This is a genomic window from Legionella rubrilucens (assembly GCF_001468125.1).
GTDB classification, from domain to species: domain Bacteria; phylum Pseudomonadota; class Gammaproteobacteria; order Legionellales; family Legionellaceae; genus Legionella_C; species Legionella_C rubrilucens.
Map to the genome: position 1 here is coordinate 1 of NZ_LNYT01000001.1, position 57,671 is coordinate 57,671.

Consider the following 57,671-nt stretch of genomic DNA (forward strand, 5'->3'; position numbering starts at 1 on the left):
CCTGCCGTGGTTGAACCATCGCTTCCGGTACTCACGCCGCTGCCTGCCGTGGTTGAACCATCGCTTCCGGTACTCACGCCGCTGCCCGCCGTGGTTGAACCATCGCCTCCGGTACCGGTGCTGGCTCCACCATCAGCCGGGGTCGAGCCATCATTCCCACTGCCATTATTAATTCCACCGCCGGGAGCCGAACCATTGTCACCACTCCCATTGTTGCCTCCATTTCCCGGACCAGAACCATTGTCGTCATTTCCACCGCTGCCAGAGTTATCATCGCCATTGCCATGGCCATTGTTAGAGGAGGTCACATTAATCAGGATTGTTCCCTGTGCTTCAGCATGACCATCCGTCAATGTGTAGGTCAATGTCGTTTGTCCGCTAAACGAGGGAGTTGGGATGTACTTTACTCCCGTAATCACACCCGTCGCGTCCCGCAATATTTCTAGAGTGCCATTACCCCCTGTTATATCGGTAATTGATAAGCTATCGCCATCAGCATCCGTGTCATTTGTGAGGAGGTCTTCAGTCGCAAGAACAAGTTCTCCATTGGTTGAAAACCCATCGTCAACAGCAATGGGATCATCATTAACTGAGTTGACATGAAGGGTTACTGTAGCAACGCTCCTGCCTCCCAGGCCATTGGCAATGGTGTATTTGAATGTATCCATGCCATGGTAGTTATTCACAGGCACATAGGTAATAACACCATTGGTAAAACTTAAATTGCCCGGACCCGTGTAATCAATACTCAGAATAGTATTACCCCCTTTGTCATTCGCCAACAATTGCGCTGCCGGAATGACAAACGGTGTATCCTCCTGGGTGTTGATGACGTCATTGATGGCGATGTTGGGAGAAACTGGCACACCTTTTATTTTTATCACCAGTTTTTCAATCCCTTTGATAGTTAAATTCCATCCTGGGACATACCCTCCAAAAGAGAATTGAGTTCCAGCGGGTAAGGCTTTGCTGGTTAAGGCATTGAGCGCAGTTTGGACATCGGCACGTGCCAGAAAACTTTGAGAAACTTCGAGAATGAGCGTGTCAATACCCCGACCGCCATCATAGATATCGTACTTGCCTTGATCATGAGCCACATCATGAATAATAGTATCGTTACCCGATCCAGCATAGACACGGTCGGATCCCGCACCGCCTCTGAGTGTATCTTTGCCAGAACCACCGAACAGACTGTCGTTTCCCGCACCACCATTCAGGGTATTTGTACCAAAAAAACAAAACAGAAAATCATTTCCTGCGCCACCATTTAACACATTGACAGCTTTGCTGCCAATCTTGATAGCCATGATGAGGACCTCTACAACCAGCCTCCATGCTAAACAGGATATTTAAATTATAGACAGCATCAAGCAATCCGCAACCAAAACGTATACCTGGCTTGCAACCAGCGGCAGTATGCTTCATGCAATGACGAGATCAATGGTTATTTGAGGATACAAAGAGTGTTTATCCATGCAGATGAGCATACCGTGGTATGCGCAAGAAATTGCAGCTATTCTTCCGCTGCAACACGAAATTGTTTTTCGATTAAGTTTGTTCTGTTATTAGTAATCTCACCGCTTAAGTTACCAAATTTGCCTTGTACCTGAGTGAGCATCCAAACCAAAAGAGAGTCCAGATCATTTCCAGAATGCCTGTTTATTTCAGAGTCATCAAAGTATATTTTTGCAGTATAAGCCGACATATTATTCCCCAATTGATTGTAAAGAACGCCGCATGAATCATGCGGCCACTGAAGAAGGTATAATGTGATTACAGTCTTTTGTAGGAAGGAGTAAAAGAAATGTTTATACTCTTTAATTATAGTACATTGAGATCTCAGCCTTTACGCTAAATCAATGACCTTAAATCCTTCGCATGGCCAAAGCCAGAAAAATATAAGACCAACCATTAATTAACATTTCAATCGCAATAAATAAACCAATCACCCAGAAACCGCTCATTGGCCATTGCACCAGAATCAGAATTCCAAGGATTAAGGCAGCAATCCCTGCCAATAACAGCCAATACCATCCTGTCGACTCTCTAATGGAAAAGGCCATAATACAACGGGCTATACCAATGATGATAAGCAGCCAGGCAATCATTGCCGTAATCATGACTGAGGCAAGGACGGGATCATAAATCATCAGGCCGCCGGCAAAAATATAAAAGAGTGCAATCAGAAAGTGCCATATGAATGCTTTCCAGCCGCGGCATTTGAAGGAATCGACCACCTGAATGACGCCACCGATAATCAATAAAATACCGATAAGCAGCACACTGGCCAAGGTGAGACCGACAACCATTCCAAGGCCAATGACCCCAAGCAGTACAAATAAAATACCCAACGCAAGTAACCAACCCCAATTACGGTGAAGTTCCTGACGAACGTCTGCAGACAGATTATCTTGATTTGTCATGATATATCCCTATTAATGTGACAATTAACTATAACCTAAAACCGGAGGGATGTTTAGCGTTGCATCATACCAATTTTAATATCACAATGGGGGTTAATCGTTTTGATTTTGCCAGGTAATCCCTCGTTAAAATCTAGATTATCAATTAACCTTCATGTACAATTAATTTTGCTTTCGAGGAGATCGAAAGTAATTGGATAATGATTTAACTAAAATAAGGAAGTTACGATGAATGTCATTGATACACAAGCGACTACTCAAAGTGTTAAACAAGAGCAAGGCTTGCAGGATTTGGTTTACAATTTAGTCTCACGTTTTCTTGCAGAAAATAAAAGCAAAAACATTGATGATCTTTATGACATGATTCTCTCTGAAGTGGAACCCCCTCTTTTACAAGCTGTCATGGAGAAACGCCGTGGCAATCAGCTGCAAGCCGCCAAAATGCTGGGCATCAGTCGTGGCACAATCAGAAAAAAATTACAGCGTTATTTTGGTACAAAATATTTTCGCTTAACAGACGAATAAAAAATAATACAAAAAGAAAAGGCTCGTATAACGAGCCTTTTTTATTGATTCTACTTCGGAGCCAGCTTGGGGCCGGCTCACGCCAGTTGTTTAGGCCATAACCAATAATTTGTTTACACGGCTTACGAAATCGGCCGGATTATCCAGTTGTCCGCCTTCAGCAAGAACGGCTTGTTCGAAAAGCACAATAACCCATTCTGCGAATTGCTCATCATCATTGAGGTTGTGCAGGCGTTTAACCAGCGCGTGCTCAGGGTTAATTTCGAAAATCGGCTTGGTTGTGGGCACCTGCTGACCTGCAGCCTGAAGTATTCGCTGCATTTCCAATCCCATGTCCTGCTCATCCGCCACAACACAGGCTGGTGAATCCGTAAGACGATGAGTCAGGGCAACGTCTTTAACCCGTTCACCCAAAACCTCTTTGATGTGCTTGAGCATCGGCGCTAATGACTCTTCTTTTTCTTTGACTTCCGGGGCTTCTTCTTTATCAAGATCAATTTTACCCTTGCTGATGGATTGCAGTTTTTTGCCCTCAAACTCGCTTAAATAGCCAACCAGCCACTCATCAATGCGATCGCTCAACAGCAGCACTTCAATGCCCTTTTTCTTGAAAATTTCAAGGTGCGGGCTATGTTTGGCCGCATTGTAACTTGAGGCAGTAATGTAATAGATTTTATCCTGCCCTTCCTTCATGCGTGATACATAATCCGTTAAGGTAACATCCTGTTTTTCAGAATCGCTGTGCGTGGATGTAAAGCGCAACAGTTTGGCAATGGTTTCACGATTGGCAAAATCTTCCACCGGCCCTTCTTTCATCACCAGCCCAAATTCATTCCAGAATTTCTGATAGGCTTCCGGATCCTGTGTACTCAATTTCTCAAGCATGGACAATACGCGCTTGGTAGAGGCCGATTTAATGGCTTCCACCTGTTTATTATCCTGCAGAATTTCTCGCGAAACGTTCAATGGCAAATCACTGGCATCAATAATCCCTTTCACAAATCGCAGGTAACGCGGTAAAAACTGAGCCGCGTCATCGAGAATAAAAACCCGTTTGACGTACAGTTTTAAACCATGTTTCATCTCATGCTGCCAGAGATCAAAGGGGGCATGCGATGGAATGTATAATAGGCTGATGTAATCCTGCTTACCCTCAACATGGTTGTGGGACCAGGTTAATGGGTCCTGATAATCATGAGAAATGTGTTTATATAAGGCTTTATAATCCTCATCGCTGATTTCAGATTTTTGCATAGTCCATAATGCGGTCGCCTTGTTCACTGTTTCAAATTCACTGCTTTCCTTACCCTCTTCATCCGCCATCTTCTTCATTAAAATGGGCCAGCAAATGTGATCAGAGTATTTACTGAGGATGCTTCGAATCCGCCAGTCACTCAGGAATTCGTTTTCTTCGTCTTTAAGATGAAGTGTAATTTCAGTGCCGCGTTCATTGCGTTTTTCCTGCGCGATAGTAAACTCCCCATCGCCTTTTGACTCCCAAACAATTCCTTCCTCAGGAGTTAAGCCAGCACGGCGGCTCTTGACAGTCACTTTATCCGCCACAATAAAGGCAGAATAAAACCCAACACCAAACTGACCAATTAAGTGTGAATCCTTGGCGTTATCACCGGTCATGTGGCTTAAAAATTCTTTAGTCCCTGATTTGGCAATGGTCCCGAGATTCTCAACAGCCTCATTCCAGCTCATGCCGATGCCATTGTCTTTAATAGTGATGGTTTTTAATTTTTCGTTGTGTTCAACAGTAATGCGTAAATCCGAATCATTTTCATAGAGAGAGGAATTGGACAAGGCAAGGAAACGAAGTTTATCGAGCGCATCCGAACTGTTGGAAATCAGTTCCCTTAAGAAAATTTCTTTGTTGCTATAGAGCGAATGCACAACCAAATGCAGCATTTGTTTGACTTCGGTTTGAAATCCCATTGTTTGTTGCTTTTGCGCCATCTTTGTCAATCTCCACTGATTCGTAACTGAGTCCACTAAAAAAACGATTGACCTGTCTCACAAGCCAATCGCGAATAAGCTCTATATAGGGATGAAACACCCTTTTTCAAGGGTTAGTTGGCGGTATTTTTAGGTTTGGTTTGAGGCACCATGCCCACTCTGGGCCGATGCATGAAAATGGTGATCATTTCACTGGTGCTTAACACATTTCCTTCCTCATCGACGGCCTGTACCGCGATAGTATGGGAACCTCGCTTCACATCATTCAAGGCAAAGACCGTGGTCGCCTGGGGCTCGCCCAAAGGCTCACCATCATAGAGAATCTGTAATTTATCGCCTGACTTTAACTCCGGAGAAATTTCAACAATCACCGGAACATAACCCTGACTGTTACGGATTGTCGCCTCATCAATCGGTTGAGCAATACGAAGAACCTTGTACCCTCTTTCAGCATCGCTCCCCTGCGTTTTGGCAGGAGGGGGTGCGCTGTTGTTTTGTGCCGGCGGAGTAAAGGTCTGCGATGCAGGCAAATTAATTTGTTCAGAACCCTGATGGGGTTGATCACTGAAATGGACATTACCTTCACTGTCTGTCCATTTGTAAATCTCGGCATGTAAAGCCCCCACAGCTAAGAACATGCAAATTAAATAGCCGAATGTACGCATCGCCTTTCCTTTTTCATTTCCTTATAAACTGTAATAAAGCTCAAATTCAAACGGATGAACCAGGCTCCTTACCTGAGAAATTTCAGCTTCCCGCAATTGAATGTAGCTATTGATAAAATCACGACTGAACACATCCCCCTGCAGCAGAAACTCGTGATCCTGGCGCAGGTAGTCAACGGCTTGCTCTAATGAACCACAGACGGTAGGAATATCCACCAGCTCTTCGGGCGGTAAATCATACAGATCTTTGTCCATGGGTTGACCAGGGTGAATTTTTTTCTGTATACCATCAATGCCGGCCATGACCATTGCCGAGAAAGCCAGGTACGGGTTGGCTGTCGGATCGGGGAAGCGGACTTCGATACGGCGTCCCTTGGGATTATTCACATGGGGGATACGGATGGCCGCCGAGCGGTTACGGGCGGAGTAAGCCAGCAGTACGGGCGCCTCAAAACCGGGAACCAGACGCTTGTAGCTGTTGGTTGATGGGTTAGTGAATGCATTCAAGGCGCGGGCATGTTTAATAATACCCCCAATAAAAAACAACGCCGTTTCAGATAAACCCGCGTATTGCTCACCCGCAAAAAGGTTAACACCGTCTTTGGCGAGGGACATGTGACAGTGCATGCCGCTGCCGTTATCACCCACTAAAGGCTTGGGCATAAAGGTGGCAGTCTTGCCGTAATTGTGTGCCACATTATGAATGACGTATTTTAAAACCTGCAATTGATCGGCTTTTCGAGTAACCGTGTCAAACTTCGTCGCCACTTCACATTGGTTACCGGTCGCGACTTCATGATGATGCGCTTCAACCGCAATGCCCAAGGCTTCAAGCGTTAAGCAGATGGCTGAGCGGATATCCTGGGAGGAATCCACCGGAGGTACCGGGAAATACCCCCCTTTGATGCTTGGACGATGACCGATGTTGCCGCCTTCAAACACCTTGCCGGAATTCCATTGGGCTTCAGAAGAGTCAATTTTATAGAATGAACCGCTCATGGAGGTTTCCCAGCGGACATCATCAAAAAGGAAAAATTCAGGCTCAGGCCCGATGTAAGCGACATCCGCAATACGGGTCGAGATTAAATATTTTTCAGCCCGCATCGCCAACGAGCGCGGATCGCGGTCATATCCCAACATGGTTTGTGGATCAACCACATTGCAACGGACGATAAGGGTGCTGTCTTGATAAAATGGGTCAGGAAGAATGGTGTCCAAATCAGGCATCAGAGCCAAATCAGATTGATGTATTTTTTGCCAACCCTTGATGGAGGAACCATCAAACATTTTGCCATTCTCAATGAAATCCTCATCAATGGCCGATACTGGAAGCGTAATGTGTTGTTCTTTGCCTCGCGTGTCCGTGAAACGAAGGTCAATAAATTTAGCATCATGTTCTTTTATTGCCTTTAAAATCAAATTATCGCCCATTATTTTCTCCAGGATTGACTTCAAGCCAAAAGTGTACCGCAGTGACAGATTAAACCCAATAGATTAAACTGTTTTGACGTATTCTTTTGTGGTGATCATGGGCGCTTATCAATATCAGGCTTTAACCAAATCCGGAGGGACCAATAAAGGCATCATTGAGGCCGATTCGGAGCGTCATGCTCGGCAACTGCTGCGCGATCAGGGCCTTATTCCGGTGCAAATCCAGACGCAGGCCAGGCAGAAACAAACCCGTCATTCAGCCAAAATTTCTGCTCAGGATTTGTCCCTGTTTACCCGCCAGCTAGCCACCCTTCTCGCAGCGGGTATTCCTGTTGAAGAGTCTTTGCGCGGCGTCAGCGAACAAACGGAAAAAGATAAAGTCAGAGCCTTAATCATTGGGGTACGCTCCAAAGTGCTCGAAGGCTACGGCCTGGCTCAATCCATGAATGAATTTCCCCAGGCGTTTCCTGAATTATACCGTGCCACAGTGGCTGCCGGCGAGCAGACTGGCCGTCTTGACATTGTGCTTGAGAAGCTCGCAGATTACACCGAAAACCAGCAGGGTACCCGCCAAAAAGTCCAGCAGGCCCTCATATATCCGACACTCATGATCCTGGTTTCCGCCGCGATCATCAGTTTTCTACTTGCCTTTGTCGTACCCAAAATCATTGAGGTGTTTACTTCAAGCGGTCAATCGCTGCCCGCCATGACGAAAGTCTTAATCAACATGAGCGATTTTATCAAAGCTTATGGTCTCCTTGTCGCCGGCACCATAATACTCGCTTTTATCGGGTTTCGAAGAAGCCTTAAAAACTTGAAAATCCGCATGGTCTGGCATCAGCTTTTACTTAAGCTTCCAGTCAGTTCTTACCTGGTTCGTTCAGTGAATGTGGCACGCTATATCCACACCTTTGGAATTCTTTTCGCAGCCGGGGTCAGTGTACTTGAAACCATGCGCGTCTCTGCGAGCCTCCTGACCAATCTAGTCATGCGTAACGCTTTTGATGCAGCCACCACCCGCGTCCGCGAAGGCACCGCCATCCATCAAGCCTTAAAGGACACTCATTTCTTAAGTCCCATGGCGACTCACTTAATTGCCAGCGGCGAAAAAAGCGGCCAGATCGCCACCATGATGGAGCGCGCAGCCCAGCATCTGGATAATGAAGTGCAACGTCTGATCGACACGGCCCTGACGCTGCTTGAACCTCTGGTTATCCTGCTGATGGGCGCTGTGGTATTATTTATAGTATTGGCAACGTTGTTGCCCATTTTTTCAATGGAACAATTGGTTGCCTGATTTTTTCTTTGGCTTGAGGAGTTGATTAATGCGTAATCAGAAAGGTTTTTCTCTGATAGAAATTATGGTAGTCGTCGTCATCCTGGGTATCCTTGCTTCAATTATCGTGCCTAAAATTATCAGCCGACCGGATGAAGCCCGGGTGGTTAAAGCCAAGCAGGATGTGTTGGCCATACAAAATGCACTGGACCTCTATAAACTGGATAACGGCGTATACCCAACGACCGATCAAGGCCTGCAGGCACTGGTTGAGAAACCCACCAGCAACCCGGCGCCCCGCGATTGGAAACAATATTTGAAATCCGTGCCCAAAGATCCCTGGGGTCGTGAATACCTCTATTTAAATCCCGGTGAACACGGGGATGTGGATGTCTTTACCCTGGGCGCTGAAGGTCAACCGGGCGGAACCGGCATCAATGCGGAAATAGGTAACTGGGATGCGCAGTAAACGCGGGTTTACGCTCATTGAAATCCTGGTTGTCATTGTCATTACCGGCATTATCTTAAGCGTGACACTGCTCGCCTTTGGTGATTTCGGCGCGGGCCGCAAAGCGGTTGTCAGCGCCGAGCATTTCGCGTCCTACGTGAAACTTGTCCAGCATCGCGCCATTCTTGAGGTTAATACCTTAGGCATTAATATAAATCGCAATGGCTATGAGACGTTTCGTTTTGAACAGGGCCTTCGCTGGCAGCCGATGCCCAAAAACAGCCTTTTCCACTGGCAGCCCTTCCCCAAGCATGTCATTGTGAGTCTGAAAGCAGCCATTCGTAACCGGGATAATCGCCCTGACATTGTCATTAACCCCTCAGGCGACATGTCACCTTTCGAGCTCGTGTTTGGTACGGCTGAAACACCGAGACTGGCGGTACTGACCGGTGAACACAATGGCGAACTTCAATTGACAAACAGCGACTCATGATGAACAAAACAATCAACAGAGGATTTACTTTAGTCGAAGTGCTGCTGGCACTCGCGGTTGTCGCCATTGCCCTGACGGCACTGCTTAAAGCGACCTCTCAGGATGTCGCCAATACGCAGCGCATTAAAGAAAAAACCATAAGCCACTGGATTGCCATGCATGGCATTGCCATGGTCCAGTTGGGACTTTTAACGGTACCGCCCAACCAGGAAATAACGCAGGTCACGAGCCTTCTTGGGCAGCGTTGGTATTGGCGGGTTAAACTTTCCCCAACCACTCTCGGTAAAGCCGTCCAGCAAATGACCGTCAGCGTCAGTAAAAACCAGGCGGGGCCGTTTACCGATCCCCTTCTCGCCTTTAAGTACCAGCCATGAAAAAAAACGCAGCTTTCACTCTGCTTGAAATTCTCATCGCGCTGACGGTGTTCGCTATTCTTGCTACCATCACGTCGTCAGCAATGTATTATGCCTTCAATACCCGTTCGCGTGTTACGGTCCAGGCCGAGCGCCTGATGACGCTGCAGCTCGCCTTGACCTTAATTGAACGGGATATTCAACAAGTTGCTAACCGTGCCGTACATGACAGTGAGGTACGGCTGCTTCCGGCGTTCATTGGGCGCAATAACTACATGGAGTTGACACGAGGAGGGTTAACCAACCCGAACAGCAGCGATAAACGCAGCACCCTTAAACGCATTGCCCTGCTTTGCGACAAACAGCAATTGATTCGCCGAAGCTGGCCGGTTCTGGATACCCTGAAACGGAAAGAGTATGATGACAAAGTCTTATTGCAACAGGTGGTGGGATGTCAATTGGCCTATCTGAATGATCAACTCCAGGTTTTACCCGAATGGCGGGCGAATGCCATGCCGGCCGGGCGTAAGACGTCATCACTGCCTAAAGCCGTGCAATTGACCCTGACTTTATCCGACTGGGGAAAGGCCAGTTTTTTGTTCATTTTACCCGAGGGGCTTTATGCTGAGACCTAAGCAAGCCGGCAGCGCGCTGATTTCAGCTCTTTTTATTATGACCCTGGTGGCGATTGCTGCAACCGCCATGAGTACTCGCCTGCAGCTGGATATTTACCGAACACGGTTAACTTTACTTTCCGATCAACTTTATCTAGCCTCCCAATCCGTCACATTCTGGGCCATGAGCGAACTTCGGGATAGTAAAAACACCTTTACGCGAAACACTGCGGCTGGTGCGTTACGCGCTTTCCCGGACAAACAGAAGGCGATTTACCCCCCCTTTACCGTCACCGGTGAGCTTTATGATTTGCAAAGCCGCTTTAATCTGAATAATTTAAGCAGTAAAAATTATTCTCTCCTGTTTTTAAAACTGCTGGAAAAGCCCGATTTAAAATTGAGCGCCGGGCAGCGAAAACAATTGCTGGATGCGACCATGCAATGGATAACGGATTACAAACCTGGGCGCGGTAACGACGAATACCTCGCCTATTACACCCGGCAAAAACCAGCTTACCTCCCAGGTTATCAACCCTTTGAAAGTCCCAGTGAATTTCGTCTGGTGCGCGGCGTAAGCGCCAACCTGTATCAGGGGTTGGCTGATTTCATCTCGGCGTTGCCTGAACCTGTGCCGATTAATCTCAATACCGCCCCGCAATTGCTGCTTAAAGGGTTGGGTAACGGGCTGACTAACGCACAGGTTCAACAATTGCTGGACGCACGCGGCGAAACGGGCATAAAAAACATGAATAAAATAGGGCCTTTGCTGCAAAAATTAGGCATACGCAGTGAACATGTCACGCTGGAAAGTCAATACTTCATGAGTGTTGCCCGGGTAACCCATGAGGATTTAAGTCTCATCAATTATGCTATTTTAAAGCGAAGCAGAAACAATCAGGGGAAAATAACCGTGTCGTTAATTAAAGAGAGTTTGAACACGCTATAGGGTTACTTCACACCCCTGGCAGGAATGCCTCTCCTCTAACGGCTGGCGATCACGTTATAAGTTTTAATGTTTTTCATAACCCCATTATCCCAACCGTCCTGAATGAGTTGAGGCGCATTCTGTTGAATGGTAGTCACCGCAACCCCGGAGAAATGCGCATTGAATGCATCCATGTCAGAAAAAGCAGCAAACAAGGAATAGCTGCCATCTTCGTTTTTTAAAGCAACCCAAAAAAGAGTGTTGGGTTCGACACGATTGACTAACGCAACCACTTTCTGCAACAGCGTGTCCACTTCTTTCTCTTTGCCAGGAATGGCTTTGAACGTGAGGTAACTGGCCAATTGTGCTTGCTCCAGGCGATCCCTTTGATCGTTGTTGCTGACTAAAATGGTTGAATTCTGAATGTGGTTAATCACGCCGTTTTCCCAGCCGCCTTCAATCAGCCGATCGGAGTTCTGCTTGAGTGCGGTAATAACCTGTCCATTCAAATGTGCTGCCCGTCCTGTCGTGTCAGTGAATGCGTTAAACAGGGCGAATTGATTTCCTTCACGCGTCAGGGCAAACCAGACTTCTGTATTCGGTTCGGTACTTTTCACCCGTTGCGCCCCGGCTTTAAGCAGCAGCGTCAGATTTTTTTCCTGGGCCCCACGGCTCTCAAAACGGATGTAGGTCGCCTCACTCAGATTTTTTTGTGGCAGCGCGGTCTCCTCTGCCCAAACGCCATGACTTAACATCACACTGCAAAAAACGGCAATCCATGATTTCATTTTTGACTTGTTCCCTGTTGGTAAAAGCACTCCCTCTATTCTAATGCCAATGTCATCAATAAAAGAAGAATAAGGCCTGATTTTCGCGCTTTTATTTAGCCCATTCTTTGAAAAACCAGTCGTGACCTCTCTGGCAAGGCATGGGGGGATTGTCAGCCTGTTTATCATTCCTTACCCTGGACAAGGCAAACTTTAATCTTCAGGCAAATCGTGATTAAATTGATGCAAACCTTCTAACTGAATAAGTATGAAACAAAAACGAATCCTGGGATTACCGGCCGCTACCTCTCTCGTAATCGGTAACATGGTTGGTTCAGGTATTTTCTTATTACCCGCGGCCATGGCAGCCATTGGCAGCATCGGTCTCTTCGGTTGGATTATCACGGCGTGGGGTTCCATTTTACTGGCCATTATTTTCGGTAAGCTGAGCCAGCGTCTGCCGCTGGTCGGTGGACTTTATGCCTACTGCCGGCATGAACTGGGGGATTTTGCCGGGTATCAGGTCAGTATATCCTATCTGCTCGGCAATATTATTGGCGATGCCGCCACCGTGGTTGCTTTGCTGGCTTATCTGACCGTTTTCTGGCCCGATCTGACCACCAATCATACACTGGCCTTCTTCGTTGGCACCGCCATTATCTGGCTGGTCGCGCTCATTAATATTATCGGCGTTAAGGAAGTTAAAATAGTACAGATGGCAACCACCATCATTAAATTAATTCCTATTCTCCTTGTCTCACTGGTCGGTCTATTCCATATCAAAGCTGAAAATCTCGCCTTTTTTAATGTATCAGGACAATCCAATCTGGCGGCCCTGGCCAATGCCGCGATGTTAACTTTTTTCGCATTCGGCGGTTTGGAATCGGCCACAGTACCGGCAGAAAATGTAAAAAATCCGGAGGTAACCATTTACAGGGCCACCGTACTTGGCACCGCAATCACCGCGTTGATTTATGTATTGAGTACGGTGGCTATTATGGGGATGTTTTCACCGGCATCCCTGGCTAACAATCCCGCTCCGTTTGCTGCGGCAGGACGTCTTATTTTTGGCGATTTGACCAACTGGATTTTTGCCATGGCGGCCATCATCGCCTGCCTTTGCACGATCATTGGCTTTCTCTTTATCACCAGCCAGGCCGCGATGGCGACTGCCCGGGATGGCCTTTTGCCTTCGTTTTTAACCCGATTATCCCGGTTTAACACACCCCACTGGGCTATCTGTCTTTCTGCTTTAATCATGACGTTGTTATTAGGAATGAATTACTCAAGCATGCTGACTGCCCAATTCACCCTGCTGGTGACATTATCGAATTTGTGCATTCTGGTTCCTTATCTATATACAACCGTAGCGGCTATGATTGCGTTTAGACAATTCAAAACGACTACCCACCGCCACCGTGCTATCAGTTTAATTGTCATTAGTGTGCTGGCCTGTATTTATGTGCTGTTTGCTCTCTTAGGCTCAGGACAGGAAGTCATTTTTTACGGTATAGCCTTGTTGTTCTGCCTGACACCCTTCTACGCCTTAATGGCCATACACCGCAACAATCGCATTAACAAGAAACAACATGATTAATTATTGACCAAGCGCTTGCTTTTGGTGTAAACTGGAGGACTAATTGATTACCTCTTAGCAAGACTATGACTTACCCCTTAATTCGCAAAGCCACTCCTCACGATTACGAAGCCATTTGGTCGATTTGGATGCAGGATCATGTTATCCAATGGATGTCGTTTACAAAACAGGGCAAGGAAGAATTTAAGGCCCATTACGAACGGATGTCGCAAGCCAGCGACATTTATGTTCTGGTGGATACCGTCGAAGGCAAAGAAAAAGTAATGGCCGTAAGACGCATTAAATTCGGCCAGGGTCCTCATCGTCATACAGCCGAATACTGCTCCATGGGCGTTGATAAAGACTCACAGGGCAAAGGGTACGCCAAACTTTTTTATGCTGAATTCTTAAACATTGTCAAGGAAAAAGGCTGTATTAAACGCATTCAGCTAACTCAAAGCGGCGGCAATTTCAATGCCTTCCATCTGGCGGATAAAACCTTTTCTCAGGAAGCGATTTTCCCGGACTGGCTCGCGCGGAAGAGTAATGGCGGGCATTTCTACTTAATCGAGCGCTACGTTTATCAACTCATCGATGAAAATCTGGCAAAACAGGCCCCAGGAATACCCAGCTTGCAATTTGACGAGCAGCCCCCGCTTTTGCAGGGCAAGGACCTGTACCCGGTGAGCATTCAACGAAACCAGAATCAATTCACTGCCTGTGTTGACAATGCACCTGTTCTGACAGTCGATTTTGATCCGGATGACTCCGTCATTCGGCACATTGGCTTTTTAAGCATTCAGTTACCCACATCGAACGATGAAGCAGCTGCAGCCGCTGCTTTACGCTCCATCCTCGCCGCACTCCTTCAGGAAGGACGGGTCAAAAAGCTGGAATTATTCACCGAGTCGCCTGCCGTTGCCAAATTATGCCAGGCCGCCGGCTTTTATGTTCGCGGGGAAAAAATAGCGTCTTATTTTGACGAGCAGAGCCAAACCTACAAAAATGAATTGGGTCTTGAGTACAGTTTTATGAGGATTGACGACGCCCGAGATTTAATCGTTGCCAGAATCGCTGATCCGGTCAAACGAAATGACATCGATAAAATGCTCCTCGGCTGCCAATCCCTCATTCAGGAGTTAGCCAAGAAAGAAGGCTATGACGCATTGGGTGTTTGCTACCTGGAAAACATGGTTTATCAGGCGGTCCGCGATGGCCTGGAAGCTCAGAAGTTGATTTCCCTGACTGACAGACGCTGGCTTCCTTTGGTCAGTAAAATGCCAGTTGCATTTAAAGAGGAACTGTTTGCCCTGGTCAAGGCCATGCAACCGTCCTCTCTCACGTTTTTTCAACCCGCTCCGGTGATTTCGACAACCGTAACCGCAACGGCCCCTATTAATTCCATGGAATAATGAATCAAGAGCCTGTGATTATTCAGGCTCTTCCCCTTCATACACGGGCTTTTTACTCTTTAATTCACCGTAAATTTTTTCTGCCGATGCTTTTTGTTCTGCGCTTAATTTGGGTTCAAGACGAGCCAATTCTTTAGCCGCCTGCTCATTTTTGTTATTGGCCGCCAATTTTAACCACGCATAGGCTTTGACATCATCCTGATTGACACCCAGACCGGCTAAGTACATGTACCCCAGTTTCCCTTGAGCAAACGAATTACCCTGGTTGGCGGCTTTGCCAAACCAGTAGGCGGCTTGTTGATAATCTTTATCCACGCCCACCCCGGTGAGCAGTAACTGGCCAAGCTCAGCCTGTGCCTGAGGATGACCCTGTTCCGCTGAGGCTTCATACCAGTAAGCGGCTTTTTTCGGATTGGCTTCCACACCCAACCCATTTAAATATTGAAAAGCCAGATAAGCCTGTGCATTGCGGTGCCCCTGATTGGCAGCTCTGGCAAACCAGTAAGTCGCTGCATTCTGATTGGGCGTCACATCGTATTTACCGGTGTAGAGCAAACCCAGGCTGTATTCCCCTTTGGCATCGCCCTGCTGAGCGGCTTTGTCATACCAATACATGGCCTTTTCCACGTCCTTTTTAGTGCCAAGACCCATGAGATACTGGTAAGCAAGGTTCACCTGAGCCTTGGAGTAGCCCTGCTCAGACGATTTTTTAAACCAGATGAACGCATTGCTTTCATCTGCTTTAACCCCATCACCGGTCGCATACATCAGTCCGACATTGCGTTGGGCAATGGAATTTCCCTGCTCGGCAGCCTTCATATACCATTTAAAGGCTTCCGCGTAATCCCGGTTAAAACCTCGCCCGGTATCATACAGATACCCCAGGCTTAACTGCGCCAGCGCATTGTTTTTTTCAGCCGCTTTTCGATACCATTCACCGGCTTTTTGATCATCCTGATTAACACCATAGCCATATTGATACATGCGTCCAAGGAGATACATGGCCTCATCATTTCCCTCTCCCGCTGATTGGACCAAATGAGGATAAGCGGTACTGTAATCACCATTTTCGTAAGCAGAAAAACCAATAATGTCATCAGCAAAGGCGGTGTTGGCGGCGAGAAGGGCTGCAAGAAGGATTTTCCTCATGCGATCTCCAAGTAAAACAGATTCCTATAATTAAGAGTAGATTATGCTTGAGGTAAATCAAATAAGGCAGTTAAAGAAGGTTACCAAGAAAAAACCTGCAGGACGTGTAGTTAACACTCACGTCATGGCATTTTACCCCCAGAAGGTCACAGGCACTTATTGGCAAGTGCCTGTGCAAGGGTATTAAAGCGCTTCAAAAATAGCGGCAGCACCCATGCCGGTACCAATACACATGGTGACCATGCCGTATTTGCCTTTGGTACGCTTAAGACCATGTAACAAGGTCGCTGTACGGATAGCGCCTGTGGCTCCCAGGGGATGCCCTAAAGCAATCGCACCGCCTAAGGGATTGACCTTTTCCCGCGGCAAATCCAGGGTTTTAATCACTGCCAGGGCCTGGGCGGCAAACGCTTCATTCAACTCAATCCAATCGAGTTGATCCAGCGCAATGCCGGCTTTTTGTAAAGCCAGAGGGACGGCATTAATGGGACCAATCCCCATGATTTCAGGCGCCACACCAGCCACGGCATAACTCATCAGACGGCCGATGGGCTTTAAATTGAATTGCTGCACCGCTTTTTCACTGGCCAGCAAAGCAATCCCCGCCCCATCGCTGGTTTGTGAACTGTTTCCGGCTGTCACCGTGCCTTTGACTGCAAATACGGGCTTAAGGCGGGCAATGGCTTCATACGAGGTGTCGGCGCGCGGCCCCTCATCCTGGCGGATGACCCGCTTCTTTTCCTGCACGTTGGAAGAGACTAAATCCACTTTTCTTTCGGTGATTTCAAACGGAACGATTTCCGCATTAAAATCACCGCGCTCCTGAGCGGCGATTGCCCGTTTATGGCTTTCGGCTGCAAATTCGTCCTGCTGTTCACGGGTTATTTCCCAACGCTTCGCCACGTTTTCAGCGGTAATGCCCATACCGTAAGCAATAGCGACCTGTTCATTAGTAAAAATAGCCGGATTCGCCGTGTATTTATTCCCTCCCAAAGGGACCATAGACATGCTTTCCACCCCACCGGCCAGGGCGAGATCCATGGCGCCCTGCTGAATGGAAGCCGCTGCGGTGGCGATACTCTGCACACCAGAAGAACAAAAGCGGTTAATGGTCATCGCCGGCACCGATTGCGGCATACCGGCCAGAAGGGATGCGATGCGTGCCACATTCATCCCCTGTTCAGCTTCGGGCATCGCGCAACCGATAACCACATCCCCCACTGCCTGCCAATCCAGTCCCTCGTGTTTTGTTTTAACCGCGCGAATCACATGGGCTAATAAATCGTCTGGCAACGTATGTTTGAAAACACCTCGTGGCGCTTTACCGACGGGGGTTCTTACTGCGTCAACAATGTAAACATTCGTCATGATGAATTTCCTTGTTTAATTGCGTAAAGGTTTGCCGGTTTCTAACAGATGGGCAATCCTGGCCTGAGTTAACGGTGTGGCGGCGAGCGCTAAAAAGGCCTCTCGTTCTCTGTTCAGCAGCCAGGTTTCATCAACCAGAGTCCCTTCGTCCACATGACCGCCACAAATCACTTCAGCCAGTTTGTCCGCCAGGAAATAATCATGCTGAGAAATAAAACCGCCCTCCAGCCAGTTCACCAATCCCGCTCGCAAACGGGCATGTCCCTCACGGCCAGCGACCTTGATTAACGACTTGAGTGGCGGCTGATAATTCAGGGCCTGCATTTCATTGATTTTGGCCAGGGCAGCATACAACACTTCATTGTGGTGCATGACCCAGTTGTCCTTAGCCTTCAGATAACCGCGTTGTAACGCTTCCGGTGCTGAACCGGCAACAAAAGCGGTCGCAATCTGCTGGAAATAAGGCTGGATAAATAACAGCAAATCCGCATCACCCGCCTGTTTTGCTGCACGCAGAGCCATTTCTTTACACCCACCGCCGGCTGGAATCAGCCCCACGCCCACCTCCACCAGACCAGGATAGGATTCAAACGCAGCAATGACGGCATCACAATGCATCATTAACTCACAGCCCCCACCCAACGCGCGTCCCCTTAGCGCGGCAATGGTCGGAATACTGGAATACTTTAATTGCAGGGCCGTTTGCTGAAATTGATGCACCATTTTATCCAGCGCATCCATGCGGTTGGTCTGGATCAAATTAGCCACACCACGCAAATCAGCACCGGAACTGAAATTATTGACGTCGTTTTGATAAATGATTAAGCCGCGGCACTGTTTTTCTGCTTTGGCAATGGCTTCCTGCAATCCATCCAGAACATCCTGACCAATCGTGTTCGCTTTACTTTTAAATGAAAGCATGGCGACATCGTCTTTCAAATGGGCCATCGTGACGCCATCATTTTCATAAATAATCTGCAATGGCTCCTGCGATTTTTCAAAAATCACCGTGTCCTTAAAATACTGACGTTGGTAAACCGGTAAGGAACTTGGTTTTTTATATTGCCCTGACTGCGGTGAAAACGCGCCCGCTGCTGTATAAAATTGTGTCTCATCATTTAACCACTGCGGTAAAGCAGCCGTACTAAGCGACTGGTGCGAACGAATGCCCTCTTGAATAAAAGACAACATGTCGGCCACACCAGCGCTTTGCCAGGTCTCAAACGGGCCCGATTGCCAGCCAAACCCCCAACGAATGGCTAAATCCACATCACGGGCGGTGTCGGCGATGGCAGCCAGATGATAAGCGCAATAATGGAATAGATCACGGAAACAGGCACTTAAAAATTGGGCCTGTTTATCTTTCGAACCCATTAATGCGCTCAGGCGCTGCCTTGCATCCGGGTTTTTCATGATGGTCTTGACTTCATCGCTGATTTCACCGCCAGCCACGCGATAATGCTTGCTGTCAATATCATACACTTCAATGGTTTTGCCATTTTTACGGTAAATCCCCTGACCGGTTTTCTGTCCGAGATGCCCCTCTTTTATGAGCTGGGTTAACCAATCCGGTAATTTAAAACAGGCATGCCAGGGATCATTGCCTAACTGCTCCTCCATAGTGCGCACAACATGCGCCATGGTGTCGAGACCGACGACGTCCATTGTTCGGAAGGTTGCGGATTTCGGTCGGCCGACCAGCGCGCCAGTCAGCGCATCCACTTCATCAAGACCCATGCCCATCGCCTCGGCATGATGAAGCGTAGCCAGTAAAGAAAACACACCAATCCGGTTGGCAATAAAATTAGGTGTGTCTTTGGCAATGACAACCCCTTTGCCCAATTGGCTGGTCAGCCAGGTTTCGAGCTCATTTAATAATTGCGGGCTGGTTGCCGAAGCGGGAATGAGTTCAGCCAAATGCATGTAACGAGGCGGATTAAAAAAATGAACGCCGCAAAAATGGTGACGGTAATTTTCCGGCAGCACATCAGCCAGGGCATTGATGCTTAAGCCTGACGTATTACTCACAAGAATGGTGTCTTCTTTTAAGAAAGGAGTAATTCGTTTATAGAGATCCGCTTTCCAGTCCATGCGTTCAGCAATGGCTTCGATGATTAGATCACATTCACCCAGATCAGACAGGTTTTCTTCATAATTTTTTGCTTCCAGCAGGGAAGCCGTTTGAGGGGTAGCCAGCGGTGTTGGTTTAAGTTTGGCAAGATTGCCTATGGATTTATCGACAATGCTGTTTTTACTGCCCTCCTGAGGTGCCAGATCAAACAGCAGGGTTTCTATTCCCGCATTGACACAGTGAGCCGCAATTTGCGCTCCCATAACGCCTGCACCCAAAACAGCAATTTTTTTAATGAAAAAATGTCCCTGCATGATTCCTATCCTCATGTGTCGGTTTATGGATTAGCGACGCACCGGCCTTTTCATGCCGGTGCAGTTGACCTGAAAGTCTAAGACAGATTAAACCGTATCCCTTGGGCCAAAGGTAAGTCATCCCCCCAATTAATGGTATTGGTCTGACGACGCATGTAGGCTTTCCAGGAATCGGAACCGGACTCACGGCCGCCGCCGGTTTCTTTCTCGCCGCCAAATGCCCCGCCAATTTCAGCGCCGGATGTCCCAATATTGACATTGGCAATACCGCAATCACTGCCTCTCGTACTTAAAAAGCGTTCAGCATTTTTGAGGTTCTGAGTAAAGATAGCAGAAGAAAGCCCTTGCGGTACACCGTTTTGCAACGCAATGGCTTCCTCCAGGGTTGAGAACGGCATGACATAAAGAATCGGGGCAAAGGTCTCTTCCTGCACAATATCCCAGTTATTTTTGATGTCGGTTACCAGGGTGGGCTGGACAAAATAACCCGTTTTGTTCAACGCCTCACCGCCAAAAACAATCTGGCCTCCGGCCTGCTTGATGCGGGAAATGGCTGATTTGAATTGATTGACCGCTTGCTCATCAATCAGGGGCCCCATGAGGTTTTTGCTGTCCAAGGGATCACCGATAGTAATTTGCTCATAGGCATGCTGAAGACGCTTGACGACATCTTTATAAAGGTTCTGATGAACAAACAGACGTCGTGTTGTGGTACAACGTTGTCCTGCCGTTCCTACCGCACCAAAAACAATACCGGGAATTGCCAGATTGAGGTCAGCTGATTCATCGAGAATAATGGCATTGTTACCACCGAGTTCCAGAATGGTTTTACCTAATCGGCCAGCCACTTTGGCAGCCACTTGTTTGCCTACTGCCGTGGACCCGGTAAATGAAATGAGCGGGATGCGCGCATCATCAACCAGCCGTTCAGTGACCTCATGCGAATCAGGGATGACCAGTGAAAAAATTTCAGGGCAATGGTTAACCTGCAATACTTTATTGCAGATATTCTGTACAGCAATAGCGCACAGAGGCGTTTTAGCTGAAGGCTTCCAGAGGGTGACATTGCCGCAGATGGCCGCAATAAAGGCATTCCATGACCACACCGCCACCGGAAAATTAAATGCCGAAATAACACCGACAATGCCATAGGGATGCCACTGCTCATACATGCGATGATTAGGGCGTTCCGAGTGCATGGTGTTGCCGTAGAGCATACGGGATTGCCCCACGGCAAAATCGGCGATATCAATCATTTCCTGAACTTCGCCATCCCCTTCCTGCTTGGATTTACCCATTTCGAGCGATACCAGGCTTCCCAGCCAGTCTTTGTGCTCGCGCAGCGCCTCGCCCATCTGACGGATAATCTCGCCACGCTTGGGTGCCGGCACCTGACGCCAGGCCAAAGCGGCTTTTTCGGCACGTTCCAGTACTGTTTCATAATCAGCCAGACTGCAGGTTGCCACTTCAGCCAGTTTTTCACCGGTTGCCGGGCAATAGGAGGCCAAACGGCCCGCTTGTATTTCACTGCGCCAACCCTGGCCGCTGAATGCGCCAGGGTTGATGGAGGCAATGCCCAGCTTATTTAATAAATCCATTGCATTCTCCTATGCGTAATAATGGCCAAAACGGTTGGCAAGGACATCCGACAACAGGAAATTCTCCTGGAGGACGAGGCCATGGTATTCGTTTTCCTGACCTAGAACCAAATCAACCACAGCGCAGACACCGGAGGCCGTGCTGACTTGAATGGCAGACCACTCAAGCCCGCAGATCGTCGCGGGATAGACTTTTCTAACGTAACTTTTCTCAGACAGTTCGCCGTGTTTGATGCCTTCAACCGACACATACACAATCACGATATCCTGATATGTTTTGGGGATGGCGCGTTCTAAAATGCGCTTTAAGGTGTCACGGTCCTCATTTAATTTTAGATCATTCATTAACAAACGCATTTTTTCGCAATGACCGGGATAACGCATGGTTTTGTAATTCAATGTCTGGATTTTACCCTCGTACAATTCAGCCAGACTTCCAAGCCCACCGGAGGTATTAAACGCTTCGTATTCACAGCCATCGATTTGGATGGATTCCAGACCTTCCAGCGGCCGCATGACGGCAGGCTTGCCATGTTCAATGCCGTAACACAGGTTACCGTATTCATTAATGACTCCGTCGGTGGACCAGGTCAGTGAATAATGCAGGGCATTGTTGGCACGCTGTGGTAAAGCACCGACACGAAGCTCGGCATGCAGGCATTCGTCAAACTCTTTCATGAGACTATTGGCCGCGATACTGATAAACCCCGGAGCCAAACCGCACTGGGGTACAAACGCTGTGTCTGCACCCTCAGCAATCTGCTTCACCGCGTCGGTGACTGAAGTGTCTTCGGTTAAATCAAAATAATGCGCTTTAGCCGCTTTGGCTACTTTGGCAACATGGGTATTGAGGAAATAAGGCAGACTTGAAATGACCGCAACAATATTATTGGTTTGAAGATAAGTCAAAATTGAGTGCTCGTCCTTTACATCCATCGCGACAGTTTTGATTTGCGGCATGGTTTGCAGCAACCGGCTGACGTCCGTTCCGGAAAATTCCAAATCAGCAATATGAACCTGATAATCGCCGCTTTCCGCTAACAAACAGGCAATCAGGCTGCCAATTTTACCCGCTCCGGTAATCATAACGTTGTACATACATTCCCTCTCCATTGTAAAACGAGCCGTCATCGTACACTAAACAGGCACACACTTGAATACTGAATTGATGTTATTGAATTATTTGTAAAATTCTTGACCTTTTACGGGGAGTGATTTATTGTTGCAATCATTTCTATTCTTTTTAACTCATGGAATTCAGCACTCCAATTGAACAATTTGAATCATTTGCTGTAAAAAAAAGGGCCATGCCTATGTTTTTACGGTTTTTTTTCTTTGGTTTACTGCTGCCCCTGAGTTTTGCCCCCTTCCATCTGCCAGGCCTGGCCATCCTTTCGCTGGCATTCTTTTTTCATCAGTTAAATGGTACTCCCAAATCCGCTTTCCTTCATGGTTTATTTTATGGATTGGGCTTTTTCGGGCTGGGCGTCTCCTGGATTTTTGTAAGCATTCATGAGTATGGTCATTTAAACGATTTGCTCTCGGCGTTCATTACCTTCCTGTTTATCATTTACCTGTCCCTGTTTCCGGCCTTGATGGCGTTTTTGTTCAGCCGGCTCAGGATTCAACCCTTTACCCTGCTTTCAGCCCTTGCTTTCAGTGCCCTCTGGATTCTTGGCGAATACCTGCGCGCCACCTTTCTAACCGGATTTCCCTGGCTTTTGCTCGGCTTCGGTCAATTCGATGCACCGATTAAATTTCTCCTCCCGATCATCGGGGTGTATGGCATCGGTTTTTTAACCTGCTTTGCCGCGACCCTTTTATCGCTGGGCGTTAAAACACAGGGCATAACACGCTTAAGGCATTTTGCCATCTTCATGGTCATTGTGCTCATGCCGTTCGTTTTTAAACACAGGGAGTGGAGCGAATCGCATGCAGCACCTGTGAGTGTCGGCGTCATTCAGGCGAATTTATCCATGCGCGACAAATGGGATGAGGCCTTATTCTGGCAATTGCTGCAAGGTTATCAGGAAGAAACGGAAAAGCTGTTGGGAACCGAACTGATTCTGATGCCTGAATCGGCCATTCCCCTGCCGCCGAGCTATGTCAGTGATTTCCTTTACCAGATGCAGCAACGGGCGAAATGGGCAGGCAGCGCCATTCTGTTAGGCATTCCTCAACCGGTTTCCCCAGGCGACGAACGGTATTTCAATTCATTAATGACGCTTGGAAAAGCCAGGGGAAGTTATCAGAAGCAGCATCTCGTTCCCTTCGGAGAATACATGCCCCGGTTTTTTATTGCACTCAGTGACTGGCTGGGTATACCGGACGCCAACCTGCAGGCGGGGAAGTCTGATCAAACGCTTATTCGCGTTCAAAAACACCCCATAGCCAGCCTTATCTGTTATGAATTGGCTTATGGCGACCTGTTGCGCCGTCAATTACCCGCCGCGGAATGGATTGTCTCCATCAGCGATGACGGCTGGTTCGGCCACTCCCTGGCCATGTATCAGCAGCAACAGATGGCTCAGGTCCGTTCGCTGCAGGTCGCCCGTTATCAGGTGGTGGCTAACAATGACGGTTTGTCTTCAGTCATCAATCACCGCGGGGATCTCGTGGCGTCGTTACCGGCATTCACCTCAGGCCTGTTGCGTGCCTCCCTCTACCCGATGACCGGCAGCACGCCATGGACTTATTGGGGAGATACGCCGGTTTTGTTATTTTGCGCCCTGATCTATCTGTTCTGCCTGGTTCATAAGCAATTAAAAAACAAAGACTCCGCCGAAGCTATTGCTGGCGAGGTCAAGAGGCGTTATCCTTACCAGCCTGTCTGAATACAACGTTTAACTATGGATATTAGCTATAAACCGCGAGATGTTGAAGAACAAGCCCAACAGTATTGGCTTAAAAAACAATCGTTTAATGTCACTGAAGATTTAAACAGAGAAAAATTTTATTGCTTATCCATGTTCCCTTACCCCAGCGGAACGCTGCACATGGGGCATGTCCGGAATTATACTCTGGGCGATGTGATTGCCCGCTACCAGCGCGCACTGGGTAAAAATGTTCTGCAACCCATTGGCTGGGATGCGTTTGGTTTGCCCGCCGAAAACGCTGCCATCAAGCACGGTATTCATCCCGCTGAATGGACACGAAAGAACATTGCCTCCATGAAAGAACAATTCATGCGTCTTGGCAATGCCTATGACTGGAAACGCGAAATCGCAACCTGTGATTCCGATTATTACCGCTGGGAACAGTGGTTTTTCATTAAATTGTATGAAAAAGGTCTGGTTTATAAAAAGAATGCACTGGTGAACTGGGACCCTGTGGATCAGACGGTTCTCGCCAATGAGCAGGTCGTGGACGGCCGCGGCTGGCGCTCGGGGGCACTGGTTGAGCGTCGGGAAATATCCCAGTGGTTTATTAAAATCACCGCTTACGCGGATGAGCTTCTCAATGATTTGGACACGCTGGATGAGTGGCCTTCCCAGGTCAAACAGATGCAGCGCAACTGGATAGGCCGCTCTGAAGGCTGCGAAATTGCCTTTAAAGTGGACGGCTATCCGAAAAAACTTAAAATTTATACCACGCGCCCCGACACCCTCATGGGCGTGACCTATCTGGCCGTCGCACCCGACCATCCTCTGGCGAAAGAAGCCGCTAAAACGAATACTGCCATTCAGGAATTCGTTGAAAGCTGTCAGGGTGTCCGTATGGCGGAGGCCGATTTGGCCACTATGGAAAAAAGGGGAATAGCGACTTCCTTTAAAGCCATTCATCCGCTTACCGGTGCTGAAGTGCCGGTGTGGATAGCCAATTTTGTCCTGATGCAATACGGCTCCGGTGCGGTCATGGCCGTTCCCGCACACGATCAGCGCGACTGGGAATTCGCACAAAAATACCAATTGCCTCTGAAAGAAGTCATCAAACCCTTTGAAGGCAGCCACGACTTCAGCCAATCCGCTTTTACCGGCGAAGGCGAGTTAATTCATTCAGAACCATTTAACGGACTCTCCTCCACTCAGGCGATTAAAACCATTTCAGCCTACATTGAAGAACAGGAGCTGGGTAAAATCACAGTAAACTATCGCCTTCGTGACTGGGGCGTTTCAAGACAACGCTACTGGGGAACCCCGATTCCCATGATTCATTGTGAAGAGTGCGGTATTGTCCCGGTACCCGAAGACGAATTACCCGTTGAACTCCCTGAAAACATTCAATTCTCGGGCAATGGCTCGCCGCTGGCCCAGTGCAGTGAGTTCCTGCATACCCAATGCCCTAAATGTGGACAGGATGCCACTCGTGAAACGGATACCTTCGATACTTTCGTGGAGTCTTCCTGGTACTATGCCCGCTTTGCCTGTAAGGGACAGGACAATGCCATGCTTGACGATCGCGCCAAGTACTGGACACCGGTGGATCAATACATCGGCGGGATTGAGCATGCGGTGATGCATTTACTCTATGCCCGCTTTTTCCATAAATTGATGCGGGATGAAGGTCTGGTCAATTCCGATGAACCTTTCAAGGCATTGCTGACGCAGGGGATGGTGCTTAAAGACGGTCATAAAATGTCGAAGTCCTTAGGCAATATCGTTGATCCAAATCACCTCATTGATACCTACGGCGCCGACACGGCCCGTTTGTTTGTGATGTTTGCGGCACCGCCAGAACAATCCCTGGAATGGTCCGATACCGCCGTCGAAGGGGCTCATCGTTTCCTCAAGCGTCTCTGGGCTTTCGCGTATCAGCATCAGGACATGATTAAAGAAGCCAACAATGCCATTTCGGACGGCAATGGGCACGTTGATTGGCAACAGGCTGAAAGCCGGCTTAAAAAATCACGCATGGTCGTCAATCAGATTCTGGCACAGGCCAGCAATGATTATGAAAAACACCAGTTCAATACGGTGGTTTCAGGCTGCATGAAATTATTTAATGAATTATCGTCCTATACCGTTGAAACGGAAGACGACAAGTATTTTATTCATGCCGGCATGAGTATTTTATTGCGCCTGTTAGCGCCCATCACCCCGCACATTGGCCACCATTTGTGGCAGCAGCTTGGCTATGATCGTGTGATCATCGATGCGCCATGGCCCAAGGTTGATAAAAGTGCGCTGAAAAGCGACGAGCTCGATTTTGTCGTTCAGGTTAACGGCAAACTGCGTGCGCAGTTCAGTGCAGACAGTGACAGCGATGAGGACACGCTGATTCAATTGGCAAAACAGCATGCCCATGCATTTATTGAGGACAAAGCCATTAGAAAGGCCATTGTGGTTATGCACCGCCAATTAATCAATCTGGTTGTCGGCTGATGCGAAAGCGAATTGTTCTCTTAAGCTTAGTCAGTCTGCTCGCGGCCTGCGGCTTTAAATTGCGCGGCGTAACAGAAATGCCACGCTGGTTAAATCATGTCGCGGTGGTCATCCAGGATGCTCATCGCGAGTTAGGCCCCCTGTTGAAAGAACAACTGGAGGCCTACAACATCGTGGTTGTCCCAAATCCTGCCGAAGCCCAATACCTGCTCATTGTCGAGCGGGACCACAACCAGCAGCAACTGACCAGCGTCAGTGCCAGCACGACTCCCCGTCAATATCAACTGGTGTACACTGTTCGTTTTTCATTGGTTAAAAATAAGGGACCTGTACTGATTCCCTCAACGCAAGTGGGGGTATCACGGCAATTGACCGTCAACAATGATCGAATTTTAGGTTCAGACTTTGAAGAATCGACTCTGTATAACGAGATGCGTCGCGATGCCGTGATGCAAATCCTTATTCGCTTGAATCGTAAGACGCAATAGTAAACACCATGTTAATAAAACATCAGGATATCCGCTTTCAGGTCAGTACCCCATTATCAGCCATTTATATCTTGATGGGGCAGGAAAATTTTCTTATCGACCAGGCCGTCAGCACCCTAAAGCAAACCTGGAATTCTTTGCATTCACAGGGCAGTGATGTCAAGGTGATGGACATTGAGTCTTCCGGTGATTGGGCCAGGCTGATGGACACGGTGAATAATTATTCCCTGTTTGCGGAAGCGACCCTGGTGGATGCCCGCTATGCGAAAAAATCCTTAGACAGTGATGGAAAGGCCTTTTTTGAATCCTATTTAACCCATATCAATGCTGATTGCTTACTCCTTTTGCGTGCACCTGATCTGACCCAAAAAACATTGCAGTTCCTGGTCAATCATCCTCAGGTGACTCTGGTACAGACAAAAGCCCCGGATAAAGCCTCCGTGCAGCGCTGGGTCAAAGAGCAATTGGCTCAACATGCCATTCGCTATCAGGGGGCTGTACTGCCATTAATTGAGCAATATACCCGCGGCAATTTAGCCGCCTGCGCGCAATTATTAGACAAAATCAAGATTACCCATGATCTTGAACATGAATTAACGAGTACTCTGCTGAAGCAATACCTGTTTGATCAGGCACAGTACCAATTGTTTGAATTAAGCGACGCCTGCCTGCTGGGCGATACCGCTCAGGCCTTGCTCATCCTGCGGCATGCCGCTGAAAACCGGGTGGAATGGACACTGATTTTATGGGTTCTGGCTCAGGAAGTGCGTCTTTTATTGCAGCTCCATCACAGCAATCACCAAAACCTTCCCTTTTCCACCACCTTGAGTCAGTTAAAAATATGGCCTCAACGCGGAAAACTTTACCAGGCGGCGTTAAAAAGGCATACTGAAGAAAGCTTATACCGCTTGTTGGCGTTTTGCGGGAAACTGGATACACTAATCAAAACAAGCCAGACTCCGCAGACTCCCCGTCATTTCGAATTGCTGGTCGTGGGCTTATGCTCGGGTAAACAGGTCCTATTATCTTGAATAACCTTATCCTTTATGGCGGCACCTTCGACCCCGTTCACAAGGGTCATATGAATACAGCCCTGGCTGTACAGAACCACTTTCATTTTGATTGCTTTTCTTTTCTTCCCTGCAGGATTCCTTTATTGAAAGAAGAGGCGCATGCTTCTGGCGAACAGCGTGTGGCCATGCTAACACTGGCTTTATCGGAGTTACCAGCAACGTTAAATTTTCAAATCGATTGCACTGAAATCGAACGGGACTCGCCTTCTTACATGGTGACCACGTTAAACCACTTACGAGAGAAACGGGGTTGTGAACTGCCTGTAACCCTGCTCCTTGGTCAGGATACCTTTTACCAGCTCCCAGCCTGGCATCAATGGGAAAGGCTGCTTGAGCTCTGTAATCTGCTGGTTATCAAACGTCCTTCTGTCGTGGGTAACCCTCCCAACGTGGTGCAGTGGCTGTTACAGCGTCATGAAAATGAGGAAGATGGCTTGCTTTTGACGGAAAAGGCAGGCGTTATTCAACAGTTCAATGCAGGGCAATACCCCATTTCTTCAACTCAAATCCGCAGGAAATTGCGTGAGGGCGAACCAATCAGCAGCGACATATTGCCCGTTTCGGTCATGAAATACATCAACGCCCATGGTTTGTATCGCTCATGACAAGCAGTTGACCACGTCGATCCGTTTTCAAATCTCATCGAGATTGGTAAATTCCAGGTCGTGGGATGCATTCGCCACGATTTTTTGAGTATCGATCAGTTGAACTTTTTTGATAAAATCAGGCAGCATGCTATAAAGCCATTGCACAATGGGGTTGAATTTGGCATAGAGACGGGAATTTTTTGAATATTCCTCATGAGGCATGGACGTCATCTGAATAACCAGCATAATCAACGACACAATAAAAACACCACGGACAAAACCAAAGGCCATGCCCAATAACCGGTCAGTGCCGCTTAATCCTGTGCGTTTAAGGATAAAACTTAAAATCGCGTTGACAATGGCTCCAACCAGCAAAGTAGACAATAAGATGAGTACAAAGCCAGCTCCCTTGCGTGCCGTGGGATCCTGGATGTAAGGTTGAAACCACGGACCAACCGCGTCGGTGTAGTTATAGGCCAGCCAGAGGGCTAAAATCCAGACGACTAAAGCGATGAGCTCTTTGATAAAGCCACGAAACAAGCCGGTAATAACCGAAAGCCCGATAATCGACAGAATGACTAAATCAACCCAGTACCATTGCATGCCTAGCTAACCCTGGTAGTGACGACAAATCCATTCAACTGGATGGCGCTGGCCAATTGCTGTTGTAATTTCTGGGCTTGCTGTCTTTCTTTCATATTGCCGACAATCACTTTATAAACAGTTCCTTTGTTATCGACCACTTTATTAAAGCGAGCCTGATACCCTTTGCTCTTTAAACGCGCAATTAACGCCACGGCATTACGTTGTTGAGAAAAAGTCGCCAACTGAACAGCATAACCGTAACGTGCCGCCGCGTTAGGCGTCGAAAGTGGTTTGTTGGCCGCGGGGAGTGTTTTCTTGACAGCAACCTGAACTGTTGTCGGTTTAGTGACCGGCTTGGCCAGAGCAGGCTTTTTAATTTGAGTAAGACGCGTCGGCTGAGCCTGCGCTTTGGCAACCGCCGGTTTTATTTCAGCCAGTGCGATGGCCGGAGCATTTTTTTCAGGCTTTTCTTCTGCGATGATGGCCGGACCTTTATTCATCTGGCTTAATGGTTCAGCCTTAGCCAGGGTCGATACTGGCCTTGCTTCCTCGTCAATGGGAGGGATGTCGACATGGGCCACCTTCACCGTCTTAAACATTTCCTTTTCTTCCGGCATGGACACTTGAGGTAAAGCAGGTTTAGGCGGCAGCTTAACCGACATGCTGACATTGTCATCAAATCGCTGGCTGGATTTTTTCATAATCGCCGGCATAAAAATAGCCACAACTGATAAAATGACAGCAATGCCTACCAAGCGATGCTTGACGCGCTCATCCATAGTAAATTTCATATTAAACCCCTTCGCTCAAGTTTTCATTATTTACCGCCGGTAATACAGCGCACACAGTAAAAAATGAACCATAAACTAAAATCAAATCACCAGCAGAAGCCTGTTGGCAAGCTGCTTTGTAGGCAGCCGATGGACTATTATGACACAAAACGTCGTCAATGCCATGGTTTGCAAACGCCTGAAGCAGTTGTTCACTCGTCGCAGCCCGCTTGCCCTGGAGTAAAGCAGGATACCAATACGCAACCTGTGAGCTTAACGGGGCGATAATGCCGGTAAGGTCCTTATCGCCAAGCGCAGAAAAAATGGCATGGATGCGTCGCCCTGCATACTGTTTTCCCAAATGGTCTGCAAGATACGCTGCCGCCTGCGGATTATGAGACACGTCGAATAATACCGTATGATGCCCTGTTTCAATGACCTGCTGACGCCCCTGAAGCGTCAAACCGCTTAATCCCTCAGTAACCTGTTCAGGGGTCACAGGCAAGCGATCATGGAGGTAACGGGAAGCCATCATGGCGGCGGCCAGTGCATTCCCATGCAGCAAGGGTTGTCTGCAATGCAGTGCTCCCTGGCTGTCTGTAAACGTCAATTGCTGCTGATTCATCTGGTAACGGTAGTGCTGTCCATTCACCGCATGGGGACAGCGCAGCGCGTGGATTGCAGACAGGATGCTCAAAGGCGGTGAAGTATCTGCATAAATAACAGGCTTGCCTTCCCGTAGTATTCCAGCTTTCTCAGCGCCTATCTTTTCCAGGGTGTCTCCCAGATAATCCTGATGATCGTAATCGATGGTGGTTATAATGGCCAAATCGGCATCGACAATGTTGGTGGCATCCAGCCGCCCGCCGATACCCACTTCAAGAATAATCAAATCCAGCGGCGATTGGTGAAACAGATAAAGCGCTGCCAAGGTCGCCATTTCAAAATAAGTGAGATGGGTTTCGCCGCGTCCTTCTTCAATAGCGGAAAAAGCATCCGTCAGGGCCTCGTCAGAGACAGGGGTACCATTGATTCGGATACGCTCATTAAAGTGCAGGACATGCGGGGAGGTGTAAGCCCCGATTTGATACCCTCCCCTTCGATAAAGGGCCTCCAATGAAGCCACTGTCGACCCTTTACCATTCGTTCCGGCGACCGTAATGACTTTAGCATGGGGTTTAAGCAGATCTAACTGGCCGGCAACGCGGGCGATGCGGGCCAATCCCAGCTGGATTTCCTTTTTGTGCCGGCTTTCAAGAACAGTCAACCAGTGTTCAAGCGGCCAGGTGCGGTAATCAGTGGCGTGCGTCACGATGCGATAATTTGGCAACCAGTTCTGCTACTGTTGAGCGCAGAAGCCTGCGCTCAACAATCATATCAATGTGGCCGTGCTCCAGCAGGAACTCACTGCGCTGAAACCCCTCTGGCAAGGTTTGCCGCACGGTTTGTTCGATGACTCGGGGACCTGCGAAACCGATTAAGGCATTGGGTTCGGCCAGAATGAGATCACCTAAGCTCGCAAAGCTTGCCGAAACCCCGCCCATGGTCGGATCGGTCAATACCACAATGAACGGTAGCCGGGTTTCTGAAAAACGGGCTAAAGCAGCCGATGTCTTGGCCATTTGCATCAAGGAGAACAGCCCTTCCTGCATGCGGGCACCGCCGCTGGCGGTAAAACAGATGTAGGGGCGTTTTTCCGCCGTGGCGGTATTGATGGCCCTGACAAATTTTTCCCCTACGGTGGCCCCCATGGACCCCCCCATAAAATTAAATTCAAACGCACTGACCACGACGGGTTGCTGAAGAAGATTGCCTTTAGCGACAATGAGGGCTTCCTTCTCGCCAGTGGCTTTTTGTGCCTGACTGATTCGATCCTTGTATTTTTTGGAATCCTTGAATTTAAGGCGGTCAATGGGCTCCAGGTTGGCCGCTATTTCTTCCTGACTGCCTTCATCCAGAAACTGAGCAAGCCGCTCACGCGCGGTTAAGCGGTGATGATGGTTACAACTGGCACAAACCGAGAGGTTTTTTTCAAGCTCGGAGCGATACAATACCGAATTACAGCCCTGGCATTTTACCCATAGCCCTTCAGGCACCCCTTTTTTCTGGGATGTTTCGGTTCTGATTTTTGAAGGTAATAATTTTTTAAGCCAACTCATAAATAAGAATCCGTGATGATCTTAAACGGCACATAGTATAACCTGAAAATTGCCTGAGAGCTTGCTTTTCTTCAAGAAAACAAGGAATTCTTTCAGCGCAAGTGCTTGAGCCAATAGAACAAAAACCTGCCTTTTTCAAGAAAAACCAATTCAACCCTAAAGTTCCCTTTTTTTATTCCGATAACAAGTGTGGGTACGGTGAATAACAATAATAACAGGATTCACCGATAACAAAGCAGATCCCATATCCAGGGATTCAGGTGAGGAGATTTTATTATGGCTCAAGTGGTTAATACCAACGTCATGTCGCTTAACGCACAACGTAACTTAAACAGTTCGCAAAAAACGATGTCAACCGCTATTCAACGGTTGTCTTCCAGCTTGCGAATCAACAGCGCGAAAGATGATGCTGCGGGCTTGGCAATTTCTGAACGCATGACCGCTCAAATAAGAGGGATGAACCAGGCCGTTCGTAATGCGAACGATGGTATTTCCCTGTCGCAAACGGCTGAAGGTGCCATGGGTGAAACCACCAACATCCTTCAACGTATGCGTGAGCTTGCTCTGCAATCAGCGAACTCAACCAACAACTCCGGTGACCGTCAGGCCATCCAGGAAGAGGTGAATCAGCTGCAGGCGGAGTTAAACCGTATTGCCAACAATACCGAGTTTAACGGTCAGCGCATTCTGGATGGTTCTTTCTCTAGCGCCAGCTTCCAGGTCGGTGCCAACGCCAACCAAACCATCAGCTTCGCTATCGGCAGCGTAAAAGCGTCGTCCATCGGCGGTATCGCGGCTGAAGATGGGACTGAAGTGGCTGCTGCGGCTGCAACTGATATTACCATCTCTATCGGCGGCGGTGCAGCAACAACCATCAACTCCAGTGCCGGTTTCGCAGGCTCAGCAAACGGTCAGGATGCCACCTCAGCTTACGCTAAGGCTGCAGCCATCAATGATGCCGGTGTTTCAGGCTTGAGTGTGACGGCGACCACGTCAGGTACGCAAACCGTAGGTCCTATCGGCGGTACGGCGGGTGACACTTACAACCTGACAATCAACGGCGTGGCGGTATTCACCAACGAAGACGTCGCCACGGCGCTCAGTAACTCAGCCCTTCGCGATGCCATCAACGGCGTCAGTGACCAAACCGGGGTTATTGCCAGCTTAAACGGCGGTGACTTGACCCTGACGGCAGCTGACGGACGCAACATCACGGTCACTGAGAGTGGTACTGGCTTCACTGCAGGTACTGACGGTATCAGCGTCACCGGTGGTGACTTTGATGGCGCCCTGCGCGGAAGCCTGTCAATCAGCGCCGTGGACTCCATCGCCATCGGCGGTACGGTAGCTAACTTAGGCTTGTCTGCAGCCATCGCTAAAGACTCCCTGGGTGTGGATTCAATCGATGTCAGCACAGCCGCTGGCGCTCAAGAAGCCATCAAGCGTCTTGACTCCGCATTGAACTCCGTTACCTCCAACCGCGCAGCAATGGGTGCTCTGCAAAACCGCTTCGAGTCAACCATCTCGAACCTGCAAAACGTAGCAGAAAACCTCTCTGCTGCACGCAGCCGAATTCAAGATGCTGACTTTGCTGCTGAAACGGCCAACCTGACTAAGGCTCAGATTCTGCAACAAGCTGGTACTGCCATGCTTGCTCAGGCGAACAGCATACCGCAATCCGTGCTGTCACTCCTTGGTCGATAAGCGAGGACACTTCATGCAGGGCAACCTGCATGAAGTGCGTTTTACCCTCTGATAATGAGGGTAAGGAGTTATAAATGATTATCGATGGACCCAATGATTTACTGCCTTTAAAGCTGGATGCAAACAACAACATCACCACACAAAAAGTGTCTGACGACAGCTTGAACGTGAATGCCCCTCCTATCGCTAAAACCAATGACAATAATGTGCAGATCAGGCAGGCCCTGGATGAAGCCACTGGTCTTTTGCAAACGATAGTGACGGACACATTATCCGAGGAAGTGATACGAAAAATGCCGCCCGATGAATACCTTAAGTTACTCTCGCTTTTGGATGAAATGATAAGCGGCTCTGTTGATAACAGGATATAGCATCAGAAAATTGCAAGTTGGTATTCTTCTTGCAATTATTTTTTACAGTAACGTCTCATGAAGGGACCTCTTTGATAAGGAATTGATTGTGGCCAGTATCTCTCCAACCGGCGGTTCCAGTCTCGACATCAAAGCCATTGTCGATGCCCTGGTTGCCGCCGACATCACCCCGGCAAAATCCCGTCTGGATAAGCTTGAAGCCAGCTACACGACGAAATTGTCTGCTGTGGGGCAGATCAAGGGCAGCCTGGCAAAATTGCAAACTGCAATGGTGAAACTGAGCGATTTACAGCAATTTTATACCATGAAGAGCACCGTCAGTGATCCCAACCTGTTTTCAGCCAGCGCAAGCACGGAAGCAGTCCCCGGCATTTATGATGTCGAAGTCCGCTACCTGGCCAGCCGCCAGAGTCTGGCGTCTTCTCCTGTCGCCTCAGCTAATACGGTCGTCGGTAACGGCAGCATCACCATTGATTTTGGTACTTACAGCAGTGATTTATCCACCTTCACCGCCAATCCTGACAAACAATCGGTGACCATCAATATCGCTCCGGGGCAAAATACCCTGCAGGCTATCCGCGATGCCATCAACGCGAACGGCTCCGGCGTTAAAGCCGCCATTGTCCAGGATTCACAGGGGGCTCGCTTGACATTAAGCAGCCCGGATACCGGCAAAAATCTGGCCATGAAAATTTCAGTGAATGACGCCGATGGCAATAACACCAATGGCGCAGGCCTGTCCGCATTAGCCTATGATCCAACGGCCGGCATCACCAACGCCCAGGAAACCGTCGCCGCCAGGGACAGTGAAATTAAAATCAACGGCCTGACGCTGACTCAGAGCACTAATCAATACAAAGATGCCTTAGCCGGCGTGACAATCGACTTGAGAAAAGCCGATTTAGGCACCACCTACTCGCTGACCATTGAAAACAACAAGGCACAGCTCACCGGTTTTGTGAATGAGTTTATCAAACAGTTCAATGAGGCCATGACAACGCTGAACAATTTGACTGGATACAACAAGGAAACCAAGCAAGGCGGACTTCTCCAGGGCGACGCCAGTACGCGAAACCTCAAATTAAGCATCAGCAAAATTTTAAGCCAGCCCATTGATACGGGCGACAGCGCAATCAATTCGTTGGCAGACATTGGTATTAAAACCGATGCAAAAGGCTTATTGACTCTCAACACCGCCGATTTTGATGCGGCGGTCAATGATCATTATGGGGCCATTGGTAATCTTTTTGCTAAAACGGCCGTGGCGTCTGACAGCAATGTCCGCATTAAGTCTGTCGGTGCCGATGTCAAAGCAGGCAGCTACGCCATCAACATTACCAGCTTTACCGCCGGGGTTACCTTAGCCGGTACGATTGGCGGTTTATCTGCCACCTCCAGTGATGGCCTGACGCTCAAAGGCAGCGGTGCATTAAAAAATCTTTCCATTCAAGTCATCGGCGGCAGCACAGGGGATCGAGGCAGTGTCGTTGTCAGCGACGGCATAGCCGCCCAACTCAATAATCTGGTCACCGATTATTTAGGCGACAAGGGCGATCTGGCCAATCGAACCAAGCAGTTAAACGATAATTTAAAGGATCTGGACAACCAGCGGTTACGTTTGGATACCCACATGACCAGCTTAAGAAAACGTTATACGGCACAATTTACCCGTCTGGATGTTCTGCTTTCCTCATTGCAGGACACCAGTGCGTTTTTAACGCAGCAACTGGCTAATTTACCTAAAACAAATTCGTAGGGACCATGATGAAAAATCCATACACTGAAGCAGTTAATCAATACAAGTCCATTGAGCTGCAGACCCGGATTGAATCGGCCTCGCCGCATCAACTGATTGATTTGCTCCTGCAGGGTGCACGATCGCACATCGCCACAGCCCAGGGGAATATCCAGCGCAATCAAATCAGCGAAAAAGGAGAGCACATTGGCAAAGCCATCAGCATCATTGAGGGACTTAAAACCAGCCTTAATCATGAAAAAGGCGGCGAACTGGCGAGTAATCTCGACAAATTATATGACTATGTGCAACAGATTCTGTTAAAAGCCAATATTGATAATAACGTGGAATTGCTGACGCAAAGCAACCTGCTGCTGGCTGAAATCCATGAGGCCTGGCAGCAGATAAAAAAAGACAATCCCGAATTTTAGCGGTTTCTTTGTAAAGTTTTTAACCTGTTTGCCGTTAAAGGACATAAAAGCACAGACAAATCGAGGTGATCATTATGAAGAGATTACCTGTACTAATAACAATAATGCTGCTGGTATGGACTTCACCAATCTGGTCAGAAACGCGATTTGGTGAAACCCTTTGCAGTAACCCGGATTATTTCTGCATCAAGGTGAAGGCCGGGGAAAACTGGAGCAGGCTTTTTCCCAATCCAGAAGCCAAAGACATTGTCCGCCGTATCAATCGGATGAATGTGAACCTGCGCCCGGGGATGATCATTGCTATTCCTAAAAATTTAGATCGCTTGACGATCTATGATGTCTCTCCTTTTCCCCGTTACATCGAATCGGATGGCGAAAAAACCATCTACGTCAGCCAGAATAAACTGGCCTGGGCGGCTTATGATGAAGATGGCGAATTACTCTGGTGGGGCCCTATTTCCTCAGGAACCGATCATTGCTCCGGGGTCATCGGCGGGTGTTCGACGCCTACTGGTTCGTTTCGAATTATCCGCAAACAGGATATCGATTGCATTTCAACCGCTTTTCCAAGACGGGCAGACGGCAACAACGGCGGTGCAGAAATGCCTTTCTGCATGCACTTCTTCCGGGGTTATGCGCTGCATGGCAGCGAGACCGTGCCAGGTTATCGCGCCAGTCACGGCTGCGTCAGGATGTTCACCGAGGATGCGCGCTGGCTCAATGAGGAGTTTGTTGATGTCCCTGGCGACGGCATGCGGGGCACCCGCGTGATCATTGACGCGGTACAACGTTAATCACCCGCTGTGCGCTGTCTATTGCAACAGGGAAAACGATCCTTTAACACCATTGGCTGCAAGGCGCATTTTCAGGCTTTCTGTCATGGCCTTGTTGGCAAACGGCCCGACCCTGACGATATATCGGTGCTGATAATTTTCTATAAAGACCGGCGAGGGTGTCAGTTTGGCAAGTTTCTCGCGCAGGGCATTGGCCAGGTCCTGGGAATTAAAAGCACCCGCCTGAACATAGTAGTAAGCCACGTGTTGACCACCCGGTGATTTGACAGTCAGGGCCTCAATTTCAACCGGTGCTGTTCCTTTAGGCAATAACCCTAATTTAGTGGCCGCGGCATAGGATAAATCAATCACCCGATCGGCATGAAAAGGTCCTCGATCATTCACCTTTACAATCGCTTCGCGCCCATTACTTAAATTTTTAACACGGACATAGGACGGCAAGGGCAGGGTTTTATGCGCAGCAGTCATAGCATACATGTCGTAATCATCACCGCTTGATGTCCTGCGGCTATGGAATTTTGTTCCATACCACGACGCCATGCCGCGGGTTTTATATCCGCTCGCCGACCGCATTACTTCGTATTTTCTGCCATTAACGGCATAGGAATCCGGGTTACCGTAACGGCTTAAAGGCTCATTGGCCGGTTTAACTTTCTGAAACGTCTTAGGCAACGGTCCTTTGGGGGCGCCATCCTGTTGCGTTGGTGTAAAAGGCTTTTTCGGGGAATTTAAACGGGTTGATGAATGACTGCCTGGCTGATTGCCCTGCGGGGGTTGAGCGCAACTGCATAACACCAAAACCAGAAATAAACATAAAAACCGCATGACCTTACCTAATTTTTCTTATTATTCGCATTAATATATACAATGCTGCCCGCGATTAAAATACTCCAGAGGTCTTTGGTTGCTTAAACAGGCATGTTAAGATTAGCGATTTTGTAATATTGAGAATAATAAACATGAAACAAACGCGTTTTTACATAGGCATGATGCTGCTGCTCTCACTGCTGGCTCCGGTGACGTATGCGGATTCCGTATTGCCCACCGCCGCGCCAAAACCCATGCCGATGAACAGTAAACCTTTAATTACCCCTTCTCCGCCGCTGGTGAATGCCAAAGCCTTTATTCTCATTGATGTCGACAGCGGTAAAATTATTGCCGAGAAAAACAGCGACCTTAAATTGCCGCCGGCCAGCCTGACTAAAATGATGACGCTGTACGTGATTTCCAATGCTTTAAACAACGGCCAGATTCACCTGACTGACAATGTGAGAATTAGCCGTGATGCCTGGAAAACGGCTGGTTCGCGCATGTTTGTGAAAGAAGGTCAGCAGGTCGCCATCGAAGATCTATTAAAGGGAATCATTGTCGATTCCGGTAACGATGCCTGTGTGGCCATGGCCGAGCACCTTGGCGGCAGCGAGCCTGGCTTTGCGGACATCATGAACCAGCAGGCACAGAATCTGGGCATGAAAGACAGCCACTTTACTGACAGTACCGGCCTGCCCGATGAGCGCCTTTACACAACCGCGAAGGACCTGGCGATTTTAGGCCGGGCTCTGATCAATGACTTTCCCCAGTATTACCACTGGTATAAGCAGAAATGGTATACCTACAATGGCATCCGCCAACCTAACCGCAACCGCCTGTTGTGGCGCGACAGCCAGGTTGATGGCCTGAAAACCGGTCATACCAATGATGCGGGATTCTGCCTCGTCGCTTCCGCTAAACGCGACAGCATGCGTCTGCTGTCCGTGGTGCTTGGCGCGCCGAATGATTCCGTGCGGGCTGACGACAGCGAACGCCTGTTGAATTACGGCTTCCGTTTCTTTGAAACCCATCAATTGTACAAAGCCGGAAAAAGCATTACGGAAATGCCCGTTTACAAAGGGGAAGACAACACCCTGGCGATCGGTGTATTGCAAAACAAATTTGTTACCATTCCCAACGGCCAGTATCAGCGCTTAAGCATCACTACCAAAGTCCCTTCCACACTGATCGCACCGGTTAAAAAAGGCGACAAAATCGGGGAAATGATTATCAAGTTTGACGACAAGGTCATCGATACCCATCCTCTGTATGCTTTGAATTCCATTGAGTCCGGCGGTTTCTTCAAGCGCAGCAAAGATTCCGTTCGCCTGGCATTCAAACGCTGGTTCGGCTAGGATTCCACGATGTCGGGCGTAGTTTATGTTGATGGCCGATATTGCCCCGCGCATGAGGCCAGCATTTCCGTGTTTGACCGCGGCTTTCTATTTGGGGATGCAGTGTATGAAGTCATTCCTGTTTACAGCAGCCGGCCTTTTGCACTGGAAAAACATTTGCTGCGCCTTGAATCAAGTCTTGCCAAGGCCCGTATTCCCTATCCCTCCTGCGACTGGGACGCCATTTTTCAGGAACTCATCCGCCAAAATGGCGGCGGCGATCTGCAAATCTATCTGCAAATCACCCGCGGCAACCAGGGGGTGCGTAAGCACGATATCCCTGCCGGGATTGCACCAGTGGTTATTGCCTTTACCCTTCATAATCCTTACCCTGTTTTCGCAGAGCAACAGAAAGGCCTGAAAGCAAAACTGGTGGAGGATATCCGCTGGCAGCGCTGCGATATAAAAACCACATCGCTGTTGGGTAATATTCTGGTGAATGACGAGGCCGTGTCCCGCGGTTATCATACCGCCCTGTTGATTCGGGATGGCTTCATAACTGAAGGAAGCGCCAGCAATCTGTTTATTGTTGATCGCGATGGACAGGTCAAAACACCGCCGCTCAATCAGTATTGCCTGCCTGGCATCACTCGTGAAATATGCCTAGACTTACTCAGTAAAACGGATTTCGCCTTCAGTGAAGAGCCTTTGCCGGTACAAACCGTTCTCAGTGCCCGGGAAGTCTGGATAACCAGTACAACCAAAGAACTTTATCCTGTCACCCGCATCGACGAGACAGTGATAGGAGACGGAGTGGGCGGCCCCTGCTGGCGGCAGCTCCATGAGCGCTATCAACAACTGACTGGAAAAACTTATGACTGACAACAAGACCTTCATGCAGTTCCCCTGTCAATTTCCGATTAAAATCATTGGATTGAATTCGCTGACCTTCAGCGAAGAAATTACCACCATCGTCACCCGGCATTTCCCAGAAACGGAAGAACAGGCCATTGTTTGCAAGGACAGCAAAGAGGGTAATTATTTGTCCATTACCGCTACCGTTTATGTGCTTGATCAAGCCTCGCTGGATGCGCTCTACCAGGAATTAAGCAGCCATCCTTCAATAAAAATGGTACTTTAAATGATCATCAGCCGCTACCTGGGACAACAGCCCTACCTTGAGACATGGGAACAGATGAAACAGTTTACGAGCTCACGCAATGAGGCAACAGCGGATGAACTGTGGCTTCTCGAGCATCCCCCTGTTTATACCCAGGGACAGGCTGGCAAAGCAGAACATATCCTAAACCGCAATGCCATTCCCATTGTCCAATCCGACCGCGGTGGTCAAGTAACCTATCACGGTCCTGGGCAACTGGTGGCTTACGTATTGATGGATATCCGCCGCCGCAATCTGGGTATCCGTACGCTGGTGTGTCACCTTGAAACACTACTCATCGCCGTACTGCAGGAATACGGTATTTCAGCGGAAACCCGATGCGGCGCACCGGGTGTGTATGTCGATAATAAAAAAATTGCATCCATTGGCTTAAGGGTCAAAAATGGCTGTACTTATCATGGGATTGCATTAAATATCGCTATGGATCTGGCGCCGTTTAACGCCATTAACCCTTGTGGTTTTTCCCAATTGGAAATGACCCAGGTAAGCGATTATTCTATTTATCCCACGGTCGCTGAGACCGCCGAGAAATTTAAACACCTTTTTCTCAGGCAATTTGAAAAGCACGGACTATGACTTTATTTGCTGAGTACATACAACCGGTTACCGCCTGGCTCCATGCGCATCCGCACTGGGCTTTGATTTTTACATTTTTGATTTCATTTACTGAATCCCTAGCCATTATCGGCAGCGTCATACCCGGTTCAGTGACCATGACCGCGATTGGCATTCTCGCAGGCTCCGGAGTCATGCGCATTGATTTAACCCTGCTGGCGGCCATGCTTGGGGCGGTGGCGGGCGACAGCGCCAGTTACATGCTCGGTTATACCTTCAGCGATAAACTCGGTACCATCTGGCCATTCAGCCGTTACCCCCAGTGGTTGACCTACGGCAAAGATTTCTTTACCCGTCATGGCGGCAAAAGCGTTTTGATTGGTCGTTTTGTAGGCCCCTTGCGCTCGATTATCCCAGTGATTGCCGGGATGATGCACATGAGCCACCTGCGCTTTTACATTGCCAATGTCATTTCCGCCATTGCCTGGTCTATTCTGTATGTGCTCCCCGGCATTCTGATTGGTGCGGCCAGCAATGAACTGGCACCGGAAAGCGCGACCAAACTGTTTGTCTTTGTATTGATTGTGCTTGGGGTTATCTGGCTCGCCAGTGTGCTGGTGAAATGGTTGATCATTCGCTTAAATCGTTTCCTTAGAACGCATCTTCATGATTTCTGGGCCTGGTCAGCCTGTCATCCCCATCTAGCCCGTTTTTTCCAATTCATTACACCTGCTGAAGAAACCAACCATTACGCGACCGCCGGATTGGTCTTGTTGTTTCTTGTTTGTTTTTTAAGCTTCTGGATGGTCACCATTCTGGCGCTGCAGCATGGCTGGATAACCGGCGTCAACCAACCGGTTCATTTGCTTTTACAAAGCATAAGAACGGCTTCTTTTGACAGTTTTTTTATCGTCTCGGCCCAATTATGCAGTCCTCTCACGTTAATCACCTTGACGGCGTCCATTGTTTCCATTACCGCTTATTACCGCGACTGGCGTACGCTGGCTTTCTTTGCAAGCCTGCTGCTCAGTACCACGGTGTTGCTGCTACTGACCCATTGGCTTATTCCCACCCAGCGGCCCAGTGGATTGCTGGAAGTCAAACCCGGCAACTCTTATCCGGCCATTCAGCTAACCTATGCCACGGCCATTTTTTCTGCGCTCCTGTATTACATTGGTCAGTATGGCAACAGCCGTATCAAGCCTACGATCAATTTAATTTTTAATCTGGCCCTGCTCATCGCCGGGTTTGCCAATTTATACCTCGGTGATCACTGGTTTACCGATATCCTCGGGGCTTACCTTGCAGGACTTAGCCTAAGCGTCCTGCATTGGTTGTTTTATCGTTGCAGACCCGCATCGGTTGCCTATTCATCTCATCTGGCCTCCAGTTTAGCCCTGCTGCTGCTCGTTGCCTCCTCTTTAAGCAGCTTAATGAATTATAATCAGGAGCTGCGCGGCCATCAGCCTTATTTCGCGCAATATGTTTTCACCGATCAGCTCTGGTGGAATCAATCCAAACCGCTTCTACCGATTTACCGCGTGAACCGGCTTGGGCATCCAGTCAGTTATTTTAACCTGCAATACGCAGGCACCGTAAGCCGTATCGAATCCTCATTGAGCGCCTTTGGCTGGCGCAAACAGAATGAATCGCTCTATCGCTCCCTGCTCAAGCGTTTAAATGGTCATTCTTCCTATGCAGAAATGCCCTTAATGGCGCAGTTATATCAGAACAGGAAACCCGTTTTGATCATGACCTACGATCCCAAAGACGGCGGCCCGAGCCTTGTATTAAGGCTTTGGCGTTCCAATTACCATTTGAAACACTATCGCCAGCCCATCTGGATTGGCAGCGTTCATTCCAAGGCACTATCCAAAAAGCTGATGGCAACCGCGACTAAAACGCCCCATCATCCTGCACTTTACTACGTTCGTATGGCCTTGTCCCAATACCTGCAGCGGGAAATTGCCCTGCCGGTGAATCCATCGAAAAAGCTGCTTATCGATGTGGAGCCCAAGCTGTTGCTTATTAAGGAACTCGCACCGAGTGAGTTATTTAATTTTACAGTTCTACCTTATTATGAACACCCCATGTCGCCGGCCGTAACCGACGACGTCCTGCATTTTCAAGCCAGTTATTAATTGCAGAAAACCGCTGTTAATTTCAGGGGATTTACTAACGACAACATTCGCTCGTTACGATACACTAGTTCCTACTTCAATTTAATTACCAAGGGCTGGCCACATGTACTACTTTAGTGATTATTTGCAGTTCATTTTTCCTTTCTTTACACTGATGCTTTTAGTCATCGGCTTAACCACTCAACACCGCAATTCGCTTCTCGCAGCCTTGTGGTTAAGTCTGATTGCTACAATCCTGCATTATCAAACGGCAAGAGGAGAAATTCTGGGCAGCTATTTTGATTACAAACAAGCCGCCATTTACACCGTCAATCTGCTTGTTCTACTCATTTCATCCATTTATCTGGTGGCCGCCTCCATTAGGGCAAGCGCCAGAAAGGTTTTACGTTTCGCAACCAGTCTTTTCTTTGCCTGTTTTGTAACCGGCGCCCTGTTATTACTGGTTAACATCTGGGTCAATGCTCACTTTTTAAGTGATCGGATGCCCAATACCCCCATTTTGCAGGTGGCCGCATTTAAAAAGATGGACTATTGCGATTACCGTTATGTTTTCTACAAAGTCAGCCAGGAAGGAAAAATCAGTTACATGTGTCCCAATCATTATGGTCTCGTGCCTTCTGAAGGCAGCCTGGATGCTGCTCCGCAGTTTGTGATTAAACAGTTGCCTCCACAATTGCAAATTAAGTTTAAACAGGATACCTTGGAAGGCAACAGTTAATGGTAAAAACACAGCAGCAAGGCAGAGAGGCATTAAATTTTGCAAAGTGGTTAAGTTGTTCCATTTTGTGTTTATTTTGATAACATGATGAAAATGTTTATGCTATGACTATTATGCGCATTCTATTTTTTACTGTTTTATATTTGGTTTGCAGTATGCCCCAGGCGATGGCTCCCAAACTGAATTGGGATAAAGCGGTCGACAATGCCATCATTCGTTACGGTTTACGCACCGAACCCGAATTAAAACGCTTTTTTGCCAAAGCTCAGGTTGCCTATCCCCCAAAGGAAGTGGCATTACTCGCTTTTAAAAAAGAACGGCGCATTGAACTCTGGGCAAAGAACGATAATCAGACATGGCGCTACATCCACACCTACCCGTTAACAGCCTTCAGCGGACGTTTAGGACCTAAACTGAAAGAACGTGATGGCCAAATTCCTGAAGGCATTTACCGTCTGGTGACATTTAATCCATTCAGCAGCATGCATTTATCCATGATGATTGATTATCCTAACAATTTTGATCGTCTGCAGGCGATTAAAGACGGCCGACGCCGGCTGGGAAATAACATCTTTCTGCATGGCAAGTCGATGTCAGTAGGCTGCCTGGCCATCGGCGATCGCCCTATTGATCAACTGTTCCTGCTGGCCAGACGAGTGGGGCTAAGTCATATCAAGGTTATTATAGCTCCCAATGACTTGCGCAAAGACAAGCCTGCCACATCCAATTTTGCTCAGCCTCGATGGCTGCCTGAGCTGTACAAGCAAATTGAGGCCGCTCTTAAACCGTTTGAAACAGGAAAGAAAATTTCCTAAGTTCTACCGTTTGCAATGGCAACCTGTTGCCTTCCTGAATGGAAGCGGTTGCCTGCTGGCCATTGATTAGAGAATCATCAATAGTTTCCTGGATTTTTCGACGAAGACAGTGAGGATGTCGGTGTATGGGTTTTTTTAAAAATCAAATCACTCAATTGCTTGCTGAGCTTCTCCCGGATGACCTGCCTGGTTTCTGGCAAAAGAAACGTGATTGAATCAAACAGGGGTTTGTAATTATCATATTCATCGCTCAGTGTTTTGGTACAAAATCCATTGATCTCGCATAAATAGCCATGGATATACTGAATAGTCGTATCATTCTCCATCAACGGAAAATGACTGGAAAACGCCTTTTTGAATTCATCCGGCTCGTCATGGGTGGCTTTTAGTAATAACAGCGTAAAGGCGTCTAAACGATGCTGCCTTTCTTTCTCATCAGCGGTCTGATTAGCTATGGCGTCATAGACTTTGTCGATAAATTCTGCCACTTTTCCAAGATACTCATCCATCTTATGCTGATACGGTTGCACTTCTTGTTTACGAAAACTCATCTCCCTCTCCAAATGCCATTTTGAAACATTATATCGGTATGAACCAGTCAGAGCCTAATTTACTCCAGGATTCATGGTCCCCTGATTGGGAGACTGTATTGCTGCTATCTTTTTATCAAGATAACGCATGACCACCTCATCAATATCAGTATGCAACAGGCATTCTTCCCTGAGTTTTTTAAGGCTGCCGTGTTCTCCATATAAGATTAGCTGATTTAATAAGGGTGTATCCGAACTCTTCTCCATCAGTTTGATTTTAACCACGAGGGGATTCACAATGTCCATGACGATAACGCCGTTTTTCTTTTCAACAATGATACAGGGTTTGTTTTCCTCGCCATTGATAACGATCTTGAAACCGCGATCCATCGTGGCAAATAAAGAATCAATCTTGAACGAAGGAGCCTCCATTTTTCGAATGAATAAGCTGTCGGTGCCTTTTGCTTCGCTGTTTAAACGCGATTTATTAAAAAAAGATGCCATTGCCATTAGTGCCCCGCTGGTATGGCTGATGGTTAAGGTTTTTTGATTGTTCATGGTATTAAGGGTAGCAATGAGCGGCGGGGTTTGTCCTTTGGGAATATTGGTATTATAAAGCTTGATGATGGTATTTTCCGGACAGTACGCAATTAAATTGATGCTGGCTGTTTTGTGCATATCAAGCAGGCTGGTGGTATTCACGTGCCGGCCTTTATCAGCCGATCCGGCGTCTTCCTGGATTGCGCGGGCATAACACCGTTTGACCACTTCATCCACATTGTCAAGGCAGGCGCATACGATGACGGAATTACTGTTTTTTTCCACCAGTTCCCGATGGAACGATTTGTAGGTTACTCCATCGACAATGACATTTGGCCTTTCTTCTTTTTTCGCTTTCAAACGAGCCTCGACCAGTTCACCGACTAAATAGGCACTGTCTTGTGTACGAATAAAGACCTGATCTGTTTCCCTCTGCTCGAAGACCTGGGTATTGGGTTTACAGATTCCACGATAATCATCGGTGGCTAAAGAAACATACTTCACTTTATCGGCTTCAGAGACATATTGACGGGAAATAGTACTTTTACCGCTTGCAGCAGGGCCTAAGAAAACAAGGTCCTGATTATCCTTCAGTTTATAAACCGGCTTTTTAGCGAGCTTGGCTTTCGCTGCCAGATTGTCCATGTGGTTATCCAGGAAATCAGACATCCATTGATGGACGACCTGTTTGCGTATTTTGTTTCTTTCTATCGCCATACAGGCTTCAAACTTTTCACGGTAATTGTCAAAACCCTCTTCAAGATGAGGGTACAGGGTCATCATTTTTAAACGTGCCCGGCTTAAGCAAAGATCATAGACGCCAGTGGTATCATAAGGCGTAAATACTTCATAACCCTTCTTCCATTGCTGGTTTAATTGTGAAAACGCCTCGCTAACGATAAATTCCTCATCCTGACACAGCATCTGAGCGCATTCATTGACCTTTTCAATATCAATTTGATAATCGGTAATCAGGCGCGCCGCCACGTGCAGCAAAAACGCCGTGTGGACAGTCGGCACCAGAACATCCGTCAGCCACCCCTCCTGAGCAATATCAGCCTGGGCTAATTGCTGGTGAATGTCTCCCTCCATAAACCCTGGCTGTAAAATGCGATTAAACTCTTCCTGTAATTTTCTTTCTTTTTTAGTCCATTGAGTAAAGCCTTTCAGCGTCAGAATGTGTCTCATGTTGTAATGAGCCAGCGCGGCCTCTCTTTCTTTTTCCAGTTCAATCACGCCGCGGGGAAAAGGATCCTGATTGAATTTCAATTCAAAGACGGGGGAGGACACCAACCGTGTTTCGGTCTGCAGGGTTTGCATCTTCAATTTTTTATGGCCATTCTCGATGACACGCTCAATTCGAATGGCGCCTAACCGGGTAAACCGTTCTGCAGACTGCTGTCCCGTGTCTTTCTGATGAGCACGAAGAATATCAATGAAAGACTGACGTCTGTATAAATGCCCTGTCGGCAGGTGAGTTGGGGCATCTGGCGCCGGCAATTTCAAGGAGGCTTTGTACTCTAAATCGGCATTATGCTTTTGATTGTAAAAATCAAGGCAGGCTGCCAGTACTTTTTGGGAAAAATCGCTTACGCCTTCGATTTCACCATTTAAATTGCCAGGAATAACATCAAGTATAACGTTGTTTTTATCGTACATAACCGTCATGACATAGTCATTGGGGGTAATGTGGGTATAAGCAATCTCACTTAATTTATTTTTACCGAAAGGGTCTACAAATGATTGCGTATGGAATGCGGGTTTGCCGCGTAAGATATATAGAATTTTGACGTCTTTTTTCCCGCCAAAATCGATGGCAATATTAAATTTATCCGTCACGGAGCGAGTCCCGTCGACTCCGGTTGCAGCAATTAAGGTGGCCGCGGCACCGGAACGCACTTCGTGCTTGTGTAAATTATTTTCCTGCCCGATGAGTAAATGACTATCCGCTGAATATTCCCCTTCGCGTGTCATTTTTTTAGCAAATGACTTGGTCTCAGCTAAAGAATTGGTTAAATTTCCGCCTCTAAAACTCAGCGGAGCCTGTTGCAGACTTAACTTATCGTTTCGATAACTCTGAATGGCATGATAATGGTGAATGTTGGTTTTCAGCCGGGTGGTTATCGTTGCCTTTAATCCATTTCTTAGGGCTATGGCAGGACTTATCAATTCGCCGGCTTCATCCTGTAATAGGCTTTGTTCTTTTTTACTGATACTGTCCCTCACTAAAATATAGGTTCTCTCATTGGTGAATGCGTGAACAACATCCACCAAATCAAGGCGTAACGCTCGGGATGTCATGTTAGCATCCGGGACTATTTGCATCACTTTTTCGCTGGTACTGCAGAACAAAACCCGTTTAACAAACTGCTCAAAATTCCCCGCAGTGGTCGGCGCAGAGAGTCCTGGTACTGCAATAGGGGTTTTATTGTAGTATTCCTTGATGGTTACCAGGTGTTTTTTCAACTCACTTACTTTCTTATCCAATACGTCATCGAGGGCATTAAGGTCATTGTCCAACGAGGCCACCAACTGAATAATTTCTCTCAGCAGATACCTAACCTGATTGATTTCTTCTTTCAATTCAAGAGGTATTTCTGGCAGTGACGTGGCTTCCTTGACGTGGCTATCCACTTCGCTCATCAGACGTTGGCAAGCCCCATGAACCAGTAGATCCTTCAATTTATTCAGATTACCGGGTTGCTCTAGCCATCGATAGAGGGTGAACTTGTACTTTTCATCCTTGACCAGATCGATCGCGGGTAAATAAGACAAAAAGACATCATGATTGACTTCTTCACCAGCCAGGTAATGGTATCCTTTGATTTTTAATGTTTCGGTAGAGTGAAGAGCAAGGTCACCGGTATGCCCGCGTTGGGCAGTAATCGCTAGAATAGCCGGTAACTGAGCGTTCAGTTGCTCCTGAGCGATTTGCTCATCGCAGTCCAATCTCAGCGTTTTTAAAGGAATCGTATCGGTTATTTTTTCCCCCGAGGGAGAAAGGACCGTATATTGCAGGCTTTGATTTATAACCTCAACGTAGAGAGTATTTCTTTTTAAAGGCGTTTTAGGCTTACTGACCTCGCCCGAGTAACTGACTGCGTTTAAAAATTCTGCCAGGGTGGTACGGTTTAGTGGGGCAGGCGGAGTAACCCGTTGATCCGTTGGACGGCCTTTATTGTATTCGTAAGCTATCCTGTCAGTGAACGATATCAGAAATTTATCAAACACTGGATTACTGGCTAGATAATCTAACAATTGCTGATAATCGTCGGTTTTTTTAATTTTGGAAAAATTCGGGTAATTTTTGCCTAGTTTTTTTTCTTGCAGCACCATGTCCGTTAAAATCGTGTCCAATTCCTCTTCCGTCTTTATTCCTGCGGAAGCGAGGGTATCCATGGTTAATTGGTTGGAATGCCCGTTGCTGATCCTGAGCGCCAGTTTTTTGGTAAAGAGTGCGTAATCGGCATTGCTGTTCAGTGTATCAAACACCGCCTGTAAAATGGCTTCATTGTAAGATTCGACTCCAAGCGTCTTGATGACCTCCTGTTGAATAGCCATGTCATTTTTCTCAGCATCCTGCAAAATAACCAGTGCCACTTCAGGAGCAATATTATCCCACTGATAAGCCTTTCCTCCTCTGACTTGCTGGTAAGAGAAACTTGTAGCCGACACCTCAATGGCTTGTCTTACACTCCGATGAAACTCATACCGAGGTAAATCACTCACCTCCGGCTTGCCAAAGTTGACTCTTTTATTGGAATATAACTTAACCATATTGAAAAACACCAAGCCTTATTGGCAATGTTTTGATTATATGTAAGGTAAATTAAGGAATAGTTAAGTCTCCGTACGCAGTCTTTATGTTATTGCAGCAAATAAACACTATACTGATAAAAAAATAACCTGTATTTAGGCATGCCTACTTTTCGTCAACAATCCTGGTCTACCATCGATTTTGAATCCCTGCCCCCGCAGGACTCGCTCCTCGCCTGCCTGGTGCTAATAACCCGCTATTATCAAAATCCCTACTCTGCACAATCCTTAACAGCGAGACTCCCACTGAAAAAAGGCCGCCTGGATGTTAACCTCCTGCCGCGTGCAGCGGAGAGAGCGTCTTTAAGCAGTAAGTTGCTGCACGGCGGAATTAATGACTTCAATCATGACGCATTACCCGTGATCCTATTGCTGGCAAATGAGAAAGCCTGCCTGCTCATCCAGGATGACGCAGGGAAACAAAAGATCATTCATCCTGCCTCTCCCCATGTTTTAGCTGAACCGGAAACCATCGCAAACGATTACAGCGGTCAGGCGATTCAGCTTCAACCACGCTATAAATACACCACTCGATCTGAAGAAACACTGGGCAAGCCGCCTAAAAACTGGTTTTGGAAAGTCATCATTAAATCCATTCCCACCTACTCGGAAGTGCTGGTAGCCTCCCTGCTAATCAATTTATTTGCCCTGGTCATTCCACTGTTTACCATGAATGTGTATGACCGGGTCGTACCAAACAATGCCATAGAAACCATGTGGGTGTTAGCCAGCGGCGTGGCTTTGGTCTTTATTTTTGATTTAATTTTCAAAACACTGCGCGCTTATTTCCTTGATTTGGCCAGTAAACGCACGGATGAAGAACTGTCTGCTTCGATATTTGAACAGATATTGGGCATTAACATGATGACCCGCCCCAAATCGGTCGGCGCTTTGGCCAACACGGTACAATCCTTTGAGGTTTTTCGCGACTTTATTACCTCAAGTACCATCACTGTGCTGATTGATCTGCCTTTTTCCCTACTGTACATCTTCGTCATTTATTTCATTGCCGGCAATCTCTTTTTAATACCGCTGCTCATTATTCCTCTGATTCTGGCGATTGGAATTGTTCTCCAGTGGCCATTGATTAAATTAACACGTCAATCTTACCAGTTTGCCGCCGAAAAGCAGGCGACACTGTTTGAATCACTGTCAAACATCGAAGCCATTAAAACAACCGGCGCCGAATCCGTTCTGCAATCCCGATGGGAGCAATTAATTCATCTCGCGGCCAAAAACGGCATTCGATTGAGAATGGTATCCAATTCCAGCATTAACTTAAGTCTTTTTGCCCAACAGGCCGCAACCATCATTATCATCATTGCCGGCGTGTATGCCATCAGCGAGGGGGAATTAACAACAGGGGCGTTGATTGCCTGCACTATCCTCACCGGCCGCGCCCTGGGGCCTATGCCGCAACTGGCCTCCCTGTTGACCCGTTATTATCAATCCGTCAATGCGCTTAAATCCTTAAACCGGATTATGCAATTGCCCGTTGATGCCGAAGAAACAGTTCGTTATTTAAATCGTCCGGTTTTACAGGGTCACATTGAATTCAAGCAGGTTAGTTTCTCCTATGACGACACCAATGCCGTGCTCAAACACATCAACTTTAAAATCGTCCCGGGCGAGCGTGTCGCCATCATTGGCCGGGTGGGTTCAGGAAAATCCACATTAGCCCGTTTGATTTTAAAATTGTATCTGCCGACTGAAGGCACCATTTTGCTGGACGGTACGGATTATCGACAAATCAATCCCGACGATTTACGCCAGCAGATTGGTTATGTCCCTCAGGATGTGTCGCTGTTTTATGGCAGCGTCAGGGAAAATATCATCATTGGCGCACCTTTTATTGATGACGCCGCTCTGATTCGCGCGGCCAATATCGCGGGGGTCGGTTCCTTTACCAATAAGCACCCGAATGGCTTTGATCGACAGGTGGGTGAAAAAGGCAGCGAATTATCTGGAGGCCAGCGGCAATCGGTTGCCATTGCCAGGGCCCTGTTACGTGACCCCAACATTTTAATACTCGATGAACCAACCTCGGCCATGGATGACAGCAGTGAGCGCCGCCTGAAAAAGGAGCTGGATAACCATCTTTCCAAGACCCATACTTTGCTGTTAGTGACCCATAAATTGTCGATGCTTGAACTGGTCAATCGTCTTATTGTACTGGACGACGGCTTTATCATCGCGGATGGGCCTAAGGAATCGGTGCTGGCTGCTTTAAAAGCAGGCATGCCCATTGATAAGGGGGGCCAATGATTCACGTTGAGAGACCTCGCTTCTTTGCCCATGTTATTCTGTGGAGCACGGCCTTATTCCTGCTTTGCGCTCTGCTCTGGGCTGATTTTGCCATGTTGGACGAGGTCACTGTCGGGCAAGGCAAAGTGATCCCTTCAAGCCAGGTACAAATCATTCAAAACCTGGAAGGAGGCATCGTCAATAAACTGTTTGTGAAGGAAGGCGAAGTCGTCGATGCCAATCAGGTGTTAATGCAAATTGATAACACCCGTTTCATGGCCACTTTTAAGGAAGCGCAAAAAAAAATGGTCTCCCTGCAAATGCAAATCCTTCGCATTAATGCCGAGATGAATGAAGTCCCCATGCTCGTTCCAGATGACCTGTTAAAAGAAAACCCTGAACTCGCTGAGGCTGAAAAAGCACTCTTTGACTCCCGTCAGGAACAGTTAAAACAACTCAATTTAGCCCTGAAACTGGCAGTTAAAGAGTTGGATTTATCCAAGCCCCTGGTCAGTCGGGGCGCGGTTTCAGAAGTGGAAATCATACGTCTGGAACGTACCGTCAATGAGATAAAGGGCAAGATTTCACAATTCAAATCCGAAGCCCTGGAGCAGCTTAACAAAGCCAAGGGCGATCTCGCAGCCTTGAAAGAGGCACACACGGCCGATGCCGATCGTCTAGTCCGAACGACGGTGCGCTCACCGGTGAAAGGCATTGTCAAGCGCATCAAAATCAACACTGTTGGCGGTGTGATTCAACCTGGGATGGACATCATCGAAATTGTGCCGCTGGATGACACCTTGCTGATTGAGGCCAAGATCAAACCCTCAGACATTGGCTTTATCAAGCATGGCCAATCCGCCACGGTGAAATTAACGGCTTATGATTACGCCATTTATGGGGGCTTGTCAGGAAAGGTCGAGCAAATCAGCGCAGACACCATCACTGATGACAAGCAAGGCAAGGAAGAAACGTATTACATTATCCGCGTGCGTACGGATAAGAATTACCTGGGAACTGAAGCCCATCCCCTTTACATTATCCCTGGAATGATGGCCACTGTGGATATTCTTACAGGTCATAAGTCAGTTCTTGATTATCTCCTTAAACCCATCCTTAAGGCCAAACAGACCGCACTGCGTGAACGCTAAGCGAGGATTGCCCATTTAAGTCGGTTCTCGTCAGCGCAGACAAGGCTAAGGCAGGCAAAACTTACCGGTGCATTAAGGCAAAGGGGCAGCGTAAGGTAACTCGTCCTGTGCTGCCCGCGCAGGCGGGCATCCATTTCTATTCGCAAGAAGCAATAAAGCCGTTTACTCATGCTCCGGAGCGACAACGAAAATACCAGGCGCATTACGCAGGTACTCGTTGTAATCCATTCCGTAGCCGAAAATGTAATGATCATCGACCTGCAGGCCCACAAAATCAGCTTCTTTCAGGCCGTTGGGAACGCGCTTGTGATGTTTATCCACCAAAACCGCGCTATACACCTCTCCAGCACCCATTTTCTTAATTTCTTCAATGATTGCTGCCAGCGTCACGCCGCCGTCCAGAATGTCGTCAACAACCAGCACTGTTCTGCCCATTAATTCCACGCTGGGTCTTACTTTCCAAACTAAGTCGCCGCCGGTAATGTCGCCGCGGTATCGGGTGGCGTGTACATAATCCACTTCCAGCGGAAAATCGAGCCTCGGTAACAGGTTACCCATGGGGACCAGTCCACCGATCATCACACAGAGAATGATGGGATTTTTATCGTGCAGCGTTTCCTGAATTTTAATGGCCATACGGTCAAGCGCGGCTTCAACCTCTTTCGTGGTAAATAAAAGAGAGGATTTTTCATAAACATCTTTAATTTTTTCGGGAATAGACATCAAAAAATTCCAAATAATAATTTCAGGGTATTCTAACAGCTTTATTGCCATTCTCCAGCGTTTGCACGTTGACCATGGGCTACTCTTTTCGCTTTCCGGCCATAGGGAACATGCTGATCTTGTTATCATCACGCCCTTTATCACGCATTTTAGCCACGCCCTGCTTTTCCACCTCATCAATACGGAATATGGTGTGCATGGGAATGTAGGTTCTCTTGATTGTGCTGAATTCCATTTTTAAACGCTCTTCGGAGGGATCCACGACCAGTGATGTGTTTTCTCCAAAAACAAACTCTTCCACTTCAAGAAAGCCAAACATCTCGCTCTCGCTTACTTTGCGGGCATAGATTTCGTATACACTGTCCTGATTCGCAAACGTGATACGATAGATTCGTCTTTTTGACATAGCACTGACTCACAAAACCACTTGCCGCTCAGTATAACCAATCTTGAATAAGGGATACAGTAAAATAGCCTATTGATGAGGATTGCGGCACTGGGCCCTGAAAATGGGGGTTGAATCGATCAGCAGATCGGCTGCTTCAGGCTCAGGGAGTGCATCGCTTTCAACGTATTTCTGTACGACAAGGCAATAAAAACCAGCCGGCATGGGTGAAATCATCTTGCCGATCACATTCAGGATTTGTAATCGGCGCCGCCATTTCTCTGTTTTAGCGGGTGGCGCATAATAAAAGGCATTAAAATGACACTGCATGTAACCGCGATGAATAAGCGCCCGCTTGATGGAAAAAACCGATTTGGGATAACCCGCGGCACCGTTAAAACAGGCGTTTTTGGAATAACGCAGCCATCCGCCCCACAGGCTCAGGGGATTAATTCCCAGAAATACCAGATAGCCCATCGGTTTTAACACCCTGTCCCATTCATCGATTGGATTTTCAAGATGAGTAAACGCCTCCAGGGCCAAGGGGGCTATGATGCAGTCAACACTGTCGCGATCCAGGGGCAATTGATTGAGTTTGGTTACCAGGGTGGCTTTATTGGGATCAAAATGAGTCATGGCAAGCCATTTATGCTGAAAACGAAGGGAAGAAAACCATAAGTTCTCGCTACCGCTGCCGAGTTGTAGCATAATTTCACCATGGAGAAGCTGTTTTAGATGAGCCAATTCCGTGTCGAATGCCTGAGCAATGTCCTTGCCCAAAGGACTGGCAAACCATTGCTCAAGTGCACGAAAACGATCGATTGGGTCCTGGCAAGCCAACATGAGCCTCAGACTGGAAAAAAAGTATATTTTTTATCATAGACCGCGCAGCACCAGCAAGCAATGTCCAAATATGGAGATTTATCAATAAATTATGATCAGTAGTCAAGAAAATTATAATTTAGCCGATTTAAATGCAGTAGTGGTAATTTTTGTCTATAGTTATCATATAATTAAAAGGTAAGTTTCCATGGCAACTGCTGCAGAAGAACAACGTTTACAGGGAATTGCTCAGCTGATGGTCCATGAGAGCCTTCTGGACAAAGATAAAGCTATTGAGTACCAGAATCAGGCTCAGGCGAGCAAGCAGTCCTTATTGCAGTATTTAGTCTCCAATAACTTGCTTTCTGCCGAAAAAATTGCGTTTACCGTAGCCCAGAATTTCGGTGTACCGCTGATAGACCTCGATGCAATTGACCCTGAAACCATGCCAACAAGTCTTGTTAATGAGAAATTGATCAGACGTCATTCCATTGTGCCGCTTTTTACACGCGGCAATCACCTGTTCCTGGCGACCGATGATCCAAGCAAACAGGCTTCTCTTAAAGAAATCCAGTTTCACACTGGCCTGCACTCCAATGCCGTCGTCGTTGAAACCAATAAACTCAATAAATTAATCGACAAACTACTGAACGAAAAGGACAGCCAGGGTCTGACCGATTATGTGGAAGACGGTACCACCGATCTCGAAGGCCTTGAGATCAGTGCCGACGATGAGGAACAGGATGCCGACTCCAGTGCGGCCAACGATGATGCGCCTGTGGTTAAATTTGTTAATAAAATTCTGGTTGAAGCCATTAAAAAAGGCGTATCGGATATTCATTTTGAACCTTATGAAAAAGAATACCGCATCCGCTACCGTCAGGATGGTATTTTAACCGAGGTGGCCACTCCACCGGTCAGCCTGTCCAGCCGGATTACTGCCCGGATTAAAGTCATGTCGAACCTTGACATTTCCGAACGCCGTATTCCTCAGGATGGACGCTTTAAAATGAAGCTTTCACGCACCAGAGCCATTGATTTCAGGGTGAGCACCTGCCCCACCGTCGGCGGTGAAAAAGTCGTGATGCGTATTCTTGACCCGGGTTCGACCAAACTGGGCATTGAAGCCCTCGGATTCAGCAGTTGGCAACGAGGACACTTTCTTAAAGCCATTGAAAAGCCGCAAGGCATGATTTTGGTAACCGGCCCGACAGGAAGCGGTAAAACCGTCTCCCTGTACACGGCATTAAATATTTTAAACACCATTGAAACCAACATTTCCACCGCGGAAGATCCGGTGGAAATTAAAGTACCGGGAATTAACCAGGTCAACATCAACCCCAAGGCGGGCCTGACTTTCTCCAGTACGCTGCGCTCTTTTCTTCGTCAGGACCCTGACATCATCATGGTCGGGGAGATTCGCGATCTCGAAACCGCAGAAATCGCGGTCAAGGCCGCCCAAACCGGACACCTGGTGCTGTCAACCCTGCATACCAACAGTGCTGCAGAAACCCTGACCCGTTTAATCAACATGGGTATCCCTTCCTTTAACATTGCAAGTTCGGTAAGCCTGCTTATTGCTCAGCGTCTGGCACGGCGTTTATGCGAACAGTGCAAAGCCCCACGTGATGATTTCACGCCGCAAAGTCTAGTTGAACTGGGTTTTAAAGAAGAGGATGCACAGCACGTCACGCCCTACAAGGCGGTGGGCTGCAATCAATGCAACAACGGCTACAGGGGGCGGGTTGGTCTTTTTGAAGTCATGCCCATGTCAAAAGCCATAGGTCAGATTATTATGACGGGCGGCAATTCACTGGACATCCTTAAACAGGCTCAAACCGAAGGCATGCTGACGATTTATCAATCAGGTCTCGAAAAAATCAAAGACGGTGTCACCACCATTGAGGAGGTCAATCGGGTAACCGTTGATTAAAGACCATGGAAAAAGCAAAAAACGACATCATTACCTACCAATGGGAAGGGGTGAATAAAGCCGGCGAGAAGGTAAATGGGGTCATTGATGCCCGAAGCCTTGCCATTGCCAAAGCCGACCTTCGCAAACAGGGTATCATTACTAAAAAAGTCGTTAAAAAACGAAAGCCCTTTTTTGACAAAAAAAATAAGAAAATTACGCAGGGCGATATTACTGTGTTCAGCCGCCAGATGGCAACCATGATCGAGGCCGGCATTCCCTTGATTCAATCCTTTGATATCGTCGCCAAGGGCCAAAGCAACCAGAAAATGCGTGACCTTATCGATACCATTAAACGGGATGTGGAAACTGGACTGACACTGGCTGAATCGCTGCAGAAACACCCTGCCTATTTTAATGAACTCTTTTGTAACCTGGTGGATGCCGGTGAAAAATCAGGCTCCCTGGAAATCATGCTGGACAAGGTCGCGACTTATAAGGAAAAAATTGAAACAATCAAGAAGAAAATCAAAAAAGCTTTAACCTACCCCATGGCCGTACTGGTTGTTGCTTTTTTAGTGACTACCGCGTTGATGATATTCGTGGT

Annotated in this window: 52 protein-coding genes and 1 pseudogene (1 of these 53 running past the window's edge); 30 read left to right on the forward strand and 23 right to left on the reverse strand. The window is 47.8% G+C overall.

Going from position 1 to position 57,671, the window contains the following annotated elements; all coding sequences use genetic code 11:
- From Lrub_RS00005 to Lrub_RS00015, 4 genes and pseudogenes are all read right to left on the reverse strand, one after another.
- Positions 1-1,097 (reverse strand): cadherin-like domain-containing protein (locus Lrub_RS00005; protein WP_237760710.1); only part of this gene is annotated, 1,097 nt, incomplete at its 3' end.
- A 42-nt stretch (positions 1,098-1,139) separates the two neighbouring features.
- A pseudogene (locus Lrub_RS15215) lies at positions 1,140-1,307 on the reverse strand (hypothetical protein); the annotation flags it as partial.
- Between the two features lie 206 nt (positions 1,308-1,513).
- A complete protein-coding gene (locus tag Lrub_RS00010; RefSeq protein WP_058530149.1) occupies positions 1,514-1,705 on the reverse strand; it encodes a hypothetical protein in 192 nt (63 codons plus the stop codon).
- Between the two features lie 160 nt (positions 1,706-1,865).
- On the reverse strand, positions 1,866-2,423 hold the full coding sequence (locus Lrub_RS00015; RefSeq protein ID WP_058530150.1) for an HdeD family acid-resistance protein: 558 nt from the start codon (positions 2,421-2,423) through the stop codon (positions 1,866-1,868).
- 228 nt (positions 2,424-2,651) lie between these two features.
- Here Lrub_RS00015 and Lrub_RS00020 point away from each other — a divergent pair, with 228 nt between their 5' ends.
- Positions 2,652-2,948 carry a helix-turn-helix domain-containing protein gene (locus tag Lrub_RS00020; protein ID WP_058526311.1) on the forward strand — a complete coding sequence of 99 codons (297 nt, stop codon included), beginning with the start codon at positions 2,652-2,654 and terminating at the stop codon, positions 2,946-2,948.
- Positions 2,949-3,038: 90 nt separating this feature from the next.
- Here the strand turns inward: Lrub_RS00020 and htpG are convergent, their stop codons facing one another.
- From htpG to glnA, 3 genes are all read right to left on the reverse strand, one after another.
- Complete coding sequence (gene htpG / locus Lrub_RS00025; protein WP_058530151.1) at positions 3,039-4,910, reverse strand: molecular chaperone HtpG; 1,872 nt, start codon at positions 4,908-4,910, stop codon at positions 3,039-3,041.
- A gap of 113 nt (positions 4,911-5,023) precedes the next feature.
- A complete protein-coding gene (locus Lrub_RS00030; protein WP_058530152.1) occupies positions 5,024-5,575 on the reverse strand; it encodes a DUF4124 domain-containing protein in 552 nt (183 codons plus the stop codon).
- 21 nt (positions 5,576-5,596) lie between these two features.
- Positions 5,597-7,006, reverse strand: a complete 1,410-nt coding sequence (glnA, locus tag Lrub_RS00035; RefSeq protein ID WP_058530153.1) for a type I glutamate--ammonia ligase — start codon at positions 7,004-7,006, stop codon at positions 5,597-5,599.
- Between the two features lie 97 nt (positions 7,007-7,103).
- Here glnA and lspF point away from each other — a divergent pair, with 97 nt between their 5' ends.
- The 6 genes from lspF to gspK are packed head-to-tail and all read left to right on the forward strand — an operon-like array spanning position 7,104 to position 11,136.
- Entirely contained in the window at positions 7,104-8,303 is a 1,200-nt protein-coding gene (lspF, locus tag Lrub_RS00040; protein WP_058530154.1) for a GspF family T2SS innner membrane protein variant LspF, read from the forward strand.
- Positions 8,304-8,331: 28 nt separating this feature from the next.
- On the forward strand, positions 8,332-8,751 hold the full coding sequence (gene lspG / locus Lrub_RS00045) for a GspG family T2SS major pseudopilin variant LspG (protein ID WP_058530155.1): 420 nt from the start codon (positions 8,332-8,334) through the stop codon (positions 8,749-8,751).
- The gene (gene gspH / locus Lrub_RS00050; RefSeq protein WP_058530156.1) at positions 8,741-9,223 is read left to right on the forward strand and encodes a type II secretion system minor pseudopilin GspH; all 483 of its coding nucleotides are present in this window, start codon (positions 8,741-8,743) and stop codon (positions 9,221-9,223) included. Before lspG ends, gspH begins: the two co-directional genes overlap by 11 nt.
- On the forward strand, positions 9,220-9,597 hold the full coding sequence (gene lspI / locus Lrub_RS00055) for a GspI family T2SS minor pseudopilin variant LspI (protein WP_082651388.1): 378 nt from the start codon (positions 9,220-9,222) through the stop codon (positions 9,595-9,597). The genes gspH and lspI overlap by 4 nt, the downstream gene beginning before the upstream one ends.
- Complete coding sequence (gene lspJ / locus Lrub_RS00060; protein ID WP_058530158.1) at positions 9,594-10,211, forward strand: GspJ family T2SS minor pseudopilin variant LspJ; 618 nt, start codon at positions 9,594-9,596, stop codon at positions 10,209-10,211. The genes lspI and lspJ overlap by 4 nt, the downstream gene beginning before the upstream one ends.
- Positions 10,198-11,136, forward strand: coding sequence for a type II secretion system minor pseudopilin GspK (gspK, locus tag Lrub_RS00065; RefSeq protein WP_058530159.1), 939 nt, complete (start codon positions 10,198-10,200; stop codon positions 11,134-11,136). The genes lspJ and gspK overlap by 14 nt, the downstream gene beginning before the upstream one ends.
- 35 nt (positions 11,137-11,171) lie before the next feature.
- Here the strand turns inward: gspK and Lrub_RS00070 are convergent, their stop codons facing one another.
- Positions 11,172-11,903 (reverse strand): putative quinol monooxygenase, encoded by a 732-nt coding sequence (locus Lrub_RS00070; protein WP_058530160.1) that lies wholly within the window; start codon positions 11,901-11,903, stop codon positions 11,172-11,174.
- 247 nt (positions 11,904-12,150) lie between these two features.
- Here Lrub_RS00070 and Lrub_RS00075 point away from each other — a divergent pair, with 247 nt between their 5' ends.
- Both Lrub_RS00075 and Lrub_RS00080 read left to right on the forward strand, forming a co-directional pair.
- Positions 12,151-13,479: an amino acid permease gene (locus Lrub_RS00075; protein WP_058530161.1), complete on the forward strand. Its 1,329-nt coding sequence runs from the start codon at positions 12,151-12,153 to the stop codon at positions 13,477-13,479.
- A gap of 65 nt (positions 13,480-13,544) precedes the next feature.
- On the forward strand, positions 13,545-14,870 hold the full coding sequence (locus tag Lrub_RS00080) for a GNAT family N-acetyltransferase (protein ID WP_058530162.1): 1,326 nt from the start codon (positions 13,545-13,547) through the stop codon (positions 14,868-14,870).
- An 18-nt stretch (positions 14,871-14,888) separates the two neighbouring features.
- Here Lrub_RS00080 and Lrub_RS00085 read toward each other — a convergent pair whose 3' ends face one another.
- The 5 genes from Lrub_RS00085 to Lrub_RS00105 all read right to left on the reverse strand — a co-directional run bounded on the left by Lrub_RS00085 (position 14,889) and on the right by Lrub_RS00105 (position 22,468).
- On the reverse strand, positions 14,889-16,019 hold the full coding sequence (locus tag Lrub_RS00085) for an SEL1-like repeat protein (RefSeq protein WP_058530163.1): 1,131 nt from the start codon (positions 16,017-16,019) through the stop codon (positions 14,889-14,891).
- A gap of 183 nt (positions 16,020-16,202) precedes the next feature.
- Positions 16,203-17,387 carry an acetyl-CoA C-acyltransferase gene (locus Lrub_RS00090; RefSeq protein ID WP_058530164.1) on the reverse strand — a complete coding sequence of 395 codons (1,185 nt, stop codon included), beginning with the start codon at positions 17,385-17,387 and terminating at the stop codon, positions 16,203-16,205.
- 15 nt (positions 17,388-17,402) lie between these two features.
- A complete protein-coding gene (locus Lrub_RS00095) occupies positions 17,403-19,772 on the reverse strand; it encodes a 3-hydroxyacyl-CoA dehydrogenase/enoyl-CoA hydratase family protein (protein WP_058530165.1) in 2,370 nt (789 codons plus the stop codon).
- Positions 19,773-19,849: 77 nt separating this feature from the next.
- Positions 19,850-21,370 (reverse strand): L-piperidine-6-carboxylate dehydrogenase, encoded by a 1,521-nt coding sequence (amaB, locus tag Lrub_RS00100; protein ID WP_058530166.1) that lies wholly within the window; start codon positions 21,368-21,370, stop codon positions 19,850-19,852.
- 9 nt (positions 21,371-21,379) lie between these two features.
- A complete protein-coding gene (locus Lrub_RS00105; RefSeq protein WP_058530167.1) occupies positions 21,380-22,468 on the reverse strand; it encodes a saccharopine dehydrogenase family protein in 1,089 nt (362 codons plus the stop codon).
- A 209-nt stretch (positions 22,469-22,677) separates the two neighbouring features.
- Here Lrub_RS00105 and lnt point away from each other — a divergent pair, with 209 nt between their 5' ends.
- The 5 genes from lnt to nadD are packed head-to-tail and all read left to right on the forward strand — an operon-like array spanning position 22,678 to position 28,857.
- Positions 22,678-24,204 carry an apolipoprotein N-acyltransferase gene (gene lnt, locus Lrub_RS14475; RefSeq protein WP_082651393.1) on the forward strand — a complete coding sequence of 509 codons (1,527 nt, stop codon included), beginning with the start codon at positions 22,678-22,680 and terminating at the stop codon, positions 24,202-24,204.
- 15 nt (positions 24,205-24,219) lie between these two features.
- On the forward strand, positions 24,220-26,691 hold the full coding sequence (leuS, locus tag Lrub_RS00115) for a leucine--tRNA ligase (protein WP_058530168.1): 2,472 nt from the start codon (positions 24,220-24,222) through the stop codon (positions 26,689-26,691).
- Positions 26,691-27,179: an LPS-assembly lipoprotein LptE gene (locus Lrub_RS00120; RefSeq protein ID WP_058530169.1), complete on the forward strand. Its 489-nt coding sequence runs from the start codon at positions 26,691-26,693 to the stop codon at positions 27,177-27,179. Before leuS ends, Lrub_RS00120 begins: the two co-directional genes overlap by 1 nt.
- 8 nt (positions 27,180-27,187) lie before the next feature.
- Positions 27,188-28,210 carry a DNA polymerase III subunit delta gene (holA, locus tag Lrub_RS00125; protein ID WP_058530170.1) on the forward strand — a complete coding sequence of 341 codons (1,023 nt, stop codon included), beginning with the start codon at positions 27,188-27,190 and terminating at the stop codon, positions 28,208-28,210.
- Entirely contained in the window at positions 28,207-28,857 is a 651-nt protein-coding gene (nadD, locus tag Lrub_RS00130) for a nicotinate-nucleotide adenylyltransferase (RefSeq protein ID WP_065235685.1), read from the forward strand. Before holA ends, nadD begins: the two co-directional genes overlap by 4 nt.
- 27 nt (positions 28,858-28,884) lie before the next feature.
- Here the strand turns inward: nadD and Lrub_RS00135 are convergent, their stop codons facing one another.
- From Lrub_RS00135 to accD, 4 genes are read right to left on the reverse strand one after another with little or no spacing between them, the layout of a single operon-like run.
- The gene (locus tag Lrub_RS00135; RefSeq protein ID WP_058530172.1) at positions 28,885-29,442 is read right to left on the reverse strand and encodes a CvpA family protein; all 558 of its coding nucleotides are present in this window, start codon (positions 29,440-29,442) and stop codon (positions 28,885-28,887) included.
- 2 nt (positions 29,443-29,444) lie between these two features.
- Positions 29,445-30,215, reverse strand: a complete 771-nt coding sequence (locus Lrub_RS00140; RefSeq protein WP_058530173.1) for an SPOR domain-containing protein — start codon at positions 30,213-30,215, stop codon at positions 29,445-29,447.
- A gap of 1 nt (position 30,216) precedes the next feature.
- Complete coding sequence (gene folC / locus Lrub_RS00145) at positions 30,217-31,506, reverse strand: bifunctional tetrahydrofolate synthase/dihydrofolate synthase (protein ID WP_058530174.1); 1,290 nt, start codon at positions 31,504-31,506, stop codon at positions 30,217-30,219.
- Entirely contained in the window at positions 31,490-32,353 is an 864-nt protein-coding gene (gene accD / locus Lrub_RS00150; protein ID WP_058530175.1) for an acetyl-CoA carboxylase, carboxyltransferase subunit beta, read from the reverse strand. Before accD ends, folC begins: the two co-directional genes overlap by 17 nt.
- A gap of 276 nt (positions 32,354-32,629) precedes the next feature.
- On the opposite strand from accD, the gene Lrub_RS00155 reads away from it, so the two are divergent.
- The 5 genes from Lrub_RS00155 (at position 32,630) to Lrub_RS00175 (ending at position 37,388) form a co-directional block, all read left to right on the forward strand.
- Positions 32,630-34,057: a flagellin N-terminal helical domain-containing protein gene (locus tag Lrub_RS00155; protein ID WP_058530176.1), complete on the forward strand. Its 1,428-nt coding sequence runs from the start codon at positions 32,630-32,632 to the stop codon at positions 34,055-34,057.
- Between the two features lie 74 nt (positions 34,058-34,131).
- Positions 34,132-34,428 (forward strand): flagellar protein FlaG, encoded by a 297-nt coding sequence (locus tag Lrub_RS00160; RefSeq protein WP_058530177.1) that lies wholly within the window; start codon positions 34,132-34,134, stop codon positions 34,426-34,428.
- Positions 34,429-34,516: 88 nt separating this feature from the next.
- Positions 34,517-36,184, forward strand: coding sequence for a flagellar filament capping protein FliD (gene fliD / locus Lrub_RS00165; RefSeq protein WP_058530178.1), 1,668 nt, complete (start codon positions 34,517-34,519; stop codon positions 36,182-36,184).
- An 8-nt stretch (positions 36,185-36,192) separates the two neighbouring features.
- The gene (gene fliS, locus Lrub_RS00170) at positions 36,193-36,594 is read left to right on the forward strand and encodes a flagellar export chaperone FliS (RefSeq protein WP_058530179.1); all 402 of its coding nucleotides are present in this window, start codon (positions 36,193-36,195) and stop codon (positions 36,592-36,594) included.
- Between the two features lie 104 nt (positions 36,595-36,698).
- A complete protein-coding gene (locus tag Lrub_RS00175) occupies positions 36,699-37,388 on the forward strand; it encodes a L,D-transpeptidase (protein ID WP_420324334.1) in 690 nt (229 codons plus the stop codon).
- A gap of 18 nt (positions 37,389-37,406) precedes the next feature.
- Here Lrub_RS00175 and Lrub_RS00180 read toward each other — a convergent pair whose 3' ends face one another.
- The gene (locus tag Lrub_RS00180; RefSeq protein ID WP_058530181.1) at positions 37,407-38,213 is read right to left on the reverse strand and encodes a septal ring lytic transglycosylase RlpA family protein; all 807 of its coding nucleotides are present in this window, start codon (positions 38,211-38,213) and stop codon (positions 37,407-37,409) included.
- A gap of 161 nt (positions 38,214-38,374) precedes the next feature.
- On the opposite strand from Lrub_RS00180, the gene Lrub_RS00185 reads away from it, so the two are divergent.
- The 7 genes from Lrub_RS00185 (at position 38,375) to Lrub_RS00215 (ending at position 44,941) form a co-directional block, all read left to right on the forward strand.
- Positions 38,375-39,553 (forward strand): D-alanyl-D-alanine carboxypeptidase family protein, encoded by a 1,179-nt coding sequence (locus tag Lrub_RS00185; RefSeq protein WP_237760716.1) that lies wholly within the window; start codon positions 38,375-38,377, stop codon positions 39,551-39,553.
- Between the two features lie 9 nt (positions 39,554-39,562).
- Positions 39,563-40,414, forward strand: a complete 852-nt coding sequence (locus tag Lrub_RS00190; RefSeq protein ID WP_058530183.1) for a D-amino acid aminotransferase — start codon at positions 39,563-39,565, stop codon at positions 40,412-40,414.
- Positions 40,407-40,673, forward strand: a complete 267-nt coding sequence (locus Lrub_RS00195; protein ID WP_058530184.1) for an HP0495 family protein — start codon at positions 40,407-40,409, stop codon at positions 40,671-40,673. Before Lrub_RS00190 ends, Lrub_RS00195 begins: the two co-directional genes overlap by 8 nt.
- A gap of 3 nt (positions 40,674-40,676) precedes the next feature.
- Positions 40,677-41,288, forward strand: a complete 612-nt coding sequence (gene lipB / locus Lrub_RS00200) for a lipoyl(octanoyl) transferase LipB (RefSeq protein ID WP_162263116.1) — start codon at positions 40,677-40,679, stop codon at positions 41,286-41,288.
- On the forward strand, positions 41,285-43,408 hold the full coding sequence (locus Lrub_RS00205; RefSeq protein ID WP_058530186.1) for a VTT domain-containing protein: 2,124 nt from the start codon (positions 41,285-41,287) through the stop codon (positions 43,406-43,408). The genes lipB and Lrub_RS00205 overlap by 4 nt, the downstream gene beginning before the upstream one ends.
- Before the next feature lie 103 nt (positions 43,409-43,511).
- Entirely contained in the window at positions 43,512-44,126 is a 615-nt protein-coding gene (locus Lrub_RS00210) for a type I secretion system protein LssZ (RefSeq protein WP_065235686.1), read from the forward strand.
- 113 nt (positions 44,127-44,239) lie between these two features.
- A complete protein-coding gene (locus Lrub_RS00215) occupies positions 44,240-44,941 on the forward strand; it encodes a L,D-transpeptidase family protein (protein WP_133134071.1) in 702 nt (233 codons plus the stop codon).
- A 77-nt stretch (positions 44,942-45,018) separates the two neighbouring features.
- Here Lrub_RS00215 and Lrub_RS00220 read toward each other — a convergent pair whose 3' ends face one another.
- Entirely contained in the window at positions 45,019-45,492 is a 474-nt protein-coding gene (locus Lrub_RS00220) for a hypothetical protein (RefSeq protein WP_058530187.1), read from the reverse strand.
- Positions 45,493-45,546: 54 nt separating this feature from the next.
- Positions 45,547-49,740: an ATP-binding protein gene (locus tag Lrub_RS00225; protein ID WP_237760712.1), complete on the reverse strand. Its 4,194-nt coding sequence runs from the start codon at positions 49,738-49,740 to the stop codon at positions 45,547-45,549.
- Between the two features lie 189 nt (positions 49,741-49,929).
- Here Lrub_RS00225 and Lrub_RS00230 point away from each other — a divergent pair, with 189 nt between their 5' ends.
- Together Lrub_RS00230 and Lrub_RS00235 are read left to right on the forward strand one after the other, a co-directional pair.
- Positions 49,930-52,092 carry a type I secretion system permease/ATPase gene (locus tag Lrub_RS00230; protein ID WP_058530189.1) on the forward strand — a complete coding sequence of 721 codons (2,163 nt, stop codon included), beginning with the start codon at positions 49,930-49,932 and terminating at the stop codon, positions 52,090-52,092.
- The gene (locus tag Lrub_RS00235) at positions 52,089-53,222 is read left to right on the forward strand and encodes an HlyD family type I secretion periplasmic adaptor subunit (RefSeq protein ID WP_058530190.1); all 1,134 of its coding nucleotides are present in this window, start codon (positions 52,089-52,091) and stop codon (positions 53,220-53,222) included. The genes Lrub_RS00230 and Lrub_RS00235 overlap by 4 nt, the downstream gene beginning before the upstream one ends.
- Positions 53,223-53,384: 162 nt before the next feature.
- Here Lrub_RS00235 and Lrub_RS00240 read toward each other — a convergent pair whose 3' ends face one another.
- The 3 genes from Lrub_RS00240 to Lrub_RS00250 all read right to left on the reverse strand — a co-directional run bounded on the left by Lrub_RS00240 (position 53,385) and on the right by Lrub_RS00250 (position 55,173).
- Positions 53,385-53,945: a hypoxanthine-guanine phosphoribosyltransferase gene (locus Lrub_RS00240; protein ID WP_058530257.1), complete on the reverse strand. Its 561-nt coding sequence runs from the start codon at positions 53,943-53,945 to the stop codon at positions 53,385-53,387.
- Between the two features lie 79 nt (positions 53,946-54,024).
- The gene (locus Lrub_RS00245; RefSeq protein ID WP_058530191.1) at positions 54,025-54,351 is read right to left on the reverse strand and encodes a DUF1820 family protein; all 327 of its coding nucleotides are present in this window, start codon (positions 54,349-54,351) and stop codon (positions 54,025-54,027) included.
- A 69-nt stretch (positions 54,352-54,420) separates the two neighbouring features.
- Positions 54,421-55,173: a class I SAM-dependent methyltransferase gene (locus Lrub_RS00250; protein ID WP_058530192.1), complete on the reverse strand. Its 753-nt coding sequence runs from the start codon at positions 55,171-55,173 to the stop codon at positions 54,421-54,423.
- A gap of 187 nt (positions 55,174-55,360) precedes the next feature.
- On the opposite strand from Lrub_RS00250, the gene pilB reads away from it, so the two are divergent.
- Both pilB and Lrub_RS00260 read left to right on the forward strand, forming a co-directional pair.
- On the forward strand, positions 55,361-57,085 hold the full coding sequence (pilB, locus tag Lrub_RS00255) for a type IV-A pilus assembly ATPase PilB (protein WP_058530193.1): 1,725 nt from the start codon (positions 55,361-55,363) through the stop codon (positions 57,083-57,085).
- Between the two features lie 5 nt (positions 57,086-57,090).
- Positions 57,091-57,671, forward strand: partial view of a type II secretion system F family protein gene (locus Lrub_RS00260; protein ID WP_058530194.1) — the 5' end (the start) only. Its footprint extends 640 nt past the window's final position; the window shows 581 of its 1,221 coding nt (coding positions 1-581); the start codon lies at positions 57,091-57,093; its stop codon lies beyond the right edge, outside the window.

Bases quoted from the DNA above. Each gene is read 5' to 3' on its own strand.
- Lrub_RS00010 (WP_058530149.1), bottom strand. From the start codon at position 1,705: ATGTCGGCTTATACTGCAAAAATATACTTTGATGACTCTGAAATAAAC.
- Lrub_RS00015 (WP_058530150.1), bottom strand. From the start codon at position 2,423: ATGACAAATCAAGATAATCTGTCTGCAGACGTTCGTCAGGAACTTCAC.
- Lrub_RS00020 (WP_058526311.1), top strand. From the start codon at position 2,652: ATGAATGTCATTGATACACAAGCGACTACTCAAAGTGTTAAACAAGAG.
- htpG (WP_058530151.1), bottom strand. From the start codon at position 4,910: ATGGCGCAAAAGCAACAAACAATGGGATTTCAAACCGAAGTCAAACAA.
- Lrub_RS00030 (WP_058530152.1), bottom strand. From the start codon at position 5,575: ATGCGTACATTCGGCTATTTAATTTGCATGTTCTTAGCTGTGGGGGCT.
- glnA (WP_058530153.1), bottom strand. From the start codon at position 7,006: ATGGGCGATAATTTGATTTTAAAGGCAATAAAAGAACATGATGCTAAA.
- lspF (WP_058530154.1), top strand. From the start codon at position 7,104: ATGGGCGCTTATCAATATCAGGCTTTAACCAAATCCGGAGGGACCAAT.
- lspG (WP_058530155.1), top strand. From the start codon at position 8,332: ATGCGTAATCAGAAAGGTTTTTCTCTGATAGAAATTATGGTAGTCGTC.
- gspH (WP_058530156.1), top strand. From the start codon at position 8,741: ATGCGCAGTAAACGCGGGTTTACGCTCATTGAAATCCTGGTTGTCATT.
- lspI (WP_082651388.1), top strand. From the start codon at position 9,220: ATGATGAACAAAACAATCAACAGAGGATTTACTTTAGTCGAAGTGCTG.
- lspJ (WP_058530158.1), top strand. From the start codon at position 9,594: ATGAAAAAAAACGCAGCTTTCACTCTGCTTGAAATTCTCATCGCGCTG.
- gspK (WP_058530159.1), top strand. From the start codon at position 10,198: ATGCTGAGACCTAAGCAAGCCGGCAGCGCGCTGATTTCAGCTCTTTTT.
- Lrub_RS00070 (WP_058530160.1), bottom strand. From the start codon at position 11,903: ATGAAATCATGGATTGCCGTTTTTTGCAGTGTGATGTTAAGTCATGGC.
- Lrub_RS00075 (WP_058530161.1), top strand. From the start codon at position 12,151: ATGAAACAAAAACGAATCCTGGGATTACCGGCCGCTACCTCTCTCGTA.
- Lrub_RS00080 (WP_058530162.1), top strand. From the start codon at position 13,545: ATGACTTACCCCTTAATTCGCAAAGCCACTCCTCACGATTACGAAGCC.
- Lrub_RS00085 (WP_058530163.1), bottom strand. From the start codon at position 16,019: ATGAGGAAAATCCTTCTTGCAGCCCTTCTCGCCGCCAACACCGCCTTT.
- Lrub_RS00090 (WP_058530164.1), bottom strand. From the start codon at position 17,387: ATGACGAATGTTTACATTGTTGACGCAGTAAGAACCCCCGTCGGTAAA.
- Lrub_RS00095 (WP_058530165.1), bottom strand. From the start codon at position 19,772: ATGCAGGGACATTTTTTCATTAAAAAAATTGCTGTTTTGGGTGCAGGC.
- amaB (WP_058530166.1), bottom strand. From the start codon at position 21,370: ATGGATTTATTAAATAAGCTGGGCATTGCCTCCATCAACCCTGGCGCA.
- Lrub_RS00105 (WP_058530167.1), bottom strand. From the start codon at position 22,468: ATGTACAACGTTATGATTACCGGAGCGGGTAAAATTGGCAGCCTGATT.
- lnt (WP_082651393.1), top strand. From the start codon at position 22,678: ATGCCTATGTTTTTACGGTTTTTTTTCTTTGGTTTACTGCTGCCCCTG.
- leuS (WP_058530168.1), top strand. From the start codon at position 24,220: ATGGATATTAGCTATAAACCGCGAGATGTTGAAGAACAAGCCCAACAG.
- Lrub_RS00120 (WP_058530169.1), top strand. From the start codon at position 26,691: ATGCGAAAGCGAATTGTTCTCTTAAGCTTAGTCAGTCTGCTCGCGGCC.
- holA (WP_058530170.1), top strand. From the start codon at position 27,188: ATGTTAATAAAACATCAGGATATCCGCTTTCAGGTCAGTACCCCATTA.
- Lrub_RS00135 (WP_058530172.1), bottom strand. From the start codon at position 29,442: ATGCAATGGTACTGGGTTGATTTAGTCATTCTGTCGATTATCGGGCTT.
- Lrub_RS00140 (WP_058530173.1), bottom strand. From the start codon at position 30,215: ATGAAATTTACTATGGATGAGCGCGTCAAGCATCGCTTGGTAGGCATT.
- accD (WP_058530175.1), bottom strand. From the start codon at position 32,353: ATGAGTTGGCTTAAAAAATTATTACCTTCAAAAATCAGAACCGAAACA.
- Lrub_RS00155 (WP_058530176.1), top strand. From the start codon at position 32,630: ATGGCTCAAGTGGTTAATACCAACGTCATGTCGCTTAACGCACAACGT.
- Lrub_RS00160 (WP_058530177.1), top strand. From the start codon at position 34,132: ATGATTATCGATGGACCCAATGATTTACTGCCTTTAAAGCTGGATGCA.
- fliS (WP_058530179.1), top strand. From the start codon at position 36,193: ATGAAAAATCCATACACTGAAGCAGTTAATCAATACAAGTCCATTGAG.
- Lrub_RS00175 (WP_420324334.1), top strand. From the start codon at position 36,699: ATGCTGCTGGTATGGACTTCACCAATCTGGTCAGAAACGCGATTTGGT.
- Lrub_RS00180 (WP_058530181.1), bottom strand. From the start codon at position 38,213: ATGCGGTTTTTATGTTTATTTCTGGTTTTGGTGTTATGCAGTTGCGCT.
- Lrub_RS00185 (WP_237760716.1), top strand. From the start codon at position 38,375: ATGATGCTGCTGCTCTCACTGCTGGCTCCGGTGACGTATGCGGATTCC.
- Lrub_RS00190 (WP_058530183.1), top strand. From the start codon at position 39,563: ATGTCGGGCGTAGTTTATGTTGATGGCCGATATTGCCCCGCGCATGAG.
- Lrub_RS00195 (WP_058530184.1), top strand. From the start codon at position 40,407: ATGACTGACAACAAGACCTTCATGCAGTTCCCCTGTCAATTTCCGATT.
- Lrub_RS00205 (WP_058530186.1), top strand. From the start codon at position 41,285: ATGACTTTATTTGCTGAGTACATACAACCGGTTACCGCCTGGCTCCAT.
- Lrub_RS00210 (WP_065235686.1), top strand. From the start codon at position 43,512: ATGTACTACTTTAGTGATTATTTGCAGTTCATTTTTCCTTTCTTTACA.
- Lrub_RS00215 (WP_133134071.1), top strand. From the start codon at position 44,240: ATGCGCATTCTATTTTTTACTGTTTTATATTTGGTTTGCAGTATGCCC.
- Lrub_RS00220 (WP_058530187.1), bottom strand. From the start codon at position 45,492: ATGAGTTTTCGTAAACAAGAAGTGCAACCGTATCAGCATAAGATGGAT.
- Lrub_RS00230 (WP_058530189.1), top strand. From the start codon at position 49,930: ATGCCTACTTTTCGTCAACAATCCTGGTCTACCATCGATTTTGAATCC.
- Lrub_RS00235 (WP_058530190.1), top strand. From the start codon at position 52,089: ATGATTCACGTTGAGAGACCTCGCTTCTTTGCCCATGTTATTCTGTGG.
- Lrub_RS00240 (WP_058530257.1), bottom strand. From the start codon at position 53,945: ATGTCTATTCCCGAAAAAATTAAAGATGTTTATGAAAAATCCTCTCTT.
- Lrub_RS00245 (WP_058530191.1), bottom strand. From the start codon at position 54,351: ATGTCAAAAAGACGAATCTATCGTATCACGTTTGCGAATCAGGACAGT.
- Lrub_RS00250 (WP_058530192.1), bottom strand. From the start codon at position 55,173: ATGTTGGCTTGCCAGGACCCAATCGATCGTTTTCGTGCACTTGAGCAA.
- pilB (WP_058530193.1), top strand. From the start codon at position 55,361: ATGGCAACTGCTGCAGAAGAACAACGTTTACAGGGAATTGCTCAGCTG.